Origin of the sequence: Clostridium rectalis (genome assembly GCF_900626095.1) — a bacterium.
Classification (GTDB): domain Bacteria; phylum Bacillota; class Clostridia; order Clostridiales; family Clostridiaceae; genus Clostridium_AS; species Clostridium_AS rectalis.
Window position 1 is genome coordinate 115343 of sequence record NZ_UYZZ01000007.1, and the last position, 55200, is coordinate 170542.

59 protein-coding genes, 10 tRNA genes, 1 rRNA gene and 1 pseudogene (1 of these 71 running past the window's edge) are annotated in these 55200 nt (G+C 28.7%); 19 read left to right on the forward strand and 52 right to left on the reverse strand.

Going from position 1 to position 55200, the window contains the following annotated elements; translation table 11 throughout:
• From fabG to EJL03_RS11885, 8 genes are all read right to left on the reverse strand, one after another.
• On the reverse strand, positions 1 to 395 hold the 5' portion of the coding sequence (gene fabG, locus EJL03_RS11850) for a 3-oxoacyl-[acyl-carrier-protein] reductase (protein WP_125154179.1). The gene continues 358 nt to the left of window position 1, outside the view; only the first 395 of its 753 coding nucleotides appear in the window; it begins with the start codon at positions 393 to 395; its stop codon lies beyond the left edge, outside the window.
• A 28-nt stretch (positions 396 to 423) separates the two neighbouring features.
• Positions 424 to 1374 carry an ACP S-malonyltransferase gene (fabD, locus tag EJL03_RS11855; protein WP_125154180.1) on the reverse strand — a complete coding sequence of 317 codons (951 nt, stop codon included), beginning with the start codon at positions 1372 to 1374 and terminating at the stop codon, positions 424 to 426.
• 27 nt (positions 1375 to 1401) lie between these two features.
• Positions 1402 to 2340 (reverse strand): enoyl-[acyl-carrier-protein] reductase FabK, encoded by a 939-nt coding sequence (gene fabK / locus EJL03_RS11860; protein ID WP_125154181.1) that lies wholly within the window; start codon positions 2338 to 2340, stop codon positions 1402 to 1404.
• Positions 2341 to 2355: 15 nt separating this feature from the next.
• On the reverse strand, positions 2356 to 2577 hold the full coding sequence (acpP, locus tag EJL03_RS11865; RefSeq protein ID WP_125154182.1) for an acyl carrier protein: 222 nt from the start codon (positions 2575 to 2577) through the stop codon (positions 2356 to 2358).
• 36 nt (positions 2578 to 2613) lie between these two features.
• Entirely contained in the window at positions 2614 to 3606 is a 993-nt protein-coding gene (locus EJL03_RS11870; RefSeq protein ID WP_125154183.1) for a beta-ketoacyl-ACP synthase III, read from the reverse strand.
• Between the two features lie 14 nt (positions 3607 to 3620).
• Complete coding sequence (locus EJL03_RS11875; RefSeq protein ID WP_125154184.1) at positions 3621 to 4076, reverse strand: MarR family winged helix-turn-helix transcriptional regulator; 456 nt, start codon at positions 4074 to 4076, stop codon at positions 3621 to 3623.
• Positions 4069 to 5142 carry an NAD(P)H-dependent flavin oxidoreductase gene (locus EJL03_RS11880; protein ID WP_125154185.1) on the reverse strand — a complete coding sequence of 358 codons (1074 nt, stop codon included), beginning with the start codon at positions 5140 to 5142 and terminating at the stop codon, positions 4069 to 4071. The genes EJL03_RS11875 and EJL03_RS11880 overlap by 8 nt, the downstream gene beginning before the upstream one ends.
• A gap of 166 nt (positions 5143 to 5308) precedes the next feature.
• Entirely contained in the window at positions 5309 to 6115 is an 807-nt protein-coding gene (locus EJL03_RS11885; RefSeq protein WP_125154186.1) for a M23 family metallopeptidase, read from the reverse strand.
• Positions 6116 to 6283: 168 nt separating this feature from the next.
• Here EJL03_RS11885 and EJL03_RS11890 point away from each other — a divergent pair, with 168 nt between their 5' ends.
• On the forward strand, positions 6284 to 7267 hold the full coding sequence (locus EJL03_RS11890; protein ID WP_125154187.1) for a DnaD domain protein: 984 nt from the start codon (positions 6284 to 6286) through the stop codon (positions 7265 to 7267).
• Complete coding sequence (locus tag EJL03_RS11895; RefSeq protein ID WP_125154188.1) at positions 7260 to 8234, forward strand: ATP-binding protein; 975 nt, start codon at positions 7260 to 7262, stop codon at positions 8232 to 8234. The genes EJL03_RS11890 and EJL03_RS11895 overlap by 8 nt, the downstream gene beginning before the upstream one ends.
• 50 nt (positions 8235 to 8284) lie before the next feature.
• Here EJL03_RS11895 and EJL03_RS11900 read toward each other — a convergent pair.
• From EJL03_RS11900 to EJL03_RS11950, 11 genes are all read right to left on the reverse strand, one after another.
• Positions 8285 to 8361, reverse strand: a tRNA-Asp gene (locus tag EJL03_RS11900).
• A 6-nt stretch (positions 8362 to 8367) separates the two neighbouring features.
• A tRNA-Val gene (locus EJL03_RS11905) sits at positions 8368 to 8443 on the reverse strand.
• A gap of 10 nt (positions 8444 to 8453) precedes the next feature.
• Positions 8454 to 8528 (reverse strand) — tRNA-Glu (locus tag EJL03_RS11910).
• Between the two features lie 16 nt (positions 8529 to 8544).
• Positions 8545 to 8620 (reverse strand) — tRNA-Thr (locus EJL03_RS11915).
• A 5-nt stretch (positions 8621 to 8625) separates the two neighbouring features.
• Positions 8626 to 8702: transfer RNA gene (locus EJL03_RS11920), tRNA-Asp, on the reverse strand.
• 7 nt (positions 8703 to 8709) lie between these two features.
• Positions 8710 to 8785 (reverse strand) — tRNA-Val (locus EJL03_RS11925).
• Between the two features lie 12 nt (positions 8786 to 8797).
• A tRNA-Glu gene (locus tag EJL03_RS11930) sits at positions 8798 to 8872 on the reverse strand.
• Positions 8873 to 8982: 110 nt separating this feature from the next.
• A tRNA-Val gene (locus EJL03_RS11935) sits at positions 8983 to 9058 on the reverse strand.
• Between the two features lie 11 nt (positions 9059 to 9069).
• A tRNA-Glu gene (locus EJL03_RS11940) sits at positions 9070 to 9144 on the reverse strand.
• 144 nt (positions 9145 to 9288) lie between these two features.
• Positions 9289 to 10104, reverse strand: a complete 816-nt coding sequence (locus tag EJL03_RS11945; protein ID WP_125154189.1) for a pyruvate, water dikinase regulatory protein — start codon at positions 10102 to 10104, stop codon at positions 9289 to 9291.
• Between the two features lie 7 nt (positions 10105 to 10111).
• On the reverse strand, positions 10112 to 10492 hold the full coding sequence (locus EJL03_RS11950; RefSeq protein ID WP_125154190.1) for a CoA-binding protein: 381 nt from the start codon (positions 10490 to 10492) through the stop codon (positions 10112 to 10114).
• A gap of 182 nt (positions 10493 to 10674) precedes the next feature.
• Here EJL03_RS11950 and EJL03_RS11955 point away from each other — a divergent pair, with 182 nt between their 5' ends.
• The gene (locus EJL03_RS11955) at positions 10675 to 11898 is read left to right on the forward strand and encodes a BaiN/RdsA family NAD(P)/FAD-dependent oxidoreductase (protein ID WP_125154191.1); all 1224 of its coding nucleotides are present in this window, start codon (positions 10675 to 10677) and stop codon (positions 11896 to 11898) included.
• A 67-nt stretch (positions 11899 to 11965) separates the two neighbouring features.
• Here the strand turns inward: EJL03_RS11955 and EJL03_RS11960 are convergent, their stop codons facing one another.
• From EJL03_RS11960 to EJL03_RS11975, 4 genes are all read right to left on the reverse strand, one after another.
• A complete protein-coding gene (locus tag EJL03_RS11960) occupies positions 11966 to 12709 on the reverse strand; it encodes an acyl-[acyl-carrier-protein] thioesterase (RefSeq protein ID WP_125154192.1) in 744 nt (247 codons plus the stop codon).
• A gap of 142 nt (positions 12710 to 12851) precedes the next feature.
• Entirely contained in the window at positions 12852 to 13037 is a 186-nt protein-coding gene (locus tag EJL03_RS11965; RefSeq protein WP_125154193.1) for a DUF1858 domain-containing protein, read from the reverse strand.
• A 146-nt stretch (positions 13038 to 13183) separates the two neighbouring features.
• Positions 13184 to 14470 (reverse strand): adenylosuccinate synthase, encoded by a 1287-nt coding sequence (locus EJL03_RS11970; protein WP_125154194.1) that lies wholly within the window; start codon positions 14468 to 14470, stop codon positions 13184 to 13186.
• Positions 14471 to 14509: 39 nt separating this feature from the next.
• Positions 14510 to 15904: an NAD(P)/FAD-dependent oxidoreductase gene (locus tag EJL03_RS11975; protein ID WP_125154195.1), complete on the reverse strand. Its 1395-nt coding sequence runs from the start codon at positions 15902 to 15904 to the stop codon at positions 14510 to 14512.
• A gap of 176 nt (positions 15905 to 16080) precedes the next feature.
• On the opposite strand from EJL03_RS11975, the gene pgsA reads away from it, so the two are divergent.
• Entirely contained in the window at positions 16081 to 16605 is a 525-nt protein-coding gene (pgsA, locus tag EJL03_RS11980) for a CDP-diacylglycerol--glycerol-3-phosphate 3-phosphatidyltransferase (RefSeq protein ID WP_125154196.1), read from the forward strand.
• Positions 16606 to 16616: 11 nt separating this feature from the next.
• Here the strand turns inward: pgsA and EJL03_RS11985 are convergent, their stop codons facing one another.
• Together EJL03_RS11985 and EJL03_RS11990 are read right to left on the reverse strand one after the other, a co-directional pair.
• Entirely contained in the window at positions 16617 to 16829 is a 213-nt protein-coding gene (locus EJL03_RS11985) for a DUF3006 domain-containing protein (protein WP_125154197.1), read from the reverse strand.
• A gap of 17 nt (positions 16830 to 16846) precedes the next feature.
• On the reverse strand, positions 16847 to 17284 hold the full coding sequence (locus EJL03_RS11990; protein WP_125154198.1) for an ACT domain-containing protein: 438 nt from the start codon (positions 17282 to 17284) through the stop codon (positions 16847 to 16849).
• A 216-nt stretch (positions 17285 to 17500) separates the two neighbouring features.
• Here EJL03_RS11990 and EJL03_RS11995 point away from each other — a divergent pair, with 216 nt between their 5' ends.
• The gene (locus EJL03_RS11995; protein ID WP_125154199.1) at positions 17501 to 18712 is read left to right on the forward strand and encodes a dicarboxylate/amino acid:cation symporter; all 1212 of its coding nucleotides are present in this window, start codon (positions 17501 to 17503) and stop codon (positions 18710 to 18712) included.
• 252 nt (positions 18713 to 18964) lie between these two features.
• Here the strand turns inward: EJL03_RS11995 and EJL03_RS12000 are convergent, their stop codons facing one another.
• Positions 18965 to 19258: a hypothetical protein gene (locus EJL03_RS12000; protein WP_125154200.1), complete on the reverse strand. Its 294-nt coding sequence runs from the start codon at positions 19256 to 19258 to the stop codon at positions 18965 to 18967.
• A 337-nt stretch (positions 19259 to 19595) separates the two neighbouring features.
• On the opposite strand from EJL03_RS12000, the gene EJL03_RS12005 reads away from it, so the two are divergent.
• Entirely contained in the window at positions 19596 to 20342 is a 747-nt protein-coding gene (locus EJL03_RS12005; RefSeq protein ID WP_125154201.1) for a CsxC family protein, read from the forward strand.
• Between the two features lie 56 nt (positions 20343 to 20398).
• The gene (locus EJL03_RS12010; protein WP_125154202.1) at positions 20399 to 21274 is read left to right on the forward strand and encodes a hypothetical protein; all 876 of its coding nucleotides are present in this window, start codon (positions 20399 to 20401) and stop codon (positions 21272 to 21274) included.
• Between the two features lie 48 nt (positions 21275 to 21322).
• Here EJL03_RS12010 and EJL03_RS12015 read toward each other — a convergent pair.
• Positions 21323 to 21398 (reverse strand) — tRNA-Thr (locus EJL03_RS12015).
• Positions 21399 to 21636: 238 nt separating this feature from the next.
• Here EJL03_RS12015 and EJL03_RS12020 point away from each other — a divergent pair.
• Positions 21637 to 22059, forward strand: coding sequence for an Hsp20/alpha crystallin family protein (locus EJL03_RS12020; protein WP_125154203.1), 423 nt, complete (start codon positions 21637 to 21639; stop codon positions 22057 to 22059).
• 25 nt (positions 22060 to 22084) lie between these two features.
• Here the strand turns inward: EJL03_RS12020 and EJL03_RS12025 are convergent, their stop codons facing one another.
• The 12 genes and pseudogenes from EJL03_RS12025 to EJL03_RS12080 all read right to left on the reverse strand — a co-directional run bounded on the left by EJL03_RS12025 (position 22085) and on the right by EJL03_RS12080 (position 32274).
• On the reverse strand, positions 22085 to 23416 hold the full coding sequence (locus EJL03_RS12025; protein WP_125154204.1) for a replicative DNA helicase: 1332 nt from the start codon (positions 23414 to 23416) through the stop codon (positions 22085 to 22087).
• A gap of 42 nt (positions 23417 to 23458) precedes the next feature.
• Positions 23459 to 25354 (reverse strand): Lon family ATP-dependent protease, encoded by a 1896-nt coding sequence (gene lonC / locus EJL03_RS12030; RefSeq protein WP_125154205.1) that lies wholly within the window; start codon positions 25352 to 25354, stop codon positions 23459 to 23461.
• 11 nt (positions 25355 to 25365) lie between these two features.
• On the reverse strand, positions 25366 to 25809 hold the full coding sequence (gene rplI / locus EJL03_RS12035) for a 50S ribosomal protein L9 (RefSeq protein ID WP_125154206.1): 444 nt from the start codon (positions 25807 to 25809) through the stop codon (positions 25366 to 25368).
• Complete coding sequence (locus tag EJL03_RS12040; protein WP_125154207.1) at positions 25809 to 27797, reverse strand: DHH family phosphoesterase; 1989 nt, start codon at positions 27795 to 27797, stop codon at positions 25809 to 25811. The genes rplI and EJL03_RS12040 overlap by 1 nt, the downstream gene beginning before the upstream one ends.
• Positions 27798 to 27809: 12 nt before the next feature.
• Positions 27810 to 28799, reverse strand: a complete 990-nt coding sequence (locus EJL03_RS12045) for a YybS family protein (RefSeq protein ID WP_125154208.1) — start codon at positions 28797 to 28799, stop codon at positions 27810 to 27812.
• Positions 28800 to 28810: 11 nt separating this feature from the next.
• Positions 28811 to 29128 carry a MazG-like family protein gene (locus tag EJL03_RS12050; RefSeq protein WP_125154209.1) on the reverse strand — a complete coding sequence of 106 codons (318 nt, stop codon included), beginning with the start codon at positions 29126 to 29128 and terminating at the stop codon, positions 28811 to 28813.
• Between the two features lie 183 nt (positions 29129 to 29311).
• On the reverse strand, positions 29312 to 29515 hold the full coding sequence (locus tag EJL03_RS12055; protein ID WP_164509071.1) for a hypothetical protein: 204 nt from the start codon (positions 29513 to 29515) through the stop codon (positions 29312 to 29314).
• Between the two features lie 578 nt (positions 29516 to 30093).
• A complete protein-coding gene (gene rpsR, locus EJL03_RS12060; protein WP_125154211.1) occupies positions 30094 to 30357 on the reverse strand; it encodes a 30S ribosomal protein S18 in 264 nt (87 codons plus the stop codon).
• 141 nt (positions 30358 to 30498) lie between these two features.
• A pseudogene (locus tag EJL03_RS12065) lies at positions 30499 to 30817 on the reverse strand (single-stranded DNA-binding protein); the annotation flags it as partial.
• 11 nt (positions 30818 to 30828) lie between these two features.
• Positions 30829 to 31116: a 30S ribosomal protein S6 gene (gene rpsF / locus EJL03_RS12070; RefSeq protein WP_125154213.1), complete on the reverse strand. Its 288-nt coding sequence runs from the start codon at positions 31114 to 31116 to the stop codon at positions 30829 to 30831.
• A gap of 104 nt (positions 31117 to 31220) precedes the next feature.
• On the reverse strand, positions 31221 to 31415 hold the full coding sequence (locus EJL03_RS12075) for a DUF951 domain-containing protein (protein ID WP_125154214.1): 195 nt from the start codon (positions 31413 to 31415) through the stop codon (positions 31221 to 31223).
• Position 31416: 1 nt separating this feature from the next.
• Entirely contained in the window at positions 31417 to 32274 is an 858-nt protein-coding gene (locus tag EJL03_RS12080) for a mechanosensitive ion channel family protein (protein WP_125154215.1), read from the reverse strand.
• Between the two features lie 514 nt (positions 32275 to 32788).
• Between EJL03_RS12080 and EJL03_RS12085 the strand changes: the two genes are divergently transcribed.
• From EJL03_RS12085 to yyaC, 3 genes are all read left to right on the forward strand, one after another.
• Positions 32789 to 33466 (forward strand): LysE family translocator, encoded by a 678-nt coding sequence (locus EJL03_RS12085; protein WP_125154216.1) that lies wholly within the window; start codon positions 32789 to 32791, stop codon positions 33464 to 33466.
• A 347-nt stretch (positions 33467 to 33813) separates the two neighbouring features.
• Entirely contained in the window at positions 33814 to 34869 is a 1056-nt protein-coding gene (gene ytvI / locus EJL03_RS12090) for a sporulation integral membrane protein YtvI (RefSeq protein ID WP_125154217.1), read from the forward strand.
• A 56-nt stretch (positions 34870 to 34925) separates the two neighbouring features.
• Entirely contained in the window at positions 34926 to 35498 is a 573-nt protein-coding gene (gene yyaC, locus EJL03_RS12095; RefSeq protein WP_125154218.1) for a spore protease YyaC, read from the forward strand.
• A gap of 49 nt (positions 35499 to 35547) precedes the next feature.
• Here yyaC and EJL03_RS12100 read toward each other — a convergent pair whose 3' ends face one another.
• The 13 genes from EJL03_RS12100 to rpmH all read right to left on the reverse strand — a co-directional run bounded on the left by EJL03_RS12100 (position 35548) and on the right by rpmH (position 45292).
• Entirely contained in the window at positions 35548 to 35805 is a 258-nt protein-coding gene (locus EJL03_RS12100) for a hypothetical protein (protein WP_125154219.1), read from the reverse strand.
• A gap of 53 nt (positions 35806 to 35858) precedes the next feature.
• Positions 35859 to 36365 carry a DUF4446 family protein gene (locus EJL03_RS12105; RefSeq protein WP_125154220.1) on the reverse strand — a complete coding sequence of 169 codons (507 nt, stop codon included), beginning with the start codon at positions 36363 to 36365 and terminating at the stop codon, positions 35859 to 35861.
• Positions 36366 to 36417: 52 nt separating this feature from the next.
• The gene (locus tag EJL03_RS12110; protein ID WP_125154221.1) at positions 36418 to 37287 is read right to left on the reverse strand and encodes a ParB/RepB/Spo0J family partition protein; all 870 of its coding nucleotides are present in this window, start codon (positions 37285 to 37287) and stop codon (positions 36418 to 36420) included.
• Entirely contained in the window at positions 37280 to 38059 is a 780-nt protein-coding gene (locus EJL03_RS12115) for a ParA family protein (protein ID WP_125154222.1), read from the reverse strand. Before EJL03_RS12115 ends, EJL03_RS12110 begins: the two co-directional genes overlap by 8 nt.
• Before the next feature lie 182 nt (positions 38060 to 38241).
• Positions 38242 to 39021 carry a nucleoid occlusion protein gene (gene noc / locus EJL03_RS12120; protein ID WP_125154223.1) on the reverse strand — a complete coding sequence of 260 codons (780 nt, stop codon included), beginning with the start codon at positions 39019 to 39021 and terminating at the stop codon, positions 38242 to 38244.
• A 102-nt stretch (positions 39022 to 39123) separates the two neighbouring features.
• Positions 39124 to 39843 carry a 16S rRNA (guanine(527)-N(7))-methyltransferase RsmG gene (rsmG, locus tag EJL03_RS12125; RefSeq protein ID WP_125154224.1) on the reverse strand — a complete coding sequence of 240 codons (720 nt, stop codon included), beginning with the start codon at positions 39841 to 39843 and terminating at the stop codon, positions 39124 to 39126.
• A gap of 45 nt (positions 39844 to 39888) precedes the next feature.
• Complete coding sequence (mnmG, locus tag EJL03_RS12130) at positions 39889 to 41772, reverse strand: tRNA uridine-5-carboxymethylaminomethyl(34) synthesis enzyme MnmG (protein WP_125154225.1); 1884 nt, start codon at positions 41770 to 41772, stop codon at positions 39889 to 39891.
• A gap of 10 nt (positions 41773 to 41782) precedes the next feature.
• On the reverse strand, positions 41783 to 43162 hold the full coding sequence (gene mnmE / locus EJL03_RS12135) for a tRNA uridine-5-carboxymethylaminomethyl(34) synthesis GTPase MnmE (protein ID WP_125154226.1): 1380 nt from the start codon (positions 43160 to 43162) through the stop codon (positions 41783 to 41785).
• 66 nt (positions 43163 to 43228) lie between these two features.
• A complete protein-coding gene (gene jag, locus EJL03_RS12140) occupies positions 43229 to 43855 on the reverse strand; it encodes an RNA-binding cell elongation regulator Jag/EloR (protein ID WP_125154227.1) in 627 nt (208 codons plus the stop codon).
• 14 nt (positions 43856 to 43869) lie between these two features.
• Positions 43870 to 44532: a membrane protein insertase YidC gene (locus tag EJL03_RS12145; protein ID WP_125154228.1), complete on the reverse strand. Its 663-nt coding sequence runs from the start codon at positions 44530 to 44532 to the stop codon at positions 43870 to 43872.
• Positions 44533 to 44550: 18 nt separating this feature from the next.
• On the reverse strand, positions 44551 to 44760 hold the full coding sequence (yidD, locus tag EJL03_RS12150; protein ID WP_125154229.1) for a membrane protein insertion efficiency factor YidD: 210 nt from the start codon (positions 44758 to 44760) through the stop codon (positions 44551 to 44553).
• Entirely contained in the window at positions 44757 to 45095 is a 339-nt protein-coding gene (rnpA, locus tag EJL03_RS12155; RefSeq protein WP_125154230.1) for a ribonuclease P protein component, read from the reverse strand. Before rnpA ends, yidD begins: the two co-directional genes overlap by 4 nt.
• Before the next feature lie 62 nt (positions 45096 to 45157).
• Positions 45158 to 45292, reverse strand: a complete 135-nt coding sequence (gene rpmH / locus EJL03_RS12160; RefSeq protein WP_125154231.1) for a 50S ribosomal protein L34 — start codon at positions 45290 to 45292, stop codon at positions 45158 to 45160.
• Between the two features lie 512 nt (positions 45293 to 45804).
• Here rpmH and dnaA point away from each other — a divergent pair.
• The 8 genes from dnaA to EJL03_RS12200 all read left to right on the forward strand — a co-directional run.
• Positions 45805 to 47166 (forward strand): chromosomal replication initiator protein DnaA, encoded by a 1362-nt coding sequence (gene dnaA, locus EJL03_RS12165; RefSeq protein ID WP_125154232.1) that lies wholly within the window; start codon positions 45805 to 45807, stop codon positions 47164 to 47166.
• A 266-nt stretch (positions 47167 to 47432) separates the two neighbouring features.
• Positions 47433 to 48536, forward strand: a complete 1104-nt coding sequence (gene dnaN / locus EJL03_RS12170; protein ID WP_125154233.1) for a DNA polymerase III subunit beta — start codon at positions 47433 to 47435, stop codon at positions 48534 to 48536.
• A gap of 12 nt (positions 48537 to 48548) precedes the next feature.
• On the forward strand, positions 48549 to 48755 hold the full coding sequence (yaaA, locus tag EJL03_RS12175; RefSeq protein WP_125154234.1) for a S4 domain-containing protein YaaA: 207 nt from the start codon (positions 48549 to 48551) through the stop codon (positions 48753 to 48755).
• 101 nt (positions 48756 to 48856) lie between these two features.
• On the forward strand, positions 48857 to 49951 hold the full coding sequence (gene recF, locus EJL03_RS12180) for a DNA replication/repair protein RecF (RefSeq protein WP_125154235.1): 1095 nt from the start codon (positions 48857 to 48859) through the stop codon (positions 49949 to 49951).
• Positions 49952 to 49994: 43 nt separating this feature from the next.
• On the forward strand, positions 49995 to 50258 hold the full coding sequence (remB, locus tag EJL03_RS12185) for an extracellular matrix regulator RemB (protein ID WP_125154236.1): 264 nt from the start codon (positions 49995 to 49997) through the stop codon (positions 50256 to 50258).
• A gap of 17 nt (positions 50259 to 50275) precedes the next feature.
• Entirely contained in the window at positions 50276 to 52189 is a 1914-nt protein-coding gene (gene gyrB / locus EJL03_RS12190; protein ID WP_125154237.1) for a DNA topoisomerase (ATP-hydrolyzing) subunit B, read from the forward strand.
• 20 nt (positions 52190 to 52209) lie between these two features.
• Positions 52210 to 54705, forward strand: a complete 2496-nt coding sequence (gene gyrA / locus EJL03_RS12195; protein ID WP_125154238.1) for a DNA gyrase subunit A — start codon at positions 52210 to 52212, stop codon at positions 54703 to 54705.
• Between the two features lie 408 nt (positions 54706 to 55113).
• Positions 55114 to 55200 (forward strand): 16S ribosomal RNA (locus EJL03_RS12200); the annotation flags it as partial.

A 55200-nucleotide genomic window follows, 5' to 3' on the forward strand; every position in this document is an offset into this window, starting at 1 on the left:
ATAATAGGGGCCACATGCCTTATGCAATTGAAAGCACCCTTTAAATTAACTTGTATAACTTTATCAAAATCTACTTCCTTCATTCTTATAAGCAGCCCATCCGCTGTTATCCCCGCGTTGTTAACTAATATATCAAGTGAATTAAATTTTTCAAATGTTTCCCTAACTAGATTTTCAGATTCCTTAAAATTACTAACATCTCCTTGTATAGCAACAGCCTCTACTCCAAAACTCTTTATTTCATCTATTACTTCTTCCACCGCAGAAACATTGCTTCTATAATTTAAGACTATATTAGCTCCCATTTCTGCAAGCTTTATAGCGATAGACTTACCTATGCCTCTACTCCCCCCTGTAACTAATGCTGTTTTGCCCTTTAATATATTTTTTCCCATACTAATTCTTCACTCCAACTTTTTAAATTTAAACTCCATTGTTACATAAAGCATATAATGTTTTATGTAAAGACTTTATATCCTCAATATTGTAAACTTCAACTTTTCTATTTATCTTTTTCACAAATCCACTTAAAACTTTTGAAGGTCCTATTTCAACAAAAGTATTTATGCCATCCCTAATCATACATCTTATAGTCTGCTCCCATTTTACAGATGTCATCACCTGTTTTTTTAATGTTTCTTTTATTATACTTTCATCTAAATAATCCCCTGTAACATTAGTTATAAGTTTAGTATTTCCTTTTTTAAAATCTATATTTATTAATTCTTTTCCTAATTTTTCTGAAGCATTTTTTAGCATAGAACTATGAAAAGGACCACTAACTTTTAACATCATAGCTTTTAACGCCCCATATGATTTTGCAATTTGGCAGGCATATTCTAATCCAGATATTTCTCCAGCTATAACTATTTGTCCAGGACAATTGTAGTTAGCTGGTTCAACTTTTCCTCTTTTAGAAGCCTCGTTACATAATTCATTTATTTTATTTTCTTTAAGACCTATTATAGCTGCCATTCCACCAATACCTTCAGGTACAGCATCTTGCATAAACTTTCCTCTTTTTTTAACTAACCTAACTGCCTGATGGAAGTCTAACATCCCACTACAAACCATTGCAGAATACTCTCCTAAACTTAATCCTGCTACCACTTTTGCTTTTATTCCTTTAGATAAAGTTAAGTTAAGCATAGCTATACTAGTAGTTAAAATAGCCGGTTGGGTAAACTCTGTTCTCAATAAATCTGATTCTGGTCCATTAAAACAAATATCTGAAATACGAAATCCTAAAACACTATTTGCCTTATGAAATACTTCCCTACATTCAGGAAAATTTTCATACATTTCTTTTCCCATACCAACATATTGTGCTCCTTGGCCTGGAAATAAAAATGCAATATTCCTTTTATTTTCCATAATGACTCTCCATTCTTTTAATTGTTTTTATATTAGTTCCGATAATTTCTCCTTAAGACCAATTAAATCAAACATTTCTTCTATTATTTCTTCACAGGTTTCTTCCTTAGAAATAAGACCTGCTATTTGACCTGCCATGACTGATCCATTATGGATATCTCCGTCTTTAACCGCTTTTACTAATGCACCCTTTCCAAGTTCCTCTAATTTTTCAATTGGCTCCTCTTGTTTTTCTAACAATTGAAATTGTCTAGAAAGTCTATTTCTTAAAACTCTTACAGGATGCCCTGTACTCTTTCCAGTAATTACAGTGTCTATATCTTTTGCTATTATAACCCTATTTTTATAATTTGGATGTACTGTACATTCCTTTGCAACTAAAAATCTAGTTCCAACTTGAACACCTTCTGCTCCTAACATAAATGCTGCAGCAACACCTCTTTTATCTCCTATTCCACCTGCTGCTATTACAGGAACATTTACAGCGTCAACAACTTGAGGTACTAATGCCATAGTAGTAAGTTCCCCTATATGTCCACCTGCTTCACAACCTTCAGCTATTACAGCATCTGCACCTGCTCTTTCCATCCTTTTAGCTAAAGCAACAGAGGCTACTACAGGTATAACTTTAACCCCGTGTTCCTTCCACATGTCAATATATTTACCTGGATTTCCTGCACCTGTAGTAACTACTTTTACTCCCTCATCACACACAAGCTTTGCAACTTCCTTGGCATTATCACTTAAAAGCATTATATTAACTCCAAAAGGTTTATCTGTTAATTTTTTTGCCCTTCTGATTTCATTTTTAACTATCTCTATCGGTGCATTTCCAGATGCAATTATTCCTAAGCCCCCTGCATTTGATACTGCAGCAGCTAATGAACTATCCGCAATCCACGCCATTGCTCCCTGAATTATAGGATAATCTATTCCTGCCATATTACAGAAAGAATTTTTTCTCATAAATTGCCTCCTTTATTAAGCAGTCTTAATCTCTACAAACTTAACTGCATCTCCTACGGTTTTTATTGTTTCAGCATCCTCTATCTGTATATCAAACTCTTCTTCAATTTCTATTACTATCTGAAATAAATCTAAAGAATCTACTCCTAAGTCCTCAAAAGAAGTATCAAGTGTTATAGTTCCCCCTTCTATACTAAGTTGTTCGGTTATAATTTTCTTTATTTTTTCAAAAATCATTTTATACCTCCTATATTATTAAATATTTTATTCAAATTACCATTTTACTATGGCTCCACCCCAAGTAAGTCCTCCTCCAAAACCAACCATAAGTATTCTATCTCCTTTTTTTAATAATCCCTTTCTACTCATTTCATTTAAAGCAATAGGAATACTAGCTGCAGATGTGTTACCATAGTCTTGTAAATTTACAAAAAATTTATTTTTATCTATATTAAGTTTTCTTGATACAAAATCTATAATTCTTAAATTTGCTTGGTGTGGAATTATATAGTCAATATCATCCATATTTAATTTAGACATTTCTAAAAGTTTTTTTATGCTTTCTTCTATAATCCTAACAGCAAATTTAAATATCTCCCTTCCTTCCATAGTCAAAAAGTTATTTTCCTCATATTTGTCTTTATTCAACATAATACTTAGACTATTATTATTGATGCCCAAAGAAGCCGCATTACACTTTAGTAGATTTTCACCACTACCATCTGACCCAGTATAAATTGCCATTATGCCACTTTTATCACTAGAACTTAATATAGCAGCACCAGCTCCATCTCCGAAAAGTACACAGGTACCTCTATCATTCCAATCTAATATTTTTGACAAAACCTCAGCACCTATTACTAAAGCTTTCTTTGCACTTCCAGTTTTAATAAATTCACATGCTATATTAACCGCATATATAAATCCAGAACATGCTGCTGATATATCAAAACATGTAGCATTTACTGCTCCTATATTTTTTTGAACAATGCAAGCGGTAGATGGGGTATAACAATCTGGAGTTGCTGTTCCTACTATAATAAGATCCAAATCTTCTACCTTTATATCTGACTTATATATGGCATCCATAGCTGCTTTTGTAGCTATATCAGAAGTATTTTCATTAATAGACACTCTTCTTTTAGAAATTCCTGTTCTACTTTTTATCCACTCATCATTTGTATCTATAACCTCTGAAAGCTTATCATTAGTCAAAATTTTTTCTGGTACATAACTTCCAGTAGCTACTATTTTAACCTCTCTCATGTTAATGTCTCCTTTTATTTATCTACTATGTCATAATTATTTTTGAAAAAGTCATTTAACTTTTCCATAGAACTTATAAGAATGTCCTCTTCCTCGTCAGATAATCCAGATATAGTTGCTTTTATCATATCTTTATGAAATTTGTCATGAATTCTATATGCCAATTTCCCTTTTTTAGTAAGTTTTATATAAACTATTCTTCTATCTTCTTCACATCTTACTCTTTCCACATATCCTTTTCTAACCAAATGATTTATTGCAGTGCTAAGTGTTCCCACTGTAATTTTAAGATCAGAGGCTACTTCAGTCATAGTTCTTTGAATATACATTCCTATAGCCTCGATAGTATGGATTTCTGTTACAGATAAATCCTTAAGTTCCCCTGACTGAAGGGCATTTTGTTCTATTGTTAAGATATCATTAAATATATCCACTAATAATTCATTTAAAACGTGTATAGATTTACTCATAGTTCCTCACTTCCTCAACAAGCTCATCTATAAGCTGTTTTACCGTAATAATTTTTTCCATTTTATATCCATTTCTTCCTGTAAAAATTAGTCCATCTTTAGTATTGCCATTAGCCGCATTAATTAAAGCTTTTGATATACAATATAAGGTTGAACTTGGATCACATTTTTTTAAACAATTAAAACATTTATTTACTTCTTCTTTTTCCTTAGATACACGCTGTACAAACTCATTATTTATAGCTCTTCCTGGGAGTCCAACTGGACTTTTTATTATTTTAATATTATTTTCATTACATTTTATAAATGCCTCTTTGTATTTTTTATCTGCATCACATTCCTCAGTGCATATAAATCTAGTACCTATTTGTACAGCTGATGCACCCAGTTTTATAAACTTTGCTATATCCTTACCGGTATAAATTCCACCTGCAGCTATTATAGGTATTCTTTTGTTATGTTTCTCTTCAAATATTTTAATAACACTTAAAACATCTTTAACTATGCTTTCAAGATTTATTTTTTTATCCTCCTGTAGATCATTCATTTTAAACCCCAAATGACCTCCAGCCTCTGGACCCTCTACAACTATAAAATCAGGTAAATAGGAAAATCTTCCTTCCCAAAGTTTACAAATAACTTTTGCAGCTTTCCCGGAAGAAACTATAGGTGCTATTTTAGTATTAGTTCCTTTCACAAATTTAGGTAAACTCGTAGGAAGGCCTGCCCCTGATATTATGATATCTGCTCCTGATTCTACCGCTGCTTTTACCATTTCATCATAATTATTTATGGCCACCATCAAATTTACACCTATAATACCAATAGGAGATAATTCCTTAGCCTTTTTCATTTCTTTCTTCAATGCTCTAATATTAGCCTCTTTGGTATTGGTTTCAAAATCTGGTTCTCTAAATCCTATTTGAACTCCTGATATTATGCCTATACCACCTTCATTGGCAACAGCAGAAGCTAAATTTGAAAGGGAAACTCCAACACCCATACCACCTTGAATAATAGGGATTGTCGCTTTTAAATCTCCAATTTGCAAAGGAGATATCTTCATATAATCTCCTCCTTATTTTTTGATTATCAAATATTTTGATAGTCAAAGTATATACTTAAAATTTTTCATTGTCAATATAGAATATTCACAATTTATATTTTATTAATAAATAAAATGTGAGTATATTATAAATTTAGCTATATACCCCCATTTTATCTATAATTAATTATTTTAAGTAACCTTCTGGGTTTTGTGGCACTCCATTTTTTCTTACCTCAAAATGAACATGTGGTCCTGTGCTTCTGCCTGTACTCCCTACTTCCGCAATTTTATTTCCTTTTTCTATAGTATGACCTTCCTTTACAAATAACTTGCTACAGTGACCATATATAGTTACAATATTATCTCCATTATCTATTTTAACCACATTTCCATATCCATTTTGCCATCCTGAAAAAATTACTTTACCAGATAAAACAGCATATATCGGTGTTCCCATTGGTGCCGCTAAATCTATTCCATTATGCATTCTTCCCCATCTCATACCAAATCCAGAAGACACCGCTCCTCTTGACACCACCGTTGCTTGTTCTTTATTAATATTACTATTATAAGAAAATTTAATACTCCATTTATCACCGCTGCCTCCTACTATATCACTTACATAATATTTTACTCCTTTAATTTTTTCAGCATATATCTTAGTTCTATAATAAGTAATCTTACTTTTAAGTTTTACTGAAGTATTATCACTTAATTCATTTAATTTAATATATTCTTGTTTTACACCATCTATAAGTTGTTTTATTTCACTCTCACTTTTAAGTATAGCTATATCTTTACCATCAGATTTTACTATAATTGCATCATATAAGTTTTTCTCATCATTTGTTAATTCTTTTATTTTATTATAAGTTTCTATATTAGCTTTATATTCATAAATTTTGTCTATACTAATAATTGTGAATCCTGTGGTAAAAATTATTATACTTAATAGAATAATGATTTTTATTTTTTTTACTTTCTTAAACATTATTATCTCCTCTTTTTAATTCTAGATTATACACGCAATACCTTATTTATTTTACCCAAATTTGGATAAATTATAATTTGAGAAAATACTTTATTGAGATAACAAATACACTTTGATATAATTAAGTGATATAAACTAAATTATAATATTTAAAGGGAGGGATTAGGTATGAGTACTTTTGTATTTAAAAATAATAATTTTAAATACACTCCTGTAAGTAATACCTTTATAGACAAATATATGCCTAAAGCCCGAGGTGAATTTGTAAAAGTATACCTACTTGGATTAAAATATTGTGTTTCTGGTGAATTAGGTGTTAACTCATCAATAATGGCTAGTACTTTACACCTATTAGAAACTGATGTAGTAAATGCATGGACTTATTGGGATAGTGAAGGCGTTATTAAAATGATTCCTGTTGATAAGATGGGCAATTTTACTATAGAATTTTTAGATTTATCCAATGATTACTCAGTTCAAGAAAATGAAGTTAATCTATTAGATGAATTAAACAATAATTCTACAAAAGATATGTTACAAGATATAGAGAAACTTATTGCAAGACCTTTATCTACAAAAGAAATGACTTTATATATTAGCTGGATTAAAGATTATGCATTTTTACCTGAAATAATTTTACTTTTAATTCAATATTGTGTTTCAAAAGGTAAAACAGACATTAGATACATTGAAACTATAGCTATTGCCTGGCATGATGCTAATATCAAAACTGTAGAAGATGCTCAAAGTTTTATAAAGAAACGAGAAGATAAATGGAGTAATATCAGAAAAATTTTGAACTATTTAGGACTAAAGGACGCAGAAGTTATGAAACCCCAAGAGGATATGCTAACTAAGTGGATATCAACTTATAATTTCCCAATAGAAGTTATTCAAAAGGCCTGTGACATATGTTTTCAAAGAATTAATAAAGCCGATTTTAGATACATTGATGGTATATTAAACAGCTGGAATAAAGATGGACTTAAATCATTAAAGGATATCGATAAAAAAGATAGTAAAAAAATATCCTTTAAAAAACCTGCTAATTCTTTCAAAACAAAGTTAGACAGCTTTAATAGCTATGAACAAAGAGACTATAATTTTGACGAATTAGAGAAAAAACTGTTAGGATGGGATAATAATGACTAAAAATTATCAACAAGAAGTTCTAAAAATATATAGTATGCTGCGAGATAAAGAAGAAAAAGCTCTTCAACTTAGGCGAGCAGAAATAGAAGAAAAAGTACCAGAAATAATCGGTATAGAAAATCAAATTGCTAAGCTTTCCTTAGACATGTCTTTAAATATAATAAAAAGAAAAGATAACTTAGAAAAATATATAAATAATACAAAAGAAAAAATTACAGATTTAAGAGTGAGAAAATCTGAATTATTAGTGTCATATGGGTATCCTTTAAACTACTTAGAGTTTAACTATAAGTGCACTAAATGTAAGGATACAGGATTTATAGGTACTAAAAAATGTAAGTGTTTTAAATATAATTTAAATAAAATACTATATAATAATTCTGAACTAGGTTGTGTATTAAAAAAAGATAATTTCTCTAATTTTAATTTTAATTTTTTCTCTCCACAAAAATCTCCTCAGGAACCAAAAAGTCCAAGAAAAAATATGGAGGAAATAGTATCAAAATGTTGGAGTTTTATAGATAACTTCCAATTCACAGAGGAAAATTTGTTATTTTACGGAAGCTCTGGTACTGGAAAGAGCTTTTTATCTAACTGTATAGCAAAAGAACTTTTAGATAAAGGATATATGGTTGTTTATAGAACTGCTGTAGACTTAATAACAGATTTGAAACAAATAAGATTTAATTCTGATATAGACTTAGAAGATTTACTTATAAATTGTGATCTTCTTATAATAGATGATTTAGGTACTGAACCTTTAAGTGAATTCTCTAAATCAGAATTTTTTAATTTATTGAATAGAAAACTACTTAAAAGAAAGAAAATGATAATTTCTACTAATTTCCGTATAGAAGAACTGTTAAAAACCTACTCTGAAAGGGTATCTTCGCGTTTATTTGGTAACTTTACATTACATAAATTCTTTGGAGATGACGTAAGAGTTAAATTAAATTTTAAAGGTTAAAAAGTAATAAATAAAAACATACATCATATGATGTATGTTTTTTTATCATTTGGCGACCCAGAAGGGGTTCGAACCCTCGACCTCCGGCGTGACAGGCCGGCACTCTAACCAACTGAGCCACTGGGCCAAATTATGGTGGGCACAACAGGGCTCGAACCTGTGACCCCCTGCTTGTAAGGCAGATGCTCTCCCAGCTGAGCTATGCGCCCATAATTATCTTGGTGACCCCTACGGGAATCGAACCCATGTTACCACCGTGAAAGGGTGGTGTCTTAACCGCTTGACCAAGGGGCCTTATTAAATTTTTAAATGGAGCTGGCAATAGGACTTGAACCTACAACCTGCTGATTACAAGTCAGCTGCTCTGCCAATTGAGCCATGCCAGCATTATTGGCGACCCAGAAGGGGTTCGAACCCTCGACCTCCGGCGTGACAGGCCGGCACTCTAACCAACTGAGCCACTGGGCCAAATTTGTGGTGGGCACAACAGGGCTCGAACCTGTGACCCCCTGCTTGTAAGGCAGATGCTCTCCCAGCTGAGCTATGCGCCCACAAATTTATATTGGTGACCCCTACGGGAATCGAACCCATGTTACCACCGTGAAAGGGTGGTGTCTTAACCGCTTGACCAAGGGGCCATGTTTTACATGCTATATGTTACCATACTTTTTTACAGTTTGCAACACTTTTTTTAAAAACTTTGTTGATTTTCAAATTACTATAAATTAAGTAATATTAATCTAATTTATGGTGGGCACAACAGGGCTCGAACCTGTGACCCCCTGCTTGTAAGGCAGATGCTCTCCCAGCTGAGCTATGCGCCCATAAATTATATTGGTGACCCCTACGGGAATCGAACCCATGTTACCACCGTGAAAGGGTGGTGTCTTAACCGCTTGACCAAGGGGCCATGTCTAAGACCACTTCAGTGACCTAACGAATTATATAATACAGGATATTTCATAAAGTGTCAACATATTTTTAAAAACTTTTTTTAAAATATGAAAAAAGTTTTATTTCGTACATCATTAGTTCTTATATATTTAATTTAATTTTAATGATCTTTAACACCATTATATCCTATAGACTTCATTATAAGTAAAGCTGTATCCTCTATAGCTCTTTTAGTAACATCAATTATTTTACATCTTAATCTTTTCATTACTTTATCAGCAAATTCTAACTCTTGTAATACTCTTTCTGCATTGGCATATTGTATTTCAGAGGATAACCTGTTAAATTTGTCCATTCTATGCCTTCTTATTTCTATTAATCTCATTGGATCTATAGTAAGTCCTATAATTTTCTTACTATCTATACTAAATAATTCTTCTGGAATAGGTACTTCAGGCATAAGTGGAATATTAAGAGCCTTTATTCCTTTATTTGCTAAATACATGCACAAAGGAGTCTTAGATGTCCTAGATAGTCCTATTAAAATAACATCTGCATGTCTAATTCCACCATAATCTTTGCTATCATCATACTGCATAGCAAACTCCATAGCTTCAATTTTTTTAAAATACTGCGAATCCATATTCCATACAGCACCTGGTTTATAATCAGGCATTTTATTTAGTATTCTAGAGGCTGTCCCGATACATGGACCCAGTACATTTATAATTCTAATTCCTCTTTCTATACATCTTTCTACTAAAAATTCCCTTATATCAACAAGAACAACTGTTGTTACTATCATTGATTCAAGTGGATACTCTATACCATTTATAAAATCATCTACATCTTCGAAACTTTTAATGTAGGGTATTCTTCTAACCTCAACCATTTCGGAAAATTGACAAGCTGTAGCCCTGGCTACTTGTTCAGCAGTTTCTCCTATTGAATCAGATACGGCATAAATAGTTAGCATGGTTATTTTACCTCTTCTTTCTTTTATAGTAGGAAAGTTCTACTAACACACATCCCTCTATAGCTATAATACCTTTTTCTTTACAAAAACTCAATAACTCTTCACTTTCCGCTCCTGGTTGTATTAATATTTTATTTATACTTAATAAATTAGCTTCTTGTATAATTTTTAGACCTTCTATAGGATTTATACAAAGATCTATAACATCTATCTTATAATTTATTTGTGTCAATGAATTATATATAACCCCACTATTAGGATTAACCCCTTCCACATTAAACCCACTCTGCTTTAGTGTGTTTAATATTCTATAAGCATATTTTTGTTCATTTAATACATCTCCTACAACTACCCAATTTCTATACTCCAATAATTCTTGCGCTTCCATAAAATATCCTCCTATTTTTATATTATATATTATATAATTACCTAATACGAATGATAATATTTATCCACAACTTATAAAAAATATTTATCCACATTTACACATTTAAAATGATTTTTTTTGTGTATAATAATTAAAGTAGGTAAAATACAATAAAGGAAAGTAAAATAAAGGGGAGATATTATTTGTATCACGATATTATTATAGTAGGAGCTGGTGCTTCCGGAATTATTGCTGCGGTAGCAGCTAAAGATAAAAATTTAGATGTAGGCCTTATAGAAGGCTGTGATAGAATTGGTAAAAAAATATTAACCACTGGTAATGGTCGATGCAATATAACTAATAAAAATATGGATTCTTCTAAATTTCATTCAAGTAACACTAATTTTTTTTCAACTATATTAAATAAATTTAAATTTGAAGATACCATAAACTTTTTTTCTTCTTTAGGATTACCATTGATAGAACTAGATGAAGGTAAAATGTATCCTATGTCATTACAAGCATCATCTGTATTAGATATACTTAAACTGGCTTTATATGAACGTGATATACCAGTATATTTAAATAATAAAATAAAGGACATAAAAATAGAAAATGATTCCTTTGTTCTTTTTTCTCAAACCGGTGAAATATTTAAATGTAAAAAATTAATTTTAAGTTGCGGAGGATGTTCTGCTCCAAAAACTGGTTCAGATGGATCAGGCTTTAACTTAGCTAAAAAACTAGGTCATGAAATAATAGACCCAGTACCAGGTCTTGTTCAATTAAAATTAAACCACAATCGTTTAAAAGCTTTATCTGGAATAAAATTTCAAGGAGCTATTTCAGCTTATAATAATAATTCTTTTGTAAAAGAATACTTAGGTGAAATTTTATTTACAGACTATGGAGTGTCTGGCCCTCCAGTATTACAAATTAGTAGCTTAATTTCTAGAGATATTAAAAAAAATAATTCCATAACTATAAATTTGGATTTAATGCCAAACATGTCTTACCATGATTTAAAAAATTTTTTAGAAAATCATTGGGGAATATTCAATTATCGAAGTGTACTGGAATCTTTAATAGGAGTAATTAATAAAAAATTAATTCCCATAATATTAAAAGAAGCAACTATCTCAGACATACATAAATCCTGTATATATTTAACTTGGGAAGAAAAAGAAAATCTTTTTAATCTTTTGAAACAGTGGAATTTTCAAGTTTGTGATACTAACTCTTTTTCAAATTCACAAATAACCTGTGGAGGTATAAATACACTAGAAGTAAATAGCAACTCCTTAGAATCAAAACTAGTAAAAAATTTATTCTTTACTGGTGAAATCTTAGATATAAATGGAGACTGCGGTGGATTTAATCTACAATGGGCTTGGAGTAGTGGTTACATAGTTGGAAATAACCTTTAACTTATATTATCCTTAATTAGTTTAAAACAAAAATAGAAATTTTATTTTTGTTTTAAACTAATTAAAATTATGCCCAAAATGTTTCAGCTATAGTAAGCTCCTGCCCCTCCTCATTTATAACCTTATGTTTACATACTACTTCATCTCGGCCTTCTTCAATATGAGCTTTAACTTTAACTATTTCACCATATTTAGTTTCTTTTTCATATACTACTATAATTCTCTGAAGACGATGATTAGTAACTATTTCTATTGGTACTGTTTCCATTATCCATGAGATATATTTTACATTATTAACATGTCCATTAGTGTCTATATCTTCATATCTTACATTAAATACTTTTTCATGATCTGTAACATCTGTAGGTATTAGTTTAGGTGTATCTAATATTTTATTATCCTTTTCAGTAAGCCCATACACTGTAAACATATTCTTAGGAATTCTTATAGGCTTTCTCTTTTCAGCATCAATTAAAAACCATATAGATATAGCATCTACCATTATGTTGTCATATCTATCTAAAATCTGAAATTTTCTATATGCATAAAATCTTCTAAAAGAATAGGGAATAGTTCTCACTCTTACTTTTTCTCCATAACAAGGAAACTTATTTATTGATATATCCCATTTATATAAAACCCAGGCTATATTATTATCTTTCATATAATCTAAACCATTGTTTCTTTGTTCTGATTGATATGTACTTATATCTCCGAAATAATTCATTATAGCCGTAATTAATGCATTTTTATTACAGTCTACTTCATAATAATGAACTTCATATTCCTTTTCTGTTATTATACTACCCAAAATATCACCTCATCTTTTATTTTTAATAAATAAACATACTCCATAGTTTTTACTATATATTTCCTCACTTTTTATTATATCATTTTTTTTTACTTTAAAAAGAAAATCTGCAAGATAATATCTTGCAGATTTTCTTTATTAATTACTTATTTAACGCTTCTAAAAGTGTATTTAAATCTATACCATGAACCATTGCAGCCTGCTCAATTGTTTCTGCTTGGGCTGATGGACAAAATACACATCCCATTCCAAATGTCTGAAGAGTTTCAGCTGTCTGTGGATTCTCCTTTATTACTTCTCCTATAGTCATATCTTTTGTAATTTTCATTTTATCTACCTCTCTTTTATATATTTTTAATACCAGTTAAAGTATATAAGTATAGTCGACTTTTATATTTATATTATAATTAACTACAATTAAAGTTTCAAGTACATACTTATTATATACATAGGTATGAAAAACATACTAGAAAACTATATTTCCGTTACTTTTATAGTTTGATTTCTTCGTGGTCCAACAGATATTATTGATACCTTTGTTTTTGTAAAATCTTCTATTTTATTTAAATATAATTTAGCATTTTCAGGTATTTCATCATAATTTCTTGCGTCAGCAATATTTTGATCCCAACCCTGAAATTCTTCATATATTGGTTCGCATTTTGCTAAATCTTCTAAACTAGCAGGTACATAATCTATCACTTTACCTTTAAGTCTATAACCTACACAAATTTTAATTTTTTCTAATCCTGCTAAAGTATCTATTTTTGTAACTGCAAAGCTAGTTAAACCTGATACTCTTGCTGCAGTTTTTAAAATAACAAGATCCAACCAACCACATCTTCTTGCTCTTCCTGTAGTAACTCCATATTCATGTCCTTTTTCTCTTATCCATTCCCCAGTACTATCATCTAATTCAGTTGGAAATGGTCCTTTCCCCACTCTTGTTGTATACGCTTTAGCTATACCTACTGCACTGTTCACCAACGTAGGTCCAATTCCTACACCCGTGCAAACACCTCCAGCAATAGTATTAGACGAAGTTACATATGGATAAGTCCCATAATCTATATCCAATAATGTGCCTTGAGCACCTTCAAACAAAACTTCCTTACCTGATTTTATATAATTATATACTAATACTGAAGTATCTTTTACAAAAGGTTTTATTTTCCTGGAAAAAATTATATATTCGTTATAAATCTCATCAAATTGTAACTTTTCTTCTCCATACACCTGATTTATTATATTATTTTTATCTTCAATATTGTACTTTAATTTTTCTTTAAATACTTGTTCATTTATAAAATCACAAATTCTTATACCACTTCTTTCCATCTTATCTGTGTAACAAGGTCCTATGCCCTTTTTTGTAGTTCCTATATCTTTATGACCTCTTGCTCTTTCTTTAATACCATCTAGAACTTTGTGATAAGGCATTATAAGTTGTGCTCTATCACTTATAATTAAATTTTGGGGAGAAATTTTTACTCCTAAGTCCTTTAAATAATCCATTTCCTCAAATAATGCTCTTGGATCTAATACAACTCCATTACCTATTACATTTATTTTATTTTTATATAGTATTCCTGAGGGTATTAGATGAAGTTTATATTGCTTCTCTCCCACCTCTACTGTATGCCCCGCATTATTTCCTCCCTGAAATCTAACAACTATATCTGCATCCTCTGCCAAATAATCTGTCATTTTCCCTTTCCCTTCATCTCCCCATTGAGCTCCTAATACAATATATGCTGACATAAAAATTCCTCCTTAAATTTAACATTGGCACTTGTAATACTAAAATTTACTAGATATATCCCTAGCCACTACTACTCCTGTAACAGATGCCTGCATAAGTCCTCTTGTAATTCCTGCTCCATCGCCTATAGTGTATAAATTTTTCACAGCTGTCTCAAATTTATTATTTGTCTCAAATTTACTAGAATAAAATTTAACCTCAACTCCATATAGTAATGTATTTTTGCTGTACATGCCTGGTGCTATATTATCAAAAGCCTTTAGTGCTTCTACAATTGCAGTTAAATGTCTTTGAGGAAGTACAAAACTTAAATCTCCTGGTACCGCTGATTTTAGCGTAGGTATAGTTGTTGATTTACATAATCTTGAATTATCAGTCCTTCTTCCATTTAAAAGATCTCCCAATCTTTGTACCATTATGCCACCACCAGTAAGCATATTACCAAGTTTAGCAATATATTTACCGTAATCTATAGGTTGATCAAATGGTTCAGTAAAAGTTGTTGAAACAAGTACTGCAAAATTTGTGTTATCTGTTCTCAATTCCTTTTCTGAATAACTATGCCCATTTACAACTGCTATATCCCCTTCATAATGTTCTTCTGAAACAACTCCCCCCGGATTCATACAAAAGGTTCTTACTTTATTTTCAAATGTATCCGAATAATAAACTAATTTGGCTTCATATAAATCCTTTGTCAAATGGTCCATTATGGAATTAGGAACTTCAACCCTCACTCCAATATCTACGGCATTATTTGTTGTTTTCAACTTATGTTTCTTTGCCTGATCTGAAAGCCATTCCGCACCACCTCTTCCTGGTGCTACAACTACATAATCTGCACTTATTTTCCCACTTTCTATAATAATTCCCTTTACTTCATTACTTTCTATAATAATATCTTTTACTTCTGTTAACTCCATAAAATCTGTATTAGTATTATCCATTAAATAATGATACATACCTTTTAAAACATCATATGCAAGTTCCGTACCTAAATGTCTTACAGGACACTCAATAAGTCTTATATTATACTTACTTGACTCATATTTTATTTTGTCTGTATTCTCATTATTCAAACCATAAACCATTTTGTTAGCACCAAAACTTAAATATATATCATCGCAATATTTTATTAAATCCTTTGCTTTCTCCTGTGAAAAATACTCTAGTATTCTTCCTCCTACTTCTGGACTTAATGAAAGTTTTCCGTCAGAAAAAGCTCCTGCACCTGACCACCCGAATGTTATACCACAAGGTTCACAATTAACACATTTTCCTGTAACCCTGGCAGGACACTTTCTTTTCTCTATACTTCTACCCTTATCTATTATTAGTACATTCATATCAGGTTTAAGTCTAGTAACCTCTAATGCTGTAAAAATCCCAGCTGGTCCAGCTCCAATTATAATTACATCATAACTATTTCTCATTGTATCCCCTCCTGTAATATGGTAACAAACACGAATTAATCAGTCAATATTTTCTACGAATATTATTTATTTATCTTAATATAAAATTCGTATTTTTTATATAACTTTTACATCTTTTAAAACATATGTTATGATTATTTATAATATTAACTTAATCATAATTAAGGGAGATATTTATGAATATTGCAAATATTTTAACTGTATTTAGAATATTTTTGATCCCCATATTTATATTATTGTTTTTCTCTAATTACAATAATAATTTATTATACTCAATCATTGTATTTTTTATATCAGGAATTACAGATGTTCTTGATGGCTATTTAGCACGAAAATATAACCTAATAACAAAATTAGGCATCGTTCTTGATCCTTTAGCAGATAAGCTAATGTTACTTACAGTATTAGGTTGTTTAAGTTTTAGTAATATAATCCCTCAGTGGATTCTAATTGTCGTAGCACTAAAAGAATTCATTATGATTATAGGCGGAGGAATTTTATATAATAAAAATTTTGTAATTCCATCAAATAAATTTGGAAAAATTTCCACTCTTATGTTTTACATATCTATACTCTTAATAGGAATTAATAAAAAATATGGTCATTATCTCTTATACATAGCAGTTATAAGTACAGTTATGGCTTTTATAAATTATTTACTATTATATCTAAATAATAGAGCTAATTCTGAGGCACAGTAAAACTGTGCCTTTCAGTTTTCCCATATATCTTTTACAAGCTTTTCTATAGCATCTTTTCTATTTTTAGTTTCAATAAAATCAACTGTTATTTTATCTTCTATTTTCAACACATCTCCTTCTTTAGCCTCCCTAGGGATTTTGCTTTTATGTATATTTATCATTTCCTTATTATCTAATTCTATAACAACATAATCTTCTTCAAATCTATCAATAGTACCTCTCATAAGATCACTCCTTATAATTAATCCATAGCAATAAGTTCTAATTTTATTACATGTTCCATACTTTTTATCTTTTCTAATAGATCATTGAGTTCAATATTTAAATTTGATATATCAAAGGTGATGTTTACATTAGCAGAATTATTAATAGGTATTTCTTGATTTATAGTTAGTATGTTTCCTTTATAATATGCTATTTTATCCAAAATTTTTGATAAAGTTCCTGGCTCATGATCCAAAGTCAATGATATTATTACTTTAAGATTATTCATTGTTTGAGAAACTACAAACACATAATCTTTGTACTTATAATAGGTACTTCTACTTATACCCACTACTTTTACAGCCTCTGTAATTTCTTTAATTTTACCTGTTTTCATCAGTTCTTTTACTTCTATTACCTTTTCAAAAACATCCGGTAAAACACTTGTGTGAATCATTAAAAATCTATTACTCATTTAAATCACCTCATATGTACATTATACATAAACATATGTATTTATAGCCTAATATTATCACAGCAAAAAAATATATACAACTGTAGTAAAAATATTATAAATCAATCTTTCTTTACAAGTTGACAACTAGAAAACCAGATGCTAAAATATGAAAGTGCATTTTAAAAAACATTTGTTTTTTATTTGCGGACAAGCACTATTGAGAGGTGATATTATATGAAAAAATTAGAATTATTTCCAAAACTTATTTTAGGTATACTATTTGGTGTTTTATTAGGGTCTATTTGCAAAAGTACAAATATATTATTCCCAGTAAGACTTCTTTCTACTTTTTCTTCTATATTTGGAAGTTTTTTAAATTTTATAATCCCATTCATAATAATTGCATTCATTGTTCCAGGTATAGCTGAATTAGGAAAGGGTTCAGGAAAACTACTAGGACTTACTGTATTACTTGCCTATATTTCAACTGTATTTTCTGGCATACTAGCCTTTGTCACAGGAATAAATATACTACCTAATGTATTAAATGTTGACCAATTGGCACCAAAATCTGATTTATATTTAGAAGCGTTTTTCACTATAGAAATTCCTCCAATTATGGGTGTAATGACTGCACTTGTAACCGCTTTTATGATTGGCATAGGTATATCCCATATAAAAGGGAAAAATTTAATTAATGTATTTGTTGACTTACAAGAATTAATTGAATTAGTAGTAAAAAATATTTTATTACCTTTAATCCCTATACATATAAGTGGTATTTTTTCTAAACTTACTGCCAGTGGAGAAATTTTTTCTACAATAAAAACATTTTCTTTAGTTTATATATCTTTTTTAATATTACAATTTATTTATTTAGCTATACAATATAGCATAGCCTGGGGACTTAGCAAAAAATCCCCTATAAAATTACTTAAAAATATGGTTCCAGCTTATTTCACAGCAATTGGAACTCAATCCTCAGCTGCTGCAATTCCTTTTACATTGAAATCTACTTTAAAAAATGGCGTATCAGAAGAAGTTGCAAATTTTGTTATACCACTGTGTGCTACCATTCATTTAGCTGGTGATACAATAACAATAACTTTATCTGCTATGGCAGTATTAATGATGTCTGGAACAGTTCCTACATTTGCAACTATGTTTCCTTTCATATTAATGTTAGGAATTACTATGGTAGCTGCTCCTGGTATCCCCGGAGGAGGAATATATGCATCCCTAGGATTATTAAAGGATATGTTTATGTTTACTCAACCTCAGCAAGGTATAATGATAGCTTTACACGTTTCCCAAGATAGTTTTGGCACAGCAACAAATATAACTGGTGATTGCGCACTATCCATAGTAGTAGACCAAATATATAAAAAATTAAATAAGAACACTTCGAAAAAAGAAATAGATAATTTTAACGAAATAGGAGCTTAAACATATAAAGAGCATATAAATTTTAATTATATGCTCTTTACATTTATTTTTGTATTCCAACTAAAGTATTTCTAGGAATATTATTGTACATCTATTTTATATCATCATCTTTAAGTTTATACAACCATGAGAAGCTTTCTTCCCTAATTTTTTATATTCTGCCTGTATTATAGAACCATCTAAATGATGCAAAACACTATGAAATAAATAGTTATTATTTATTCTTATATAGTTATAACATATATATCCATGTTATTGTCCAAAACTTGACCCTCTTCCCCCTATTAAATTTACCTGTACAATAGGATCGCCATTTTTAAGATATTCAAACTTTTTTACTATATAATCATCATATTTTACATCATATTGTCCTAATCTTACAGTTTTATTCCCCATAGAATTTGCTTCTTTACAAAACACAATAGCTTCATAGTTACCTAACTCTAATTTAGGTATAAAAGCTTGATATAATTCATTTCCCTTTCTATTAAGAGTATACCCAGAAGTTAAGTCTATCCACTGATTAACCTTTAATGAATGTAACAAAACTCTATAATTTACACTTTTATTTAAATTACCTTTAACTAAAATTTTAGAATATGTTGTTTCATAAACTTGGAATCTATCAAATTCTACAGATGCATCTTTTAATAAATCATTTTCTATTGGTTATTTACATTTTTAGCCATATTGATGTAATACCACTTCTATTTGATTAAAACAATAGTTTTATATTTATTAATATTCATAGAAATTATATACTTTATGTATTCAAGCATAGATTGTAATACTAAAGTATTTATACACAAATTTTGAAGTAAACGAATAGTATATATTATATTAAAAAATAAATACTTTTTTAAAATAAGGGAGGAACTTTTTTATGGACTGCAATAAATGTTTTGATATAACACCTCAACCAAATCAACCTTGTACAAATACAGGAGTAACAAAAGCAGGAACAAAAGTAGAATGTGAAAATTTTCCTGATAAATCCTGTGGTCATCCTGGGTATTTATTATCTAAAATTCCAGTAGTTCTATCAGAATTTACTGTTCAAATAGATGCTGAAGCTAATATTACTTTAGAAGAACCAGCAATAGATATTAAATTTATAGATAAAAATGCTTATTTAACTCAATGTCACCTAATCCCTGGCACTGATAAGTTATATATTGAAGGCTATATAAGAAAAAATATAGTTTACTCCTCTAAGGATTGTGCAGGTCAAAATGGAGTTTCTGGAAACTTAAAGCATTCAACCGTGAATGTTCCTTTTGATTGTGTAACTAAAGTAAGATTCTTTGATGGATTTAATTATAATAATATATTCCATCCAAACTGTGATACTGAAGAAATATCAATATTTGATCCAAAATGTTTAGGAAAAAAGAATACAGAATATAATTTTTCTAATTATGAGACTTTAAATGAAAAAGTATTTTGTGAAATAGAGAATATAGAAATATATGAAACTGATATAGAATTAGACCCTACTCCAATATGTAAAGCGCCTACTGAGCACAGCTTCCAGCACATTAAAGAAAAAATAGTAATCTACATTACTTTAAAATTATTGCAAAACAGACAGATTTATGTTAATGGAAAATTAAAACCAAGAAGAGACTAATATAAAGACTCAAGACTTTTATAGTCTTGAGTCTTTATAGTAAAAGGAGGGATATATTGAAAGACAAAAAAAGTATTTCTTTAATCGATGAATTAGAAAATAATAATTCATTAGTTGTTATACAAAATAATATAAAAGATATTCAAAATTCTATTCCTCAATATAACAAAAATGAATCTAAAGTTAAAAAATTAAAATCTAAAAATCATTATAATTATGAAAGTAAAAAAAATATTCTAGATAAAAAACTAGAAAATGATAACAATTTAAAAAATACATCTAATGGAGATATTAACTGCAAATGTAAATTGATTCAAGAAATATCCAACAAGTACATTATACCTACAGGTATAAATGGTCCCATTATAGTAAAATTGCCAGTACTTATATCTGAATTTGAAATAGAAGTTAACTGTGAATCCCATGTAAACTTATGTAAAGAACTATTTAAAATTAAAAACTCTAAAAATACTGTGTATATTAAGGAATGTACTCTTATTCCAAATTGCAATATACTGTTTTTATCTGGATACATAAGAAAAAGTATAGACTATTTATTGTGTACTAATAAGCATAATAAATATTTAGAAAATAAACTAAAGCATTTCACAACTAACGTTCCATATGAATGTTCAACTAATATAAAATATTTTACTAATCCCATCTTTAACAATAATGCTATTAAAGAAAAATTAATATTATCTAACAACAATAATATTAATGGAAATACTGATTATGAATATTTTAATGAACCAATATATTATAATTTAGTAAGTAGTGAAATACACGAGTTAACTTTAGAAAGGGAAACTATACGTAGCCAAGATGCAAAAAATAAAATAACTAATAGCTTTAACCAGAAAATGATTTTAAAGCTTCGTATAAGATTACTTCAAGATCAACTTGTAAATATATATTCACCCAATATTTAACTTTGACACAATAAAAAGGTCTATTAAAAATAGACCTTTTTATTTAGTTGGAGCTTCTGACAGGATTTGAACCTGCCACCTGCTGATTACGAATCAGCTGCACTACCTACTGTGCTACAGAAGCATATTTTATACATAAATTTTACTATATTAAATTTAAAATTTCAATATACTCTGTCTATATTACCAGGTTTTATTCTTGAAATTTATCATATAAGTTCAAATAAAAAAATTATTTTAAACTATACTACTAAAACTTAATACAAATGCATTAAACTTTATATTTTAGACTTTGACTTTCTTTGACTTTTAATGTATTATATAAATATAAAATACATTAATTTTAAAAGGAGGTTGTTTTTATGTTTGATTTGATTCCTTTTAGGAAAAGTGCTTATTTTCACCAGTTTATAAATAGCTTCTTTGATGAAAATTTTGTCAACTCTACAAATTTCTTAGGAAATAATTTTAATGTAGATTTAAAAGAAACTGATACTGAATATATTTTACAAGCAACTTTACCAGGTATTAAAAAAGAAGCTATTGAATTAACTTATAATAATAATTATTTAATTATATCTGCGCAAAAAAATGATATTGTGGAAAACAAAAATGACAACTTCATTAAACGTGAAAGAAAATACGGTAGACTTAGTAGGAGCTTTTATTTAGACAATGTAAATAAAGAAAATATTAAAGCTTCTTTTAATGATGGCGTTTTAACAATAAAATTACCCAAAGAAAATAAATCACTTTCAAATTTTGAAAAAATTTATATTGAATAATAGGAGGAATTAATTCCTCCTATTATTATTGATGTATTATATCTAATCTTCCAAATTTACTATATTGTCCAATCCAAGCCAACTTAACTGTACCTGTTGGACCATTTCTTTGTTTTGCAATTATACATTCAGCAACATTTTTATCCTCTGTTTCTTTATTATAGTATTCATCCCTATATAAAAACATAACTAAATCCGCATCCTGCTCTATAGAGCCAGACTCTCTTAAGTCTGATAGCATAGGCCTATGATCCGTCCTCTGCTCAGGTGCACGGGATAACTGAGATAGTGCGATAACTGGACATTCCATTTCTTTTGCCAATGCTTTTATAGATCTTGATATTTCAGACACTTCTTGTTGTCTACTCTCTGATCCTCTACTTCCAGACATAAGCTGAAGATAATCAATAACTATAAGATCTATTCCATGCTCTATTTTTAATCTTCTGCATTTAGATCTCATCTCCATTACAGATATACCTGCGGTATCATCTATATATATTTGTGCTCCAGAAAGTGGACCAGATGCCTTGGCAATATTTTCCCAATCTTTATCTTCTAAATTCCCTGTTCTTAATTTTAACATATCTACATTAGCTTCTGAACATAAAAGTTTATATGCTAATTGTTCTTTAGACATTTCTAGTGAAAAAACAGCTACACTTTTTCCCGCTCTTAATGCTGCATATTGAGCTAAATTTAAGGCAAATGTTGTTTTACCCATGGATGGTCTTGCAGCTATAAGCACCATATCACCTTTTTGGAAACCTGACGTCTTAGAATCTAGTTCAGGGAAACCTGATGGAACCCCTGTAACTCCACCTTTATTATTAAATAACCTTTCTATTTCAATAAAGCCTCTTTCTAAAACTGTACTCATAGGTTCAAAATCACTTGTAGTTCTATTGCTGGCAATATCAAATATCTTTTTCTCTGCTATATCTACTATACAAGCTACGTCATCTTGTTTATTATAACTATCTTCAATTATTTCAGTTGAGGCCCTTATAAGTCTTCTTAATGTTGACTTTTCTTTAACTATCTTTATATAAGAACTTAAATTAGCTGTAGAAATAACTGAGCTACAAACCTCACTTATATATGTAACTCCACCAGCAGATTCCAACTTTTCTTTTGATTGAAGATTTTCCGTTATTGTTACTAAATCAACTGCCACATCTTTTTGGTACAAATCTAATATGGCCTTAAATATTATTTTATGAGCATCTTTGTAAAAGTCCTCTATAGATAAAACCTCTAAAGCCTGTGCTATAGAAGTTTTATCAAGTATCATAGCTCCTAATACACATTGCTCAGCCTCTATATTATGAGGCATACTTTTAAGAGGTGCGTCCATGTTTATCTCTCTCCTTAAAGTTTAATCATCAAAAGTTAATGTCTAAAATACTATTTCCATTAATTCTTCTATATCTTTAACTGATTTTACATCAATATCAGAAAGTCCACTTGGGACCTCCTTAGAATTATCATTTGGCACTAACACAAGTTTAATACCTTTTCTTCTAGCTCCATATATTTTTTCAAAGATTCCACCTACAGGTTTTATCTTTCCTCTTAATGAAATTTCACCGGTTATAGCTATATCTTGTCTTATAGGCTTATTTAAAAGTGCACTTATAATACATATAGTTATAGCTGCACCGGCAGATGGACCATCTATACGTCCTCCACCTATAATATTTACATGGACGTCATAGTCACTTATATCTTTATCTGTAATTCTCCTTATAACAGATGCAGCATTAAATACAGAGTCTTTAGCCATACTTCCTGCAGTGTCGTTAAATCTAACTCGCCCTTTTCCCTTTTCTTTAGCTTTAAATATAGCCGTCTCTATTTCTATAGTAGAACCAATATAACCACTGACTCCAAGTCCATAGATATGTCCTACTTCATGTTTAATATCTTTAGCATTAACCGTCTCGTATGGTGTTAATCTATTAATAGCTATAACATTTTCTAAGTCCTCTAATTCTACAACTATACCTTTATCATTTTCCTTACTTTTATTGTATAAGATATATCCATACACCTCTGCCAGTATATTTACTGCTTTTCTTCCCTCAATTGTATACCTGCTTATAGTCTTTGCTATACCATCTTCAAGTTTTATCCCTAATTTATCTGCTGCCTTTTTAACTATTAATTCTATATCTGTAGGCGTTAAGGGTTGAAAATAAACCTCAGTACATCTAGATTTTAAAGCTGGGTTTATATCTTGAGGTTCCTTAGTGGTAGCTCCTACTAATATAAAATCTGCTGGAGCTCCCTTGTCAAATAAATATTTTATATATTTAGGGGTATTTTCATCATCTGGATCATAATAAGAAGATGAAAATTCTACTCTTTTATCCTCTAAAACCTTAAGTAATTTGTTTTGTAATATAGAATCTAGTTCACCTATTTCATCAATAAATAAAACTCCACCATGAGCTTCTGTAACTAAACCAGGTTTAGGCTCTGGAACCCCTATTTCTGCTAAATCTCTTTTACTGCCTTGATATATTGGATCATGAACTGAACCAAGTAGAGGATTTGTTATTTCCCTTGGGTCCCACCTTAATGTAGTTCCATCCACCTCCACAAATTTCGCTTCTTCTTGAAATGGAGTATTTCTAAGTCTTTTAGCCTCCTCTAATACAAGTCTAGCTGCAGTGGTCTTACCTACTCCCGGTGGTCCATATAAAATAATATGCTGAGGATATGGGGAAGCTAATTTTGAAAATAAAGATTTTATTGCTGTCTCCTGTCCCACTATTTCTGAAAAAGATTCCGGCCTTAAAAGTTCTTGAATACTTTTTGTTAATTTCCTAGAATCTAACTTTTCTAATTGTTCATACTTTTTTAAAGTCTTAGCATTTTCAGGTCCTTTCTGCTTTTTTATTATCCCCAATCTTACCTCATCCATATACTTATCTTGTTTCTCAATTAATAACTTTTCAACTTCTTTTTCTATATTATTTTCAACATATCTTTTTGCCAAAGTTTCTGATACCCACTTATTGGTATTACTTAAAGCTTCTTTTACATTTTTATCATTTGGTACAATATCAATACCTTTTCCATCACTTACTATTTTATTTATAGCATATAATTTTTCATAAATACTATTACTTTTAATGTAATCCTGCAATTTAAACTTTATAATCCTAGTTCTTATAATTTTATCATCTAACACTTTATTAACTATTTCATTTAATGTATTAATTTGAATATCTAATTGCAACCCATCGGATACTTCTTTTTCGAATTCTTCAACAAATTGTGATTTCACACTTATCCTCCTTATTGTTCTTCTACAATTACTTTAATTTTTGTAGAAATTTCAGGATATACTTTTACTTCTACCTCATAAGTACCAAGTTGTCTTATTGCTTCCATAACTATCTTTTTTTTGTCTATGTTCACTTTAAAGTTTCTTTTTATCTCATCTGATATATCTTTACCTGTTATAGATCCAAATAATCTTCCATTTTCTCCTGACTTAACTTTTATCTTTACACACTTTCCTTTTAAATTATTTGCAACTTTTTGAGCTTCTTCTATTTCAGCAAGCTTTTCTCTTCTTTCTGCTTCTTTTTTATTATTTAGAACATGCATATTTGAATCGGTTGCTTCTATAGCTAATTTTCTTGGAAATAAGAAATTTCTAGCATATCCATCTGATGCATTCACCACATCACCTTTTTTACCTACATTTTTTACATCTTTTAATAAAATGACTTTCATTAATCTTCACCTTCCCTCAAGTATTTATCTATAGCATTTTCTAGTTTTTCAACTGCTTCATCAATAGAAACAGATTTTAGCTTAGCACCAGCCATAGTCATATGTCCTCCACCTCCCAAATATTCCAAGAGCACCTGCACATTTATATCCCCAAGGGATCTACCACTAATAAATATTTCATCCCCTATCTTAACAAACACAAAGGATGCCTGAATACCTGTAATATTTAGTAATTCATCAGCGGCCTGTGCTGCTAATACTGTATCCTCAATATTAAGTGGACATTTAGCTATAGCTATTCCATTAATTATTTTTGCTGATTTAATTATTTCATATCTATTTAAATGAGTTTTAAAATCATCAGAAAACATTTTTTTTACATCTATAGTGTCAGCACCTAACTTCCTTAAAAAAGATGCAGCCTCAAAGGTTCTAACACCTGTTTTAAAATAAAAACTTTTAGTATCCACACATATTCCTGCCAATAATGCTTCTGCCTCTATTACTTTTAATTTAGGTTTATCTAACATATATTGTATCATTTCTGTTACCAATTCACAGGTAGATGATGCATAAGGTTCTATATAACTTAATATTGCCCCTTCTATATAGTTGGTTGCCTTCCTATGGTGATCTATTATAACAAGCTTTTTGTTTTTATCTACTACTTTTATATTATCCACATAACTTTTACTATGGACATCCACCAATACTAAAAGGCTTTCGTCATTCATAATGTCTACTGCTTTAAAACTATCTATAAAGGCATGCTCATATTCATTTTCTAATTTTAATCTATCCATCATAAGTTTTATACTATTATTAATACCATCCAGTATTATATAGCACTCTTTATTAAGAGATTTTACAGTGCTGTATAACCCTACTGCTGCACCTAAACAATCTATGTCAGGATTTTTATGTCCCATTATTAACACTTTATTACTTTCATTTACTAAACCTAAAAGAGCATGGGCTATTACCCTAGCTCTCACTTTTGTTCTTTTTTCTATTTCTTTCGTCTTACCTCCATAAAAATCCAATTTATCTCCAGTTTTTACTATAGCTTGATCTCCACCCCTACCAAGAGCTAATTCTTTAGCAGAGATAGCATAACTTTCATTCTCTAGAGGAGTATTTCCTCCTCTTCCAACTCCCATACTAAGAGTAACTGTAAGTTTATTGCCTATATTTACTTCTCTTATTGTATCTAAAATGTCGAATTTTTTATCCATTTCTTTTCTGATATATTTATCTTGAACAGACAGGATGTATTTGCTTGATGAATATTTTTTTGACATAGCCTGTATAGATTGGGCATAGCTATTTATGTTTTTTTCTATTTCAGCAATTAGTATAGGCCTTTTATCCTCATCGGTGGTCTTAATTACCTCGTCTAAATTATCTACTTCTATTAACATTACCACTTCTTTATTTTCATTTATACTATTTAATACAAAGTACATCTCTGTAACATCATATAAATATACAAGAACTATTTTGTCTTTTAATCCATTATTATCTCCATTTTCAACTATATTAGTGTATATATCGTAATAATGATCTTCTATTTTTACATGTTTAAGTGAATTTTTTTTACCATCTAGAATTTGCCTAATATTTAAATCCTTTATCACTTCATTTACATTCTTCTCTAATATATCCCTTCCTTGAACCACCGTTGAAAAATTTTGATTATACCATAAAATATTATTGTTTTCTCCTACGATAAGCATAGGGAACGGTAACTTTAATAAGGTATTTCTAGTAGCATTGTCTAGTTTGGATGAAAAATCTTCTATAAACTTTTTCCATTCATCTTTTTTAGCCTTATTTTTATTTACACTGTAAAAAAATAATATTAAATATAATGTTATTCCTGCTATTCCTATTGTAATATTATAATACATAATAATCATTATGAGAACTATTATTATTAACATATAACTCTTATTAGAGCCGTTAAAATAATCATATTTATTATCCATAATAAACCCCCATTATTTTCTTAATACATTCCTATTTGGGTCTATTTTTCTAAAATCTAAAATTATATCCGAAAGTCCTATCATAACATATATCATTGATATAGGTGAGAAAAATGTAATTAATATTATCAATATAATAAAACCTTTAGCGAGATGAAATTTATTTTTTAGATAGTAAACAGCAACAGCTATACCTTGTAGTACAAATATGTATTGTAATAAAGTTTGCGCAGACAGAGTTAAATACTCGCCTGATGGGACTTTTCTCCTTACAAGCACTACGCCCAAAAGTAGTAAAATAGCTATTATAGTCGTAAATTTTATGTCTATTCTAATTTGTGATATAGATGTCATTGGTTTTATTTCATAACCTAATTTTTTAATTATAGCCTTTGTTATAATATAGGTTAAGTAAGCAAACACAAATGAAGATATAACCAAAATAGCCGGTATTAATTTTAGCACATATTCAGTATTAAACATATTAATTAAATCATAAAATGGTTTTAACTGCTCTTTAGTTACACCCATACTAGTATATATATTGATAGTTAAATCAAATGATTCCCTCATCATTTTAACCATTTCATCTGTTAAAGCTCTAATACTAGAATTTGCTATAAGCTTTATATATACAATTAACTGTGTTACTGTACCAATAAATGATGCTATAGATAACAATAAAAGTGTAATTGAAATTTTTCTATCCTTCTTAATACAATACCCTAAAGTTATACCTGTAATACCAAACATAATTGCTGAAGTTAGTCCTGCAAAGGGACTATACACCATAGCTATTATTACACCACTAACAATTATAGATGTAATTGTCATTTTAATATTTTGCCTTAAATATAATACGGTAACAGGTATAGGTAATATAAATCTACCTAGAGTAGTAAATATTGGTACATAAATATTCATAAGTGCTAATACAACTAATATTGCTGTTATAAGCCCTGCTTCTACTAGTCCTTTTGTGTTATAAATTTTATTTTGCATATATACCTCCTTTATTGTCTTTCTTTTAAATGAGAATATAGTCTACTTAAATCTTTTCCTTCCTTCTCAATTTCATCTTCTTCTATAATACCGAGCTTTAATTTCTTCTTCATATGCTCATCTACTGCTGTATAGGAATATCCTAACCTCTCTGCTAATATATATAATACAGTTATTGCCCCGGAAATACAATCTAATATGGCATTTTGTGCAACATTACTTCCTCTAGTTAAAAGTTTAAAAAAATCAGCAATTAAGCATAAAAGTTCTGCTTTTAACTTCTCTATAATTTGAATATTATGCATTATATTAAGATTATCTTTTTTCATTAGAACATCTCCTTTTTACCATATTTACACTTTTAATTATTTCCAGATATTTATTCAAAATAATAATTTCTAAGTTATACAAGATATATATACTTTAATTATAGGGTTACTATCAATATTTTACAATATAAAGTTAAAAGGCCTATTCCCATTATAATTAAAGAATAGACCTTTATTTATGCATTAAGCTCTCATTAGCTTATGGTATGTACCTATGAAAAATATACTTATAATAACCAATACAATACACAATTTAATTTTAGTATAATCTAATTTATAATATATTCTCTTACCTTTCTCTATACCATCTATATTACTAACGTGTATATCTACATCCTCACCATTCTCCCTACATTTTGCATTAAATACTCCTGTAGCAGTCACCACATCCCCTTTGTTATTATAATTCCCATCTTCATTTTTTATCCATAATCCTATAGAATTGGATTTATCATTTATATTTATCTAGCAGTATGATCCTCTTTTCATTTTTTCTTCTATAGCTTAACATTTCAAATGGATATAACTTATAATATTACCGTTTTGAATTTCTATGGTCTCCATCATGTTATTTGAAGCATTGATACTTTTATAATTGTCTATCATAAGTCCTTCTACAGATGGTCTCAAACTACATAATATTATTACAGATGCTATACCAACTATGGCTATAATAACTGCTAAAAACAGATTAAAAAAGTAATTTTAATTTTTTACCATTTTTTTAAATTTATCCTTTAACTAATACTAGTATAATTATTATTAAAGTTTATATCAATGTTCTATATATGTTAAAATTAGTAAAGTTTAACCTTTTTTTTATAAATAAAAATATATTTCCAGTTAACTCTTTTTAATATATAAAAAAATATTTTTTTAAATGTTATTTTACCAATTTAGAGATTAACATATAAAAAAGGGAATATATTTAATACATTCCCTTTTTTTATATGTTAATCTCATTATTATTCTGTTGTAAATGGTAATAACGCTATATTTCTTGATCTCTTTATAGCTTCAGTAAGTTCTCTCTGATGCTTTGCACAGTTTCCAGAAATTCTTCTTGGAAGAATCTTTCCTCTTTCTGTGATATATTTTCTTAATTTATTTATATCTTTGTAATCAATAGCTTCAGCTTTGTCTACACAGAAAACACAAACTTTTCTCTTAGCTCTTCTCATTCTTCCGCCTCTTCTAGCGTTACCATCTCTTCCTGCTTCTCTACTCATCTTCTTACCTCCTTACTTAAAATGGTATCTCTCCGTCATCTACAGGAGTGATATCCTCATCAAAAGAATTATTATTAAATCCACTTGATGTATTAGACACATATTCAGAATCATACCCTTGAGGTGCAGCTGATTGCTGTTTATTTCCCCACTCTAGGAACTGAACTTCATCTGCAACTACCTCAGTAACATATCTTCTTGTTCCATCTTTAGCTTCATAATTTCTAGTCTGAATTCTACCACTAACTCCCATAAGCCTTCCTTTGCTCATATAGTTTGCTGTAGACTCAGCCTGTTTCCCCCAAACAACTATAGGAATAAAATCTGCTTCTTTATTTCCATCTTTGGAGAATCTTCTATCTACTGCTAATGTTAAAGTGGCTACAGCTGTACCATTTCCTGGAGTAAATCTTAACTCAGGATCTTTGGTTAATCTACCTATTAATACAACTCTATTCATAAAAACACCACCTATTTTTCTTCTTTAACAATGATATGTCTAATAACTGAATCGTTGATTCTGAATAATCTATCTAATTCTTTAGGTAATTCTGGTTCAGCAGTGAAGTTAATTAATGTATAATGACCTTCATTAACTTTCTTTATTTCATAAGCAAGTTTTCTCTTACCCCATAAATCAACGTTGTCTACTACTCCACCAGCGTTTTCTATTACGCCTTTAAACTTTTCAACGTTAGCTTTAACAGCTTCTTCGTCTAATGATGGATGTAATATAAATATAGTTTCATATTTTCTCATTAGATTCACCTCCTCCCCTTGGACTAACGGCTGTGATTTTCACAGCAGGGACTACCAAACAATTTTATCACTAACAATATTAAAAATCAACATATTTTTTAATTTTATTCTTTTTCATTTTTTAATATTTTTTTTACACTCTTTTCAAATTTACTTCTATCAAGCATAACTATTCTTGCACATCCACAACATTTAACTTTTATATCTGCACCTAACCTTATAATTTTCCATTCCTTACTTCCACATGGATGTACTTTTTTCATCTCTACTATATCTCCCAGATTATAAAATTTAGGCATTTTATTCCTCCTTCAAAATTTTCACCCTTGGATAAGGTCTTTTTATATTCTCTTTATCTAAAACATCTTTGATCTTTCTTCTAAGATCCATTTCTATATCCCATTGTGTCATAGACTTAGCTCTACCCACAACTCTAATAGTAACTATATTTTCTTTCATTGCAGTAATGCCCGTAACACTTGGTGTATTTACTATATTTTTATTTTGTTTTTCCTGTAAACAAACCTGATTTATTAAATTTATTACCTTATCTATATTTTCTTCAGAGGATATATCAACATCTACTAGTACCCTCATACTTCCTCTAGAGTGATTCGTAACATCATTTATAGACCCATTAGGGATTATGTGTAAATCTCCATTAAAATCTCTTATTTTAGTTATTCTTAATTCTATACTCTCTACTATACCACTTTTATTTTGTATACTTATATAATCTCCTACAGCATATTGATCTTCAAATAATATAAAAAAACCATTAATTATGTCTTTAATCAAATTTTGTGCTCCAAATCCTATAACAACTCCACCTATTCCTGCAAAAGTTAGAGCCTTTATGTTAAAAACTATATCAATTAAAATAAATATACCTACAAAGTAAACTGAATATTTTAATATGCTTTTAAGTATAGCTCCTAATGTTTTTGATTTCCTTTCATCTAAAGAAAATCTCATTTCACTTTGCTTTTCTACAAATCGATTTATTATTTTATTACCTATTTTTATAGTTAAACACATAAAAAAGATTACTAATAATATTTTAATGCACTTGCCTATAACAGTATATATATATTCTTGCTTAAAATTAGAAAATATCTCATTAAAAAAATTTTTAAAATATTTTATAGCATTTTCCATTATACCCTCCTCTACTATGTTTAAGCATAAGTTTAACAATTATTAAAACTATAACTTTATATCATATGTTCCTTTTATAATACTACGATTTAATTTACTACATTGTTTATATAAACCTTGTAATATATTTGAGAATGCTACTTTAAATAATATATTTTTCTTCTTAAAAACTATAATAATAAATTTATTAAAACTTGTCCACTTATATAATTAATACAATAGTTATTAAAAGTATATACCATATAATTTTATATTATAATAGTTACTGCTTCTACATGCCCATATGATATTTTTATAATTTTAACATTACTACTGTACTTATCGAAGTTTCATGCAGATTAAGTTAATAATCATAAACATATTATATTAAAACTTATAATTATTAAAATAAATTCATTAAATATATTTTTTGTTACTATTGGTACTAATATACATTTTATCACTTTTAATCTATAATATATAATGTAATATTATATACATGTAATAACAAAATGAAGTATAAGAGGATAATTTTATGTTGACATTTTTAAAAGCTATTATTTCAGGATTAAGTACAGGCCTGGTAATTTCCATACCACTTGGACCTGCTGGAATAGAATCTATTAAAAGAACTATAAATGAAAATTATAAAAAAGGCCTATTTGTATCCTTTGGGGCTATATGTGCTGATATAAGCTATTTATTTTTAATAAACTGTGGTCTATTTAATTATTTTAATAAAAACCAAAAATCCAAAGCTTTATTTTGGATTTTTTCTGGTATTACTTTATTAACTATCGAATATTTTTCTTTAACAAAGCATACTAAAAAATCTAAGTTGCTTAACAATAATAAAATAAATTCATCCCCATTTTTAAGTGGATTTTTAATAACATTTTCTAATCCAATGACCCCTTCACTTTGGATTACATTAAGCGGAACTATTATTAGAAAATGGCACTACATAGGAAAAACATCCTATTATATATTTATTTGTTCCATAATATCAGGCATGATACTTTGGTTTGTTACGCTTAATTACTTAGCATTAAAAGGTGTACATATATTAGGTGAAAAAGTGACTAAAAAAACTTCTAAAATTCTTAATTTAATTATACTTACAATAGGTATTATATTTATAGTTTTAGGCTTTATTAAATTATTTAATGAATCAACTATTGCTTATAGATCTTCTATCAAATATCTTTTATAATATGTTGTAAACCTATTAGTATAGTTTTATATTTTATAAAATATTGCATGATAATTGAAAGATATATAGAAAAATGAACCCTTTATAGTAAACAAAATTATTGAATTTATAATAAATATTTATATTAACATAGATAATATTTTAACTTATGGATATAATTAATTTAATATCTATATTTTAAAAGTATATCCTAAAAACTTTAGATCTTAACTAAAGTTATATTAAATAAAATTATAGAATAGATAACTTTAATATACTATTACATAAGTTAAGATAAAATATTTTCATTGAAATCAAAGTCTAATTTAATTATAATTTAAAATAATTGCTAAAAGGATGTGAATATTTTGGATGAAATTGTAGAAAAATTAGACAAGACCTTACTCTTTGTAGTAATCTATACCCTAAGTTTTTTTATTTTCTTCAAAACACTAGGGTACACCCTACCATTTGTCTTGGCATTTATATTCGCACTAATTTTAAAAAAGCCTACAGAACTTTTAATACAAAAATTTAAAGTGAAAAAATCTATTTCAGCCCTTATTACAACTTTACTATTCTTTACTATAATAATAAGTTTATTTTACTTTATAATAACTTCAATAAGTAAAGAGGCTATACAATTAGGTAAAAATACCCAATCATATGTATTAAATAATAGTGATAACATATCTAATTTTTTTAAAAATATAAAAGTTCATTATAAAAGTTTAGATCCTACAATAACAAGTTCTGTAAAAAATAGCTTAGAAAAATATATATCTAATATTTCTAATTTTGTCATGGTACTTACCAGTAAAATTATCCAAAGTATATTGTCCTTATTAGGATATATTCCCTATTTATTTATGGTTATATTATTTACCTTGCTCTCTACATATTTTTTTACTAAAGATCTAACTGAAGCTAAAAGTAAATTTTTAAATACTGTTCCTTTAAGAAATTCTAGAAAACTTATTTCAATTATTAATCAAGTCAAAAAAATGCTAATGAATTATTTTATGTCATATCTGTTTGTAATATTTCTTACTTTCCTAGAAACCCTTATAGGTTTTCTAATATTTAGAGTAAAATATGCAGTTATTTTAAGTATAATAGCAGCAATATTTGATATTCTTCCCATACTTGGAATTGGAGGTGTTTATATTCCATTATCCCTTGTATATTTTTTCGTACAAAAAAACTACTTTGTAGCTTTTGGTATTTTAATTTGGTATATTGCTGTAACAATTGCAAGACAAATATTAGAACCAAAAATCGTATCTTCCACTTTAGGAATACATCCAGTTTCAGTTTTAGCATCTATCTTTATTGGGCTTAAAATAGGTGGAGTTTCAGGAATGTTTTTTTGTATGTTCCTAGTAATATTTTATAAAGTATTAAAAAATGTAAATATAATATGATGAAATGTATAAAATACCTCCCTTTGGTTATAATTCCAAACGGGAGGTTGTTTACTATGAAAAAAAAGATTCTAATTGATGCTTCTGATTTTAATAGTACTATAACATTAAGAGATACATTAAATGAATATATTAATAATGCATTAGAATCCGGTAGAATAATTATTCTTTTATGTATAGGATCAGACAGATCTACTGGCGATAGCCTAGGGCCCTTAGTTGGTCATAAATTAAGATTTCTGTCAAGGGATAACTTCCATATATACGGAAGTTTAGAAAACCCTGTACATGCTAAAAATTTGCACTCAACATTAGAAAATATAAATAAAACATTTAAAAATCCATATATTATTGCAATAGACGCTTGTCTTGGTAGTGTACAAAATATAGGTAAGATATGTATAGAAGAAAAACCTTTATCTCCTGGATCTGCTATGAATAAAAATCTTCCACTAGTGGGTAATATAAGTATAACAGGAATAGTTAACGTATGTGGAGCTTTAGAATTTGTTATTCTACAAAATACAAGATTAAATACAGTTATGCAATTAGCTGAAACTATTTCTCAAGGGGTATATCATTCTATTGTTAAAAGTATAGGTAGAAAAAAAATTTACAATGACAGCTAAAAAACTAATAATTATAAGAGAACTCATTATATGTGTTCTCTTTACCTTTTTAAATTAAAGAATTATACATTTTATTATTTAATATATATTCAATATCATCCACGTTTTTACTACCAATATCAATAATTAACTTTCCATTTACCTTAAATGAACTTTGCTGATCAGTTAATTTTACTAATCCTCCATTTTTTAAATCGCATAATATAGCGTCACAGTTTTCATTATCCAATGAATTTATAAGCTTATATCCTCTGCTTAATAATTCACCTCTTATTTCCTCAAACTCTTCAGAAATGCATAATATCATAAAAAAACCTCCTTTAAGATAATTTTTACCTTAAAAGAGATTTTTTATTCAATTTATTCTAAACATTTATTCATGGCTTCATCAAGTACATGTTTTTCCTCATCCGAAAGATCATACCTTGAAATTCCCTTATCTATAGGTTTAGCATATGTGGTACTTTCATTCCTTCCATAAATACCAGTAAGTATAATTCCATTATTCTTATCATTTAATAAAGCTATTGAATAACTTAAATCACTACCTACATCCTCAAATGCTCTATACCTCATTATAGAAACTTTTTGAATACAGGACTGTAATTTTGAATCTAACATTTTATATAAATCTCGCATTTCTCCTGTTTCTTTAGTAGCTCTATCAACTCTATCTAAATAATTATTAATAAGCTCTTCAATATTTTTATTATCTACGCCTCTCATAAATTTTTTATATTTGCTCTCAAGTCTACTTATAGCTTTAGATTGGGCAATAACTAAAATAAATAATAAAATTATTATAACAATAAGCCCTATAATAATTAAGGGCTGAAAACTGTTAATAATGTTTAATACATCTTGCATTATTTTTCCCCTTTCTACTGTTTCACGTGAAACATAATTTAGTTTGTATTATTTAAAGTTTTAAAATATCCAATATTCTTTGTAAATCCTCTTCTGAATAATATTCAATTTGAATTTTTCCCTTATTTTTCTTATTATCTAGATATACTTTAGTTCCAAACAACTCTTCTAATTTTTCTTTTATATCATTATAATAAGGATTTTCTATACTTTTCATTTTATCATCATTTTTATGTATATTTACTTCTTCCTGATTTTTTAATAAAGATTTTACAAGTTTTTCTGTTTCTCTCACACTAAGTTCTTCATCTATTATAGTTTGTGATACTGTATATTGTAAATCTTCATTATCAATAGCCAAAATTGTTCTGCCATGACCTTCCGATATAACTCCATCTATAATATAATCCTGTACCCTCTTATCTAAGTTCAATAACCTCATACAATTTGATATAGCTGTTCTTGATTTACCTATCCTTTTACTAAGTTCCTCCTGTGTTAGCTTAAAATCATCTATTAACTTTTTATAAGCTTTAGCCTCTTCTATAGGATTTAAATCCTGTCTTTGAATATTTTCTATTAAAGATATTTCTAATACTTGTTTATCATCTATATCCATTGTAATAGCTGGGATTTTACTTAATCCTGCTAGTTTAGCAGCCCTAAAACGTCTTTCTCCAGCTATTATTATATATATATTCTTTTCTTTTTTCACTATTATAGGTTGAATCAACCCATGTTGTTTTATAGAGTCACTTAGCTGTATTATTTTTTCTTCATCAAAATTTTTTCTAGGTTGCTCTGAATTAGGTTTAATAAGATTCATTGCTATATCAGTAACATTATTTTTTTGTATATCTTCAGAGATATCATCTGGAATAAGCGCTCCTAAACCTTTCCCTAATCCAAACTTCTTATTCATGTATTTTCAACCCCTGTCTTTTTAAAAATTCTTCAGTTAGTTTTTCATAAGCCTCTGCTCCTTTACATTTACCATCATATAACATAATCGGTAGTCCAAAACTTGGTGCCTCTGCTAACCTTATATTTCTAGGAATTGAAGTATCATATACTTTACCTTTAAAATATTTTTTTACTTCTGATACAACTTCATTAGATAGATTAGTTCTTGCATCGTACATACTCATAATTACTCCTTCTATCTCTAACTCTGTATTAAGTGACTTTTTTACTAATTGTACTGTGTTAATAAGTTGTCCAACTCCCTCCAATGCATAAAATTCACATTGTATTGGTATTAAAACACTATGAGAGGCTACTAGCGCATTTATAGTTAAAAATCCTAAAGACGGAGGACAATCTATAAATACAAAATCAAATTCTTCCTCAATTTCCTTTAATTTAACTTTTAAAATATTTTCCCTTTTTTCTTTATTTATAAGTTCTACCTCTGCTCCCGCTAACTCCATAGTTGAAGGTACTACATAAAAATTATCAATAAATTCGCATTGCTTTACAGTATCTCTTATAGACATATCTGAAGTGAGAATATCATATATTGAATTTTCAAGTTTTCTTTTGTCAAATCCTAATCCACTAGTTGTATTACCTTGCGGATCTATATCAATCACTAATACTTTATAACCTTCCATACATAAATATGAACATAAGTTTATACTTGTAGTAGTTTTACCAACCCCACCCTTTTGATTAAAAATGGATATAACCTTCAAAACATTACACCACCTATCTTTTCTTATAAAGCAAATATTATACACCTTAATTATATCTTTATACTATCAATATTAAAAGTCCTTTATGTAAGTTTTACATAAATATTATAAAAAATGATTAAAAATAAGGATTCTAATTTTATAGAATCCTTAAAGAAATGTTTCACGTGAAACAAAATTTTTTATTTTTTAGGAATAGTTATGGTAATCTGTATTTTATCATCTAAATCTTTGGAAGAATACTTTGCGGTTACACCATACTTATCAAATACTTGTTTAACTGTATTAATATATACTTTTGAAGTAAATATACCTTTGATTCTCCTTTTACCATCCTTAGCTAAATCTTTATTATTAATTTTAAATAATTCCTTCTCTATAAGTTCCTCTGTCTTTTTTACATTTAGAGACTTTTTTATAACAATTTTTAATATTTTTTTCTGTAACTCTTCATCTTTTAGTTTAAGCAGAGCCCTTGCATGTCTCTCTGTTAAGTTGTTTTGTATTAATATAACTCTAATATTTTGTGAAAGCTTAAGTAATCTAATTTTATTAGCTATGGTAGACTGTTTTTTACCTATAATTTCTGCTAATTGCTCTTGAGTATAATTGTGTTCCTTTATTAAATTAAAATATGCTTCAGCTTCTTCCAAAAAATTCAAATCTTCTCTTTGAATATTTTCTAATAATGCTATAGCAGCAGATTCCTTATTGGTAATATCCACTATTATTACTGGAACCTTCTCCATGCCTATTTTTTTAGCTGCCCTTAACCTTCTTTCTCCTGCTACAAGTTCATACCTATTATCTTCAATCTTCCTAACTGATAAGGGTTGAATTATACCATAACTCTCTATAGACTTAGATAATTCTTCAATTGATTCCTCATTAAATACTTTTCTTGGTTGATATGCATTAGGAGAAATTAATTCTGTTTTTATATAACTTATATTCTCTTCCATAATAAACCATCCCTCTTATGCAATGCTATAATTAACAATTCTCCATTTACTTTTAAAATCCTTCTAATTTTGGATATTATTATATAATAATTATTATATATCCTACTTTAGAGGATTTTTAGTAACACTTCCTGCCTTTCGAGGATACTTTGATGGAGTTCTTTTTACTTTTTTAACAATGACTAAATTATGTTTAAGATTACTTTCCTCTATGTTTATTTCTATTACATCCTCTAATTTTCCACCTAAAAGATTTATAGCATTTTTTGAATTTTTTATTTCTTCTTCTACTGCTGGACCTTTCATAGCAATAAAATATCCATTTACTTTTACATAAGGTAAACAAAATTCGCTTAGCACTGCCATATTAGCAACCGCTCTTGATACTACAGCATCAAATTGTTCTCTATATTCTTCTTTTTTTGAAAAATCCTCTGCCCTTCCATGTAATGTATTTAATCTATCTAAACCTAAATCCTTAATTACCTCATTTAAAAATTTAATTCTTTTGTTTAGTGAGTCTAAAAGGAGAATAGTTTTATCTTCATCAACTATTTTCATAGGCACTCCCGGAAATCCTGCACCAGTTCCGATATCCATAATCTTTTTACATTCCTTTAGAGGGGCAAATTTATATATTTTTAGTGAATCTATAAAATGTTTTTTTATTATATTCTCATCTTCTGTTATAGCTGTTAGATTTATCTTATTATTCCATTCTTTAATTAATTCCTTATATCTTATAAACTTATTGTACTTATCTTCATTGAAACCTATTCCTACATCTTTACATGCGGAACCTAAAAGTTCAAAATAATCCATGTTAAACCTCCATGTATAAAATACTATTCAACTATATACCTAAGCCTAATTCTGACTCTTATTATATTTATGTTCTAGATATATTAATAATACAGATACATCTGCTGGTGAAACTCCTGATATTCTTGATGCCTGACCTATATTCATTGGCCTAATCTTCCCTAGCTTTTGAATGGCCTCTTTTCTCAAGCCATGTACATTATTATAATCTATGTTTTCTGGAATTATTTTTCTCTCAAATTTTTTAAACTGTTTAACTTGATCCAACTGTTTTTCTATATAGCCCTCATACTTAGCTATTGTATTTACCTCCTCTTGAACATCAAAGGATAGTTTAGGCCTTTCATTATCTAAATCTTTAACTTTAAAATAATCTAATTCAGGCCTTTTTATTAATTCATACAACGTTATAGGTTTTCTAAGCTCAACAGAATTTAAAGATAGTAAATACTCATTTATCTCTTTTTTGTTAGTTATTTTTACATTTTTTATTCTTTCTATTTCTTTTTCTATACTTTGTTTTCTATCTTGGAATTCACTGTATCTCTCTTTTGTTACACTTCCTACTTCATACCCCTTTTCAGTAAGTCTTAAATCCGCATTATCTTGTCTTAAAATTAATCTATATTCTGAACGAGAAGTCATCATTCTATATGGTTCATTTGTGCCCTTAGTTACTAGATCATCAATTAATACTCCAATATATGCATCTGATCTATTAAGTATTAAAGGTTCTTTTCCCTCTATCTTTAATACTGCATTTATTCCTGCCATTATTCCTTGAGCTGCAGCTTCTTCATAACCAGAACTTCCATTAAGTTGTCCTGCTCCAAATAGCCCATCTATATCCTTAAACTCTAATGAAAGGCTTAATTGAGTAGGATCTATACAATCATACTCTATTGCATACGCTGTTCTTAAAAATTCTACCTTTTCCATTCCTGGTACACTTCTATACATAGCTATCTGAACATCTTCTGGTAGTGAACTTGACATACCTCCAACATACATCTCCTCTGTATTTTCCCCTTCTGGTTCTAAAAACACCTGATGTTTTTCCTTATCAGGAAATCTCATAACTTTATCCTCTATCGAAGGGCAATATCTAGGACCAATACCCTCTATTGACCCATTATATAATGGAGATCTATTTATATTTTCTCTTATAATTTCATGAGTTTTACCATTTGTATAAGTTAAATAACAAGATATTTGTTCCTTTTTTAAATCTTTAGTCATGAATGAAAATGGAACTATTTTTTCATCTCCCGCTTGTTCTATCATTTTAGAAAAATCTATAGTTCTGCTATTTACTCTAGCAGGTGTTCCAGTCTTAAATCTTCTTAAACTAATACCAAGCTTTAAAAGGCTTTGAGATAAATCATTAGCAGGAAAAAGTCCATTAGGTCCACTACTGTAACTTATATCACCTATTATAATTTTTCCTTTTAAATAAGTTCCTGTAGCTAATATTATAGTTTTAGTTATATAATAAGCACCATTTTTAGTTAAAACACCTTTAACTTTTCCATTTTCTACATCAATACTAATAACTTCTATTTGTTTTAATGTTAAATTTTCTTGATTTTCTAAAATACTTTTCATTCTTTCAGAATATTTTCTTTTATCAGCCTGTGCTCTTAATGAATGTACTGCTGGCCCTTTAGATGTATTCAACATTCTGGATTGTATAAAAGTATCATCAATATTTTTTCCGATTTCTCCACCTAATGCATCTATTTCTCTTACTAAATGTCCCTTTGCAGTTCCTCCAATATTAGGATTACATGGCATTAAAGCTACACTATCAAGATTTATGGTACAAACCAAAACTTTACATCCCATCCTTGCTGCCACAAGTCCCGCTTCACAACCAGCATGACCTGCACCAACTACAACTACATCATATTCTCCTGCAAAATACTTCATATACTTTTCCCTACTTTCCTAAACAAAATTCTGAAAAAATTTTATCTATTATATCTTCCTCTATTGTATCTCCAGTTATTTCTCCAAGTTTTATCCATGCATTTCTTATATCTATAGATGCTAAATCTATTGCTAAAGTATTATTCAAAGTATTAAGTGCTGAATTACAGCTTTCCTTTGCCCTTATTAACGCTTCTTTATGTCTTGTATTGGTTATCATCAACTCTCCAGATTTTACTTCTCCATCAAAAAATAACTCTTTAATACAATTTTTCAACTTTTCAAGTCCTTTTCCTGTCTTAGCTGAAGTTTCTATAATATAATTAGAGTTTAATTCAGTTAAATTATCTAAATTCACTTCTTTATTTAAATCGTTCTTATTTAATAATACTACATATTTGTTATTTTTTATATAATTTATTATCTCATAATCCTCACTGTCAAGTTTTCTACTAGAATCTATCATGAATATTATTAAATCAGCTTCATTTATCTTTTCCCTAGATTTTTCTACACCAATTTTCTCAACAATATCCTTAGTTTCCCTAATACCCGCCGTATCAACTATCTTTATAGGTACCCCATCTAAATTAATATATTCCTCAATAACATCCCTAGTTGTACCAGGTATTTCTGTAACTATAGCTCTCTTTTCTTTAAGTAATGCATTTAGTAATGAAGATTTACCTACATTAGGTTTACCAACTATAACCACATTTAAACCTTCTCTAAGTATTTTCCCCTCTTCTGCAGTAACTAGCAACCTACTTATTTCTCCCATTATTTCAATTAAATCCTTATTAACTTGATTTGATGTAATTTCCTCAAGATCCTCTTCTGGAAAATCCACAGTTGCTTCAATATGAGCTATTGTTTGTAATAACTTATTTCTTAACAAATTTATTTCCTCAGAAATCTTTCCGCCAGATTGTAATACAGCAGATTTCATAGATAATTCAGTTTTTGATCTTATTATATCAATAACAGCTTCCGCTTGACTTAAATCAATTCTTCCATTTAAAAAAGCCCTTTTAGTAAATTCTCCTGGTTCTGCAACTCTTGCCCCTGATTTCACAACTTCATGTAAAATTTTCTTAGTAGGAGTAACACCACCATGACAATTAATCTCTATAGTATCCTCTGCAGTATAGCTTTTAGGACCTTTCATATAACTTATTAAAACTTCATCTAATATATCTCCTGTTTCTTTTTCTATTATATGTCCATATCGCATAGTATAAGGTTTCATATCTAATAATTCTTTTCCGTTTTTTCCCTTAAAAATATTGTTTGCTATTTTTAGACTATTGTCACCAGAAATTCTTATAATTGAGATTCCACCTTCACCTAGCACTGTTGAAACTGCAGCTATAGTATCAAATTCTTTCATTATCTTACACTCCTTATAATTACAGCATTCTTTATTTTTTACTTTAAAGTTAAAAAGAAAGCCATATCAGGCTTTCTTCAAGTCAACTACTACTCTTCTATAAGGTTCTTCACCTTCACTATAGGTCTCAACTTCTGGATTGTTTTGAAGAACTGAATGAATAATCCTTCTTTCATATGGGTTCATTGGTTCAAGTTTTACAACTTTACCCGTTTTCCTTGCTTTAGTAGCTATCTTCATAGCAAGTCTTTTTAATGTTTCTTCTCTTTTTTGTCTGTAATTTTCTGTATCCAGTACAACTCTTTTATATTCCTCATCATGATCCTTATTAATTACAAGACTTAACAAATATTGAATAGAATCCAAAGTTTCTCCTCTATAACCAATAAGTATTCCCATATCCGGTCCAGTCATGCATATTTTTAAAATATTATCTTCATCTTTTATACGAATTTCTGCCTTTATCCCCATACAATCTAATATTTTTTTTAAAAATGATTTTGCTTCATATATATAATCTTTTTTAACTGTAACTTTTATCTTAGCTGGTCTTGCTCCTATTATCTTAAATAAACCCCTACTACCTTCATCAATAACTTCCACATCTATTTTGTCCTCTGTAACATTAAGCTCTTTAAGAGCATTTTTTACAGCACCCTCAACTGTCTTTCCCATCATATATATTGTCTTCATACCGTAAACACCCCCTAGGCATCATTTTCGGTCATATGCTTCTCTTCTAACTTCTTTGTAAGAATAGTTTGACCCATCTGAATTATATTACTAGCTACCCAATATAATCCTAATGCTGCCTTTATTTTAAAAGTTATGTAAATCATAAATAAAGACATAAAGAAATTCATATTCTTTGCTTGCTTTGCCTGAGGACTATCTGAAGCTGGATTCATTAATAATCCAGAATAATACTGAGTTGCTCCAGCAAGAACTGCCAAAACTACATCAGGCTTAGCTAAATCCTTTATCCATAAAAAGCTTATTCCGCTTATTCCGTTAATATTATTAAACACATAGTAAAGTGCTATAAGTATTGGCCATTGTATAAGCATAGGCAAACATCCACCTAAAGGATTAACCCCATACTCTTTATAAAGTTTCATTAATTCTTGTTGAGCTCTTTGAGGATCATTTTTGTACTTTTCTTGTAACTTCTTTTGTTTAGGCTGAAGTTTTGTCATCCTAATACTTGACCTTATAGATTTTATATTAAGAGGTACAAGAATTATCTTTATAATTAATGTAACTAAAATGATAGCAACACCATAAGAATAGTTTTCATTAGTAATTACATTTGCTACAATTTTGTGTATAAAAATGAAAAATTCAACTAACGCATTATTTAAATGACTCATTATAAACCTCCAGATACATTATTTAACAGGGTCATATCCTCCCTCATTGAAAGGATTACATTTTAAAATTCTCTTAAACGCCATCCATCCCCCTTTAATTGCTCCATATTTTATAATAGCTTCCAAAGCATATTGTGAACAAGTGGGATAAAATCTGCAACATGGCCTTTTAAGAGGAGATATATACTGTCTATAGAATTTAATTAATATAATTAAAATTTTTTTCAACTATTATATAAACCTGCCTTTTTACACAAATTCAACATTGCATTTTCTATATTTTTAAAATCTTTATCATTAGCATTTACTCTAGCAATAAAAATAAGATCGTATCCTTGTTTTAGTTTATTATAGTTTAATCTGTAACTTTCTTTTATCAATCTTTTTACTCTGTTTCTAACTACACTTTTCCCTACTTTCTTACTTACCGAAATTCCTAGTCTGTTATCTTGAATTTTACTATTTTTATATACATATAGCACTAATAAAGAATTTGAAAAAGATTTTCCTCTTCTATACACTAACCTAAATTCCATATTTTTTCGCAATTTATGTTTATTCATAAATAATACTCCTAATACTACGTTTTTCTGCAATTGCAGAAAAAGGCCACAATACCGCGGCCTTATGCTGTCAATCTTTTTCTACCTTTTTGTCTTCTTCTTTTTATAACATTTCTTCCAGATAGAGATCTCATTCTCTTTCTAAATCCGTGTTCCTTTTTTCTCTGTCTCTTTTTTGGTTGGTATGTCATGAACATTTCATTCCACCCCCTTTTTACCTAAGTTTAATATATAGCAATTAACTTACTATCTTAATTTATAGTTTTACTATTAAATTATATATTTACTACAATCTAATGTCAAGAAAAACGGTTATTGTTAATATTTAAAAATAATTTTTGTGGATAACTTCTTGAATCACCTTATATGTTCTGTTATTATTAATATTAGATTGTTGATAACTAATTTTTAAAACAAAGTTATCAACAGCTGTTGATAACTTTGTGTATAACTTGTTATCTTTATTGTTATTTATTATATTTTTTACTATTTTATCTTGATTTTTTGCTGTTTTTACATGTATTAATAATGTTATTTAAAAAAAAACAAATTTGTTGATATTTAAGTTTTAAACGAATTATCAACAAAAAGTATTAACATGTGAATACTTTTAAAAGCAAATATTAAGTAGGATTTTAGTGTTGATAATTTTATTCACTTATTGTTAATTATTATAATTTATATAAAAACTTGAACTGGAGGATAAAAAATGGATACCCAATTGAAAGATATCTGGGATAAAACTTTAAACATTGTAAAAGGCGAACTTACTGAAGTTAGTTTTAACACATGGATTAAAAGTATAACGCCTATAAAGATAGAACAGGATTCTATTTTTTTGCGCGTACCTAATGACTTCACCAAAGGAATTTTAACTAGCAGATATAAGGATTTAATAATAAACGCCTTAAAACTCATCACTTCTAAAAAATATAATGTAGAATTTTTTATCGCTTCAGAAGAAGCCCCTGATTTAGAAACTAAAAAATCTAACTCAGAAATAAATTCAAACAAAAATAGTAAAGTAGTTGCTAGTGATGAAATGTCTGCCATGCTTAATCCAAAATATACTTTTGACTCTTTTGTTATAGGAAACAGTAATAGATTTGCACACGCAGCATCACTTGCTGTAGCAGAAGCCCCAGCTAAAGCATATAATCCTTTATTTATATACGGTGGTGTTGGTCTTGGAAAAACTCACTTAATGCATGCAATTGGTCATTACATATTAAAAAATAATCCTATTTCAAAAGTAGTATATGTTTCTTCAGAAAAATTTACAAATGAACTGATAAATTCAATTAAAGATGATAAAAATGAAGAATTTAGAAACAAATATAGAAATGTAGATATACTTTTAATTGATGATATTCAATTCATTGCAGGTAAAGAACGAACTCAAGAAGAATTTTTCCATACATTTAATGCTTTATATGAAGCGGACAAGCAGATTATACTATCTAGTGATAGACCTCCAAAAGAAATTCCAACATTAGAAGATAGGCTACGATCTAGGTTCGAATGGGGACTTATTGCTGATATACAAGCCCCTGATTTTGAAACTCGTATGGCTATATTAAAGAAAAAAGCTGATGTAGAGAATTTAAATATTCCAAATGAAGTTATGGTGTATATTGCTACCAAAATTAAATCTAATATTAGAGAGTTAGAAGGAGCTCTTATACGAATTGTGGCATTTTCTTCTCTAACTAATAAAGAAATAAGTGTAGATTTAGCTTCTGAAGCTCTAAAAGATATTATATCTAATAAACAATCTAAGCAGGTTACTATAGATTTAATTCAAGATATAGTATCTAGTTATTTTAATTTAAGAGTAGAAGATTTTAAATCAGCAAGAAGAACAAGAAATGTTGCATTCCCAAGACAAATAGCGATGTATCTATGTAGAAAACTCACAGACACATCTCTCCCTAAAATAGGTGAAGAATTTGGTGGTAGAGATCATACTACCGTAATACATGCTTATGAAAAAATATCTACAAATCTAAAGGAAGATGAATCTCTTCAGAATACTATAAATGAATTAAGCAAAAAAATAACTCAAAAATAGTTAACAAATGTGTATTATTTCTTTATAATATCATGTGGATAAGTAATTTTATATCTTTTATGTTCTAACAATGTGGATAAGGACATTAAATTTTGAATACTTATCCACAATTATTTTTCTCTGATTTCCTAGTTATATCAATGGTTTTAAGGGTTATTAACAAATCCACAACCCCTACTACTATTACTACTAAATATTTTAATTATCTTCTCTATCTAATATAATTAACTAACATGTGGATATATTTTAAGGAGGTTTTAAACACTATGAAAATAATATGTGAAAAAAATATATTACAAGAAGCTATATCTATAGTTCAAAAAGCCGTAACAGGAAAATCAACAATGCAAGTACTTCAAGGTATTTTAATAAATGCGTCAAAAGATTGTATAAAATTCACAGGTTCGGACATAGATTTAAGTATTGAGACTAAAATACATGCTGAAGTATTAGATGAAGGTTCAATAGTAGTAGATTCTAAAATATTTGGAGAGATTATAAGAAAGTTACCTAATGATAAAATAGAAATTAGTGCGAAAGAAGAAAATGTAATAGAAATAGTTTGCCAAAAATCAAAATTTGCTTTAGTTCATATGGATGCAAATGATTTTCCAGAATTACCTATTATCAATGAAAACTCAATGTTCTCAATACCTCAAAAAATATTAAAAAACATGATAAAAGGAACTATTTTTGCAACTGCTCAGGAAGAGACTAGACCTATATTAACAGGAATTTTATTTGAAATTCATGATAAAAAATTTAATTTGGTAGCCTTAGATGGTTATAGATTAGCATTGAAATCTGAGTACATAGATAGTGATAATAGTATAAGTGCTGTTATTCCAGGAAAAACATTAAACGAAGTTTCTAAAATTTTAGAAGATGAGGATAAAAATGTAAATATAACTTTTACCCCTAATCACATTTTATTTAGTATAGGTGAAACTAAGATTATATCCAGATTATTAGAAGGAGAATTCATAAAATATAGCTCTATAATTCCTGAAGAATATAATTTAAAAATTATTGCTAGAAAATCAGAACTACTAAATTGTATAGAAAGAGCATCCCTTATGGCTAAGGATGGTAATACAAGTTTGATAAAATTAAATATTGAAGATGACAATATGATTATAACGTCTAATTCTCAATTGGGAATGGTCAGGGAAGAAATAAATATAATTTTGCAAGGGCAATCTTTGCAAATTGCATTTAATTCAAAGTATTTAATAGATGTATTTAAAACTATGGAGGAAGAGGAAATAGTTATGGAACTGTCTAGTAGTGTTAGTCCGTGCGTTATAAGAAATAAAGAAAATAATAATTGCACATATTTAGTACTACCAGTTAGATTATTAAATAATTAAGGAGAAAGGTTTATGATAGAGGTAAAAATAAATACAGAAATAATAAAATTAGATGCCTTTTTAAAGTGGAGTGGAGCAGTTAGCTTAGGTTCAGAAGCAAAAATCTTTATACAAGATGGATTAGTTAAGGTTAACGGAAAAGTTGAAACAAGAAGAGGAAAAAAGTTAAGTAAAAATGATAAAATAGAATTTAATAATGAATGCTATTTAATAGTATAATATAGAAATAGCACAATGTATTTTTTATATAAATTTACATTGTGCATACTAATTTGTTGAATAATTATATTGTGATATAATTATATATAGGTGTTTTAGTTATGTATATTAAGTATTTACAACTTATGAATTTTAGAAACTATAATGAGTTAAGTATAGAATTGAGTAAAAATGTCAATGTTTTTATTGGAGACAATGCTCAAGGCAAAACTAATATTTTAGAGAGTATATATTACTCTGGTATAGGAAAATCTCACAGAACCAATAAGGATAAAGAGTTAATTAATTGGAATGCACAAAATTCTTATATACAGCTTTATGTTGTGAGAGAAAGATTGGATAAGAAAATACAGATAAAAATCTTTAAAGAAGGCAAAAAAGGTATAAATGTAAATTCTATAAAAATAAATAAAATTTCAGAGTTATTTGGCATATTAAATGTTGTAATGTTTTCTCCAGAAGATTTAAGTACAATAAAACAATCTCCATCTTTTAGGAGAAAATTTTTAGATATGGAGTTATGCAAATTAAGTGATAAATATTATTATAATTTAGTTCAATATAATAAAGTTTTAAACGAAAGAAATACCCTTTTAAAATCAAATGGAACAAAATTAGAATCAATTGTAGATATATATGATAATCAAATGTCAAAATTTGGAGCAAACATCCTAAGAGAAAGAAAAAAATATTTAAATCAAATAAATAAATGGGCTTTTAAAATACATAAGGATATTACTGCTGACAAAGAGAATATAAAATTTATATATTTAAGTTCTCCAAAAATTGATATAGACGAAAACTTACAGAATAATTTTTATAATGAGTTATGCAAAAATAGGAAAAAAGATTTTGAAAAGAGACTAACATCAATAGGACCACATAGGGATGACTTTTTAGTTAAAATCAATAATATTGATGTAAGAAGTTTTGGATCGCAGGGTCAACAAAGAACAGCAACTCTTACTCTTAAATTTGCTTCACTAGAGGTTATTAAAGAGATTACAAAAGAATATCCTGTTTTATTGTTAGATGATGTTTTATCAGAATTAGATTCCAAAAGACAAAAGTATATATTAAATTCAATTAATAATATTCAAACTATAATAACTTGTACAGGATTAGAACATATAAAAGAATATCTTAATAGTAATTCTAAAGTATTTAACGTTGTAAACGGAAATTGTTACACATAAAATTTATATTATATTTTAGAGTAGAACCAGGGGAGGAGTTTTTGTGTTTTTACATTTAGGAGAAAACGTAGTTGTTCCATTAAAAGACATAATTGGTATATTCGATATAGAAACATCAATGTATAGTTCCGATACTACTCAATTCTTAAGATTAGCAGAAGAGGATGGTTTTGTTGAAAGAATAACTAAAGAAAAACCAAAATCGTTCATAATAGCAGAAGTAGATAAAAAAAGTAAGATTTATCTATCGCCAATCTCATCTACAACGCTAACTAAAAGGTCACAGGCTATATATTATGAACCTTAGGATTAAGGAGGATATGTATGTTACAAGAAAAAAAACAAACATACGATGAAAATCAAATACAAGTACTAGAAGGATTAGAAGCTGTTAGAAAAAGACCTGGTATGTATATAGGAAGTACAAGTTTAAGAGGTCTTCATCATCTTGTTTATGAAATAGTTGATAATAGTATTGATGAGGCATTAGCAGGATTTTGTGATAAAATAGATGTTTTTATCCATAGTGATAATTCAATAACAGTAAAAGACAATGGAAGGGGTATGCCTGTAGGTATGCATCCTAAGATGAATAAGCCAACAGTAGAGGTAATAATGACTGTACTTCATGCTGGAGGTAAATTTGGTGGAGGTGGATACAAGGTATCAGGAGGACTTCATGGTGTTGGTGCTTCAGTTGTTAATGCTTTATCAGAGTTACTGGAAGTAGAGGTAGCAAGGGATGGTCAGTTATGGAAACAAGTGTATAAAAGAGGTAGAGTGGTTACAGGATTAGATAGTTTAGGAGAAAGTAACTACCATGGTACCAAAATATATTTTAAGCCGGATACAGAAATATTTGATACAGTAGAATTTGACTATGATACTTTAGCTCAAAGATTAAGAGAGTTAGCTTTCTTAAATAAAGGTATAAAAATTACATTAAATGATGAAAGAGCAGAAAAAATGGATGAATTCCATTACGAGGGCGGAATCAAATCATTTGTTTCATATCTAAATAGAAACAAGGTTGTACTACATCAAGACCCTATATATATTGAGGGGAATAAGGATGATTACATTGTAGAGATAGCACTTCAATATAATGATGGTTATACGGAAAATATATTTTCCTTTGCTAATAATATAGATACTATAGAAGGAGGAACTCATCTCTCAGGTTTTAAAACTGCTCTTACAAGAGTATTTAATGATTATTCTAAAAAATTTGGTCATATTAAAGAAAACGATAAGAATTTATCTGGAGATGATATTAGAGAGGGACTTACAGCTGTAATTTCAATAAAATTAACTGATCCTCAATTTGAAGGTCAAACTAAGACTAAACTTGGGAATAGTGAAGTAAGAGGTATTGTAGATACTATAGTTGGTCAAGGAGTAGGTAATTTCCTCGAAGAGAACCCACAGATTGCAAAATTAATAATAGATAAGTCTTTAATGGCGTCCAGGGCAAGGGAAGCTGCAAGGAAGGCCAGGGAATTAACACGTAGAAAATCAGTTTTAGAAAATACATCATTGCCAGGGAAATTGGCAGATTGTTCTTCTAAGGACCCTAAAGAATGCGAAATATATATAGTTGAGGGTGATTCTGCGGGCGGATCTGCAAAACAAGGTAGGAACAGGAAGTTTCAAGCAATACTACCACTGCGTGGAAAAATAATGAATGTAGAAAAGCAAAGATTAGATAAAATACTAAACTCAGATAGTATTAGATCAATGATAACTGCATTTGGAGCGGGAATAGGAAAAGATTTTGATATTGAAAAAATAAGATACGATAGAATAATAATAATGACAGATGCTGATGTTGATGGAGCACATATTAGAACTTTACTTCTTACATTCTTCTATAGATATATGAGAGAACTTGTTGAACAGGGACACGTTTATATTGCACAGCCGCCATTATATAAAGTAACAAAGGCTAAAAAAGAGTATTATGCATATACAGATTCAGAATTAGAAGAAATTCTAGTTGAAATTAATGGAAAAGATACTAATACGGATATTCAAAGATATAAGGGACTTGGAGAGATGAATGCAGAACAACTTTGGGACACAACAATGAACCCAGAGAAAAGAGTTCTAAAAAGAGCTACTGTAGAAGATGCTATGGCAGCAGATGAAATATTTACAATTCTTATGGGAGATAAAGTTGAACCTCGAAGAGAGTTTATACAAGAAAATGCTAAAAGAGTTATAAACCTTGATATATAAAGGCGGAAGGTGTGAAATAGATGAACAATGAAGGAAATGTTTTGGAAGTAGATATAAACCAAGAAATGAAAAAATGTTATATTGATTACGCCATGAGTGTTATAGTTGGTCGTGCACTTCCAGATGTAAGAGATGGTTTAAAACCTGTTCATAGAAGAATTTTATTTTCTATGTATGAATTAGGACTTAGTCCTGAAAAATCATATAGAAAATGCGCTAGAATAGTTGGAGATGTTCTAGGTAAATATCATCCTCATGGTGATTCTTCAGTTTATGATGCTTTAGTTAGAATGGCTCAAGATTTTTCTATAAGATATACTCTTGTTGATGGGCATGGTAATTTTGGATCTGTTGATGGTGATTCGGCTGCTGCTATGAGATATACAGAAGCTAAAATGAGTAAAATAGCTATAGAGATGTTAAGAGACATAAATAAAAATACAGTAGATTTTATACCTAACTTTGATGGTTCAGAAAAAGAACCATCAGTAATTCCATGTAGATTTCCTAATTTATTAGTAAATGGTTCATCGGGAATAGCAGTTGGTATGGCTACAAATATACCACCTCATAATTTAGGCGAAATTATTTCGGGAATTAATATGATAATAGAAAATCCAGATGTAACTGTTCTTGACTTAATGACAATAATAAAAGGACCAGATTTTCCTACAGCAGGTATAATATTAGGAATGAATGGAATAAGGGAAGCTTATGAAACTGGTAGAGGTAGAATAGTAGTAAGAGCTAAGGCAGAAATAGAGGAAGAAAAAGGTAGACACAAAATTATAGTTACAGAACTTCCATACCAAGTTAATAAAGCTAAACTCATAGAGAATATGGCGGACTTAGTAAAAGATAAGCGAATAGAAGGTATATCTGATATTAGAGATGAATCTGATAGAGATGGTATGAGAATGGTAATAGAATTAAAAAGAGATGCTAACGCAAATGTGGTTTTAAATCAACTGTATAAACATACTAAGATGCAAGACACATTTGGTGTAATAATGCTTGCGTTGGTTGATAATGAACCAAAGATTTTAAACTTAAAAGAAGTTTTAGTTCATTACCTAGATTTCCAGAAGGAAATAATAAGAAGAAGAACTCAGTTTGATCTAGATAAAGCTTTAGCACGTGCTCACATATTAGAAGGATTAAGAATTGCTCTTGATCATATTGACGAAGTAATTAATTTAATTAGATCTTCTAAAAATACTGAACAAGCAAGAAATGGTCTTATGAACAAGTTTTCTCTTTCAGAAAAACAAGCTCAAGCTATACTTGATATGAGATTACAAAGATTAACAGGATTAGAAAGAGAAAAAATAGAATCAGAGTATAATGAATTAATAAAAACAATACAACATTTAAAGGAAATACTAGCTAGTGAAGAATTAGTGTTAAATATAATAAAAGAAGAACTTGAAGAAATAAAAAATAAATATGGTGATGAAAGAAGAACAGAAATACAAAAGAGACATGATGAAATAAATATAGAGGATTTAATACAAGAAGAAGAAGTAGTAATTACTCTTACTCATTCTGGATATATAAAGAGAATTTCATCAGATGCATACTCGGCACAAAGAAGAGGTGGCAAGGGAATTCAAGCAATGACAACAAAGGAAGATGATTTTGTTGAAAGAGTATTTATTACCTCGACTCATAGTAATTTATTATTCTTTACAAATCAAGGTAGAGTATACAAACTTAAAGCTTATGAAATTCCAGATGCAGGAAGAACAGCCAAAGGAACCAATATAGTTAATTTATTGCCATTAGATGCTAATGAAAATGTAAAAGAAGTTATAGCAATAAGAGAAATGACTAAAGAAGGATATTTAATAATGGCAACTAAGGGTGGAGTTATCAAGAAAACTTCATTAAAAGAGTTTTCTTCAATTAGAAAAAATGGTTTAATTGCTATAAATTTAAAAGAAAATGATGAATTATTGAAGGTCAAAGTAACTAGAGGGGATGCACAAATTCTTATAGTTACTAAAAATGGGTATTCTATAAGGTTTAGTGAAAAAGATATAAGGCCTATGGGTAGAACAGCTACAGGAGTTAGAGCTATAACTTTAAGAGATGGAGATATAGCTGTAACTATGGATATAGTTGTTGATGATCAATATGTTCTAGTTGTTAGTGAAAATGGATTTGGTAAGAGAACTGCCGTAAGTGAGTATAATTTACAAAGAAGAGGTGGTAAAGGGATAATAACTTATAAATTATCAGATAAAACTGGAAGTATAGTAGCAGCTAGAGTAGTAAAAGATGAAGATGAATTAATGCTTATAAACAGTAGTAATATAGCTATAAGAATATGTGTATGCGATATAAGTATAACTAGCAGAAATGCTATGGGAGTAACTTTAATGAAAACAGATAAAGAAGAGAGAATATTAGCTGTGGCCAAAATTACTAATGATGAGCCTGAAGAAGACAAATTAGACAATGAAGAGTCCGGAGAAGAAATTTTATTTGATGAAAATAGTAACAATGAAGAATAATAAATTAAAAAACCTATGTAATATTACATAGGTTTTTTATTATTTAACACGTAAAATATAACAACTTTATCTGGCGTATCATCATAAGTAAGTCTTAAAAATAAAGAGATATTAAAAGATATATAAGAATATTTTAATATAATGAAATAATAATACAAAGCAGTGGTTAATAAATTTGATAAAATATCACTTGTCGCTGCAACAGAAGCGGTGTCTCGAAAAAATCATGTAACATTTAAATTTCAAACCATCGGCAAAAAAAATGTTGACAAATATGGATTTAAATGATAACATATAAGAGTCGCAGGAAGCGACAAGATCTTTGAAAATTAAACAGAGAAGAATGAAACCAGTTAATTCTTAACACGAAGTGTTAAAATAGCGATGAGCTAAAAAAGATTAAACTTTTAAATTGAGAGTTTGATCCTGGCTCAGGACGAACGCTGGCGGCGTGCCTAACACATGCAAGTCGAGCGATGAAGCTCCTTCGGGAGT

What these genes read in the sequence shown, in the direction of transcription:
- rpmH (WP_125154231.1), bottom strand. Translation starts at nt 45,292, where the DNA reads ATGTTCATGACATACCAACCAAAAAAGAGACAGAGAAAAAAGGAACAC.
- acpP (WP_125154182.1), bottom strand. Translation starts at nt 2,577, where the DNA reads ATGATTTTTGAAAAAATAAAGAAAATTATAACCGAACAACTTAGTATA.
- fabD (WP_125154180.1), bottom strand. Translation starts at nt 1,374, where the DNA reads ATGGAAAATAAAAGGAATATTGCATTTTTATTTCCAGGCCAAGGAGCA.
- EJL03_RS11970 (WP_125154194.1), bottom strand. Translation starts at nt 14,470, where the DNA reads ATGTCAGCATATATTGTATTAGGAGCTCAATGGGGAGATGAAGGGAAA.
- EJL03_RS11895 (WP_125154188.1), top strand. Translation starts at nt 7,260, where the DNA reads ATGACTAAAAATTATCAACAAGAAGTTCTAAAAATATATAGTATGCTG.
- dnaN (WP_125154233.1), top strand. Translation starts at nt 47,433, where the DNA reads ATGAAAATAATATGTGAAAAAAATATATTACAAGAAGCTATATCTATA.
- EJL03_RS12050 (WP_125154209.1), bottom strand. Translation starts at nt 29,128, where the DNA reads ATGAAAAAAGATAATCTTAATATAATGCATAATATTCAAATTATAGAG.
- EJL03_RS12075 (WP_125154214.1), bottom strand. Translation starts at nt 31,415, where the DNA reads ATGCCTAAATTTTATAATCTGGGAGATATAGTAGAGATGAAAAAAGTA.
- EJL03_RS11965 (WP_125154193.1), bottom strand. Translation starts at nt 13,037, where the DNA reads ATGAAAATTACAAAAGATATGACTATAGGAGAAGTAATAAAGGAGAAT.
- rnpA (WP_125154230.1), bottom strand. Translation starts at nt 45,095, where the DNA reads ATGAATAAACATAAATTGCGAAAAAATATGGAATTTAGGTTAGTGTAT.
- rsmG (WP_125154224.1), bottom strand. Translation starts at nt 39,843, where the DNA reads ATGGATTATTTTGAACTTTTAGGTTCCGCATGTAAAGATGTAGGAATA.
- noc (WP_125154223.1), bottom strand. Translation starts at nt 39,021, where the DNA reads ATGGAAGAGAATATAAGTTATATAAAAACAGAATTAATTTCTCCTAAT.
- EJL03_RS11885 (WP_125154186.1), bottom strand. Translation starts at nt 6,115, where the DNA reads ATGTTTAAGAAAGTAAAAAAAATAAAAATCATTATTCTATTAAGTATA.
- EJL03_RS12145 (WP_125154228.1), bottom strand. Translation starts at nt 44,532, where the DNA reads ATGAGTCATTTAAATAATGCGTTAGTTGAATTTTTCATTTTTATACAC.
- rpsF (WP_125154213.1), bottom strand. Translation starts at nt 31,116, where the DNA reads ATGAGAAAATATGAAACTATATTTATATTACATCCATCATTAGACGAA.
- EJL03_RS11870 (WP_125154183.1), bottom strand. Translation starts at nt 3,606, where the DNA reads ATGAGAGAGGTTAAAATAGTAGCTACTGGAAGTTATGTACCAGAAAAA.
- EJL03_RS11890 (WP_125154187.1), top strand. Translation starts at nt 6,284, where the DNA reads ATGAGTACTTTTGTATTTAAAAATAATAATTTTAAATACACTCCTGTA.
- rpsR (WP_125154211.1), bottom strand. Translation starts at nt 30,357, where the DNA reads ATGAGTAGAGAAGCAGGAAGAGATGGTAACGCTAGAAGAGGCGGAAGA.
- EJL03_RS11985 (WP_125154197.1), bottom strand. Translation starts at nt 16,829, where the DNA reads ATGAGAGGTACTATTGATAGATTTGAAGAAGATTATGTTGTTATAGAA.
- EJL03_RS12005 (WP_125154201.1), top strand. Translation starts at nt 19,596, where the DNA reads ATGGACTGCAATAAATGTTTTGATATAACACCTCAACCAAATCAACCT.
- yaaA (WP_125154234.1), top strand. Translation starts at nt 48,549, where the DNA reads ATGATAGAGGTAAAAATAAATACAGAAATAATAAAATTAGATGCCTTT.
- fabK (WP_125154181.1), bottom strand. Translation starts at nt 2,340, where the DNA reads ATGAGAAAAAATTCTTTCTGTAATATGGCAGGAATAGATTATCCTATA.
- recF (WP_125154235.1), top strand. Translation starts at nt 48,857, where the DNA reads ATGTATATTAAGTATTTACAACTTATGAATTTTAGAAACTATAATGAG.
- EJL03_RS11945 (WP_125154189.1), bottom strand. Translation starts at nt 10,104, where the DNA reads ATGCTAACTATTTATGCCGTATCTGATTCAATAGGAGAAACTGCTGAA.
- gyrB (WP_125154237.1), top strand. Translation starts at nt 50,276, where the DNA reads ATGTTACAAGAAAAAAAACAAACATACGATGAAAATCAAATACAAGTA.
- yyaC (WP_125154218.1), top strand. Translation starts at nt 34,926, where the DNA reads ATGAAAAAAAAGATTCTAATTGATGCTTCTGATTTTAATAGTACTATA.
- mnmG (WP_125154225.1), bottom strand. Translation starts at nt 41,772, where the DNA reads ATGAAGTATTTTGCAGGAGAATATGATGTAGTTGTAGTTGGTGCAGGT.
- EJL03_RS12040 (WP_125154207.1), bottom strand. Translation starts at nt 27,797, where the DNA reads ATGGATAATAAATATGATTATTTTAACGGCTCTAATAAGAGTTATATG.
- gyrA (WP_125154238.1), top strand. Translation starts at nt 52,210, where the DNA reads ATGAACAATGAAGGAAATGTTTTGGAAGTAGATATAAACCAAGAAATG.
- mnmE (WP_125154226.1), bottom strand. Translation starts at nt 43,162, where the DNA reads ATGAAAGAATTTGATACTATAGCTGCAGTTTCAACAGTGCTAGGTGAA.
- EJL03_RS11875 (WP_125154184.1), bottom strand. Translation starts at nt 4,076, where the DNA reads ATGAGTAAATCTATACACGTTTTAAATGAATTATTAGTGGATATATTT.
- EJL03_RS12105 (WP_125154220.1), bottom strand. Translation starts at nt 36,365, where the DNA reads ATGCAAGATGTATTAAACATTATTAACAGTTTTCAGCCCTTAATTATT.
- EJL03_RS12100 (WP_125154219.1), bottom strand. Translation starts at nt 35,805, where the DNA reads ATGATATTATGCATTTCTGAAGAGTTTGAGGAAATAAGAGGTGAATTA.
- EJL03_RS12020 (WP_125154203.1), top strand. Translation starts at nt 21,637, where the DNA reads ATGTTTGATTTGATTCCTTTTAGGAAAAGTGCTTATTTTCACCAGTTT.
- EJL03_RS12110 (WP_125154221.1), bottom strand. Translation starts at nt 37,287, where the DNA reads ATGAATAAGAAGTTTGGATTAGGGAAAGGTTTAGGAGCGCTTATTCCA.
- EJL03_RS11950 (WP_125154190.1), bottom strand. Translation starts at nt 10,492, where the DNA reads ATGGAAGCGCAAGAATTATTGGAGTATAGAAATTGGGTAGTTGTAGGA.
- EJL03_RS12080 (WP_125154215.1), bottom strand. Translation starts at nt 32,274, where the DNA reads ATGGAAAATGCTATAAAATATTTTAAAAATTTTTTTAATGAGATATTT.
- dnaA (WP_125154232.1), top strand. Translation starts at nt 45,805, where the DNA reads ATGGATACCCAATTGAAAGATATCTGGGATAAAACTTTAAACATTGTA.
- EJL03_RS11995 (WP_125154199.1), top strand. Translation starts at nt 17,501, where the DNA reads ATGAAAAAATTAGAATTATTTCCAAAACTTATTTTAGGTATACTATTT.
- jag (WP_125154227.1), bottom strand. Translation starts at nt 43,855, where the DNA reads ATGAAGACAATATATATGATGGGAAAGACAGTTGAGGGTGCTGTAAAA.
- EJL03_RS12025 (WP_125154204.1), bottom strand. Translation starts at nt 23,416, where the DNA reads ATGGACGCACCTCTTAAAAGTATGCCTCATAATATAGAGGCTGAGCAA.
- pgsA (WP_125154196.1), top strand. Translation starts at nt 16,081, where the DNA reads ATGAATATTGCAAATATTTTAACTGTATTTAGAATATTTTTGATCCCC.
- rplI (WP_125154206.1), bottom strand. Translation starts at nt 25,809, where the DNA reads ATGAAAGTCATTTTATTAAAAGATGTAAAAAATGTAGGTAAAAAAGGT.
- EJL03_RS12045 (WP_125154208.1), bottom strand. Translation starts at nt 28,799, where the DNA reads ATGCAAAATAAAATTTATAACACAAAAGGACTAGTAGAAGCAGGGCTT.
- EJL03_RS11880 (WP_125154185.1), bottom strand. Translation starts at nt 5,142, where the DNA reads ATGAAGATATCTCCTTTGCAAATTGGAGATTTAAAAGCGACAATCCCT.
- EJL03_RS11990 (WP_125154198.1), bottom strand. Translation starts at nt 17,284, where the DNA reads ATGAGTAATAGATTTTTAATGATTCACACAAGTGTTTTACCGGATGTT.
- EJL03_RS11975 (WP_125154195.1), bottom strand. Translation starts at nt 15,904, where the DNA reads ATGAGAAATAGTTATGATGTAATTATAATTGGAGCTGGACCAGCTGGG.
- EJL03_RS12085 (WP_125154216.1), top strand. Translation starts at nt 32,789, where the DNA reads ATGTTGACATTTTTAAAAGCTATTATTTCAGGATTAAGTACAGGCCTG.